Annotated in this window: 58 protein-coding genes (2 of these 58 only partly in view); 9 read left to right on the top strand and 49 right to left on the bottom strand. The window is 68.3% G+C overall.

Annotated features, from left to right (window positions below; translation table 11 throughout):
• The 4 genes from ACFWFZ_RS09195 to ACFWFZ_RS09210 all read right to left on the bottom strand — a co-directional run.
• Positions 1–431 carry the 5' portion of a hypothetical protein gene (locus ACFWFZ_RS09195; RefSeq protein ID WP_387118843.1) on the bottom strand. Its footprint begins 106 nt before the window's first position, so 431 of the gene's 537 nt are visible here — the first part of the coding sequence; its start codon is at positions 429–431; the stop codon falls past the left edge of the window.
• A gap of 156 nt (positions 432–587) precedes the next feature.
• Positions 588–770, bottom strand: coding sequence for a hypothetical protein (locus ACFWFZ_RS09200; protein WP_352146887.1), 183 nt, complete (start codon positions 768–770; stop codon positions 588–590).
• Positions 771–1,006: 236 nt separating this feature from the next.
• Complete coding sequence (locus ACFWFZ_RS09205) at positions 1,007–1,231, bottom strand: hypothetical protein (protein ID WP_387118846.1); 225 nt, start codon at positions 1,229–1,231, stop codon at positions 1,007–1,009.
• Positions 1,232–1,272: 41 nt separating this feature from the next.
• Entirely contained in the window at positions 1,273–1,647 is a 375-nt protein-coding gene (locus ACFWFZ_RS09210; protein ID WP_387118849.1) for a DUF317 domain-containing protein, read from the bottom strand.
• Between the two features lie 208 nt (positions 1,648–1,855).
• On the opposite strand from ACFWFZ_RS09210, the gene ACFWFZ_RS09215 reads away from it, so the two are divergent.
• A complete protein-coding gene (locus ACFWFZ_RS09215; RefSeq protein WP_387118852.1) occupies positions 1,856–2,032 on the top strand; it encodes a hypothetical protein in 177 nt (58 codons plus the stop codon).
• 177 nt (positions 2,033–2,209) lie between these two features.
• Here the strand turns inward: ACFWFZ_RS09215 and ACFWFZ_RS09220 are convergent, their stop codons facing one another.
• The 25 genes from ACFWFZ_RS09220 to ACFWFZ_RS09340 form a co-directional block, all read right to left on the bottom strand.
• Positions 2,210–3,085 (bottom strand): DUF317 domain-containing protein, encoded by an 876-nt coding sequence (locus tag ACFWFZ_RS09220; RefSeq protein WP_387118855.1) that lies wholly within the window; start codon positions 3,083–3,085, stop codon positions 2,210–2,212.
• Positions 3,086–3,114: 29 nt separating this feature from the next.
• Complete coding sequence (locus ACFWFZ_RS09225) at positions 3,115–3,972, bottom strand: DUF317 domain-containing protein (RefSeq protein WP_387118858.1); 858 nt, start codon at positions 3,970–3,972, stop codon at positions 3,115–3,117.
• Positions 3,973–4,013: 41 nt separating this feature from the next.
• Positions 4,014–4,487, bottom strand: coding sequence for a hypothetical protein (locus tag ACFWFZ_RS09230; protein ID WP_387118861.1), 474 nt, complete (start codon positions 4,485–4,487; stop codon positions 4,014–4,016).
• A complete protein-coding gene (locus ACFWFZ_RS09235; protein WP_387118864.1) occupies positions 4,484–5,293 on the bottom strand; it encodes a hypothetical protein in 810 nt (269 codons plus the stop codon). The genes ACFWFZ_RS09230 and ACFWFZ_RS09235 overlap by 4 nt, the downstream gene beginning before the upstream one ends.
• A 1-nt stretch (position 5,294) precedes the next feature.
• Positions 5,295–5,900, bottom strand: a complete 606-nt coding sequence (locus ACFWFZ_RS09240; RefSeq protein ID WP_387118867.1) for a DUF4913 domain-containing protein — start codon at positions 5,898–5,900, stop codon at positions 5,295–5,297.
• Between the two features lie 94 nt (positions 5,901–5,994).
• Complete coding sequence (locus tag ACFWFZ_RS09245; protein WP_387118870.1) at positions 5,995–6,885, bottom strand: DNA cytosine methyltransferase; 891 nt, start codon at positions 6,883–6,885, stop codon at positions 5,995–5,997.
• A gap of 22 nt (positions 6,886–6,907) precedes the next feature.
• Complete coding sequence (locus ACFWFZ_RS09250; RefSeq protein ID WP_387118873.1) at positions 6,908–7,198, bottom strand: DNA cytosine methyltransferase; 291 nt, start codon at positions 7,196–7,198, stop codon at positions 6,908–6,910.
• Positions 7,188–7,790, bottom strand: coding sequence for a hypothetical protein (locus ACFWFZ_RS09255; RefSeq protein ID WP_387118876.1), 603 nt, complete (start codon positions 7,788–7,790; stop codon positions 7,188–7,190). The genes ACFWFZ_RS09250 and ACFWFZ_RS09255 overlap by 11 nt, the downstream gene beginning before the upstream one ends.
• The gene (locus tag ACFWFZ_RS09260) at positions 7,787–8,965 is read right to left on the bottom strand and encodes a DnaB-like helicase N-terminal domain-containing protein (protein ID WP_387118879.1); all 1,179 of its coding nucleotides are present in this window, start codon (positions 8,963–8,965) and stop codon (positions 7,787–7,789) included. Before ACFWFZ_RS09260 ends, ACFWFZ_RS09255 begins: the two co-directional genes overlap by 4 nt.
• Entirely contained in the window at positions 8,962–9,195 is a 234-nt protein-coding gene (locus ACFWFZ_RS09265) for a hypothetical protein (protein WP_387118882.1), read from the bottom strand. Before ACFWFZ_RS09265 ends, ACFWFZ_RS09260 begins: the two co-directional genes overlap by 4 nt.
• Positions 9,196–9,294: 99 nt before the next feature.
• The gene (locus ACFWFZ_RS09270; protein ID WP_387118885.1) at positions 9,295–11,088 is read right to left on the bottom strand and encodes a type IV secretory system conjugative DNA transfer family protein; all 1,794 of its coding nucleotides are present in this window, start codon (positions 11,086–11,088) and stop codon (positions 9,295–9,297) included.
• 77 nt (positions 11,089–11,165) lie between these two features.
• Positions 11,166–11,603, bottom strand: coding sequence for a hypothetical protein (locus ACFWFZ_RS09275; RefSeq protein ID WP_387118887.1), 438 nt, complete (start codon positions 11,601–11,603; stop codon positions 11,166–11,168).
• Between the two features lie 29 nt (positions 11,604–11,632).
• A complete protein-coding gene (locus ACFWFZ_RS09280; protein ID WP_387118889.1) occupies positions 11,633–12,340 on the bottom strand; it encodes a hypothetical protein in 708 nt (235 codons plus the stop codon).
• Positions 12,341–12,356: 16 nt separating this feature from the next.
• Positions 12,357–12,854, bottom strand: a complete 498-nt coding sequence (locus tag ACFWFZ_RS09285; RefSeq protein ID WP_387118892.1) for a hypothetical protein — start codon at positions 12,852–12,854, stop codon at positions 12,357–12,359.
• Between the two features lie 34 nt (positions 12,855–12,888).
• On the bottom strand, positions 12,889–13,662 hold the full coding sequence (locus ACFWFZ_RS09290) for a hypothetical protein (protein ID WP_387118895.1): 774 nt from the start codon (positions 13,660–13,662) through the stop codon (positions 12,889–12,891).
• Between the two features lie 26 nt (positions 13,663–13,688).
• Positions 13,689–14,150: a hypothetical protein gene (locus ACFWFZ_RS09295; RefSeq protein ID WP_387118897.1), complete on the bottom strand. Its 462-nt coding sequence runs from the start codon at positions 14,148–14,150 to the stop codon at positions 13,689–13,691.
• Between the two features lie 88 nt (positions 14,151–14,238).
• Entirely contained in the window at positions 14,239–15,603 is a 1,365-nt protein-coding gene (locus ACFWFZ_RS09300) for a hypothetical protein (RefSeq protein ID WP_387118900.1), read from the bottom strand.
• Complete coding sequence (locus ACFWFZ_RS09305; protein WP_387118902.1) at positions 15,596–15,787, bottom strand: hypothetical protein; 192 nt, start codon at positions 15,785–15,787, stop codon at positions 15,596–15,598. The genes ACFWFZ_RS09300 and ACFWFZ_RS09305 overlap by 8 nt, the downstream gene beginning before the upstream one ends.
• A gap of 103 nt (positions 15,788–15,890) precedes the next feature.
• Positions 15,891–17,396: an ATP-binding protein gene (locus ACFWFZ_RS09310; RefSeq protein ID WP_387118905.1), complete on the bottom strand. Its 1,506-nt coding sequence runs from the start codon at positions 17,394–17,396 to the stop codon at positions 15,891–15,893.
• Between the two features lie 19 nt (positions 17,397–17,415).
• Positions 17,416–17,871, bottom strand: a complete 456-nt coding sequence (locus ACFWFZ_RS09315) for a DUF6238 family protein (RefSeq protein WP_236241498.1) — start codon at positions 17,869–17,871, stop codon at positions 17,416–17,418.
• Between the two features lie 43 nt (positions 17,872–17,914).
• Positions 17,915–19,384 carry an SCO6880 family protein gene (locus ACFWFZ_RS09320; RefSeq protein ID WP_387118908.1) on the bottom strand — a complete coding sequence of 490 codons (1,470 nt, stop codon included), beginning with the start codon at positions 19,382–19,384 and terminating at the stop codon, positions 17,915–17,917.
• An 89-nt stretch (positions 19,385–19,473) separates the two neighbouring features.
• A complete protein-coding gene (locus ACFWFZ_RS09325; protein ID WP_387118911.1) occupies positions 19,474–20,844 on the bottom strand; it encodes an ATP-binding protein in 1,371 nt (456 codons plus the stop codon).
• Between the two features lie 31 nt (positions 20,845–20,875).
• Complete coding sequence (locus tag ACFWFZ_RS09330; protein ID WP_387118914.1) at positions 20,876–21,562, bottom strand: hypothetical protein; 687 nt, start codon at positions 21,560–21,562, stop codon at positions 20,876–20,878.
• Complete coding sequence (locus ACFWFZ_RS09335; protein WP_039649441.1) at positions 21,562–21,870, bottom strand: DUF6112 family protein; 309 nt, start codon at positions 21,868–21,870, stop codon at positions 21,562–21,564. The genes ACFWFZ_RS09330 and ACFWFZ_RS09335 overlap by 1 nt, the downstream gene beginning before the upstream one ends.
• Positions 21,871–21,942: 72 nt before the next feature.
• On the bottom strand, positions 21,943–23,070 hold the full coding sequence (locus ACFWFZ_RS09340; RefSeq protein ID WP_387118917.1) for a C40 family peptidase: 1,128 nt from the start codon (positions 23,068–23,070) through the stop codon (positions 21,943–21,945).
• A gap of 637 nt (positions 23,071–23,707) precedes the next feature.
• Between ACFWFZ_RS09340 and ACFWFZ_RS09345 the strand changes: the two genes are divergently transcribed.
• A complete protein-coding gene (locus ACFWFZ_RS09345) occupies positions 23,708–24,457 on the top strand; it encodes a DNA-methyltransferase (protein ID WP_387118920.1) in 750 nt (249 codons plus the stop codon).
• 95 nt (positions 24,458–24,552) lie between these two features.
• Here the strand turns inward: ACFWFZ_RS09345 and ACFWFZ_RS09350 are convergent, their stop codons facing one another.
• The 8 genes from ACFWFZ_RS09350 to dndB form a co-directional block, all read right to left on the bottom strand.
• Positions 24,553–25,401 carry a DUF5655 domain-containing protein gene (locus tag ACFWFZ_RS09350; RefSeq protein ID WP_387118923.1) on the bottom strand — a complete coding sequence of 283 codons (849 nt, stop codon included), beginning with the start codon at positions 25,399–25,401 and terminating at the stop codon, positions 24,553–24,555.
• Between the two features lie 272 nt (positions 25,402–25,673).
• Entirely contained in the window at positions 25,674–27,845 is a 2,172-nt protein-coding gene (locus tag ACFWFZ_RS09355) for a hypothetical protein (protein ID WP_387118926.1), read from the bottom strand.
• Positions 27,846–28,050: 205 nt separating this feature from the next.
• Positions 28,051–29,790 (bottom strand): ATP-binding protein, encoded by a 1,740-nt coding sequence (locus ACFWFZ_RS09360; RefSeq protein ID WP_387118929.1) that lies wholly within the window; start codon positions 29,788–29,790, stop codon positions 28,051–28,053.
• A gap of 400 nt (positions 29,791–30,190) precedes the next feature.
• A complete protein-coding gene (locus tag ACFWFZ_RS09365) occupies positions 30,191–30,661 on the bottom strand; it encodes a hypothetical protein (protein ID WP_387118931.1) in 471 nt (156 codons plus the stop codon).
• Positions 30,662–30,958: 297 nt separating this feature from the next.
• Positions 30,959–31,336, bottom strand: a complete 378-nt coding sequence (gene dndE / locus ACFWFZ_RS09370) for a DNA sulfur modification protein DndE (protein ID WP_098897876.1) — start codon at positions 31,334–31,336, stop codon at positions 30,959–30,961.
• Positions 31,326–33,317, bottom strand: a complete 1,992-nt coding sequence (gene dndD, locus ACFWFZ_RS09375) for a DNA sulfur modification protein DndD (protein ID WP_387118934.1) — start codon at positions 33,315–33,317, stop codon at positions 31,326–31,328. The genes dndE and dndD overlap by 11 nt, the downstream gene beginning before the upstream one ends.
• Positions 33,304–34,800 (bottom strand): DNA phosphorothioation system sulfurtransferase DndC, encoded by a 1,497-nt coding sequence (dndC, locus tag ACFWFZ_RS09380; protein ID WP_387118937.1) that lies wholly within the window; start codon positions 34,798–34,800, stop codon positions 33,304–33,306. Before dndC ends, dndD begins: the two co-directional genes overlap by 14 nt.
• The gene (gene dndB / locus ACFWFZ_RS09385; RefSeq protein ID WP_387118940.1) at positions 34,797–35,927 is read right to left on the bottom strand and encodes a DNA sulfur modification protein DndB; all 1,131 of its coding nucleotides are present in this window, start codon (positions 35,925–35,927) and stop codon (positions 34,797–34,799) included. The genes dndC and dndB overlap by 4 nt, the downstream gene beginning before the upstream one ends.
• A 77-nt stretch (positions 35,928–36,004) precedes the next feature.
• On the opposite strand from dndB, the gene dndA reads away from it, so the two are divergent.
• Positions 36,005–37,147, top strand: a complete 1,143-nt coding sequence (gene dndA, locus ACFWFZ_RS09390; protein WP_387118943.1) for a cysteine desulfurase DndA — start codon at positions 36,005–36,007, stop codon at positions 37,145–37,147.
• A 4-nt stretch (positions 37,148–37,151) separates the two neighbouring features.
• Here dndA and ACFWFZ_RS09395 read toward each other — a convergent pair whose 3' ends face one another.
• From ACFWFZ_RS09395 to ACFWFZ_RS09405, 3 genes are all read right to left on the bottom strand, one after another.
• Positions 37,152–38,591, bottom strand: a complete 1,440-nt coding sequence (locus ACFWFZ_RS09395; RefSeq protein ID WP_387118946.1) for a DNA phosphorothioation-associated putative methyltransferase — start codon at positions 38,589–38,591, stop codon at positions 37,152–37,154.
• A gap of 1,215 nt (positions 38,592–39,806) precedes the next feature.
• On the bottom strand, positions 39,807–41,417 hold the full coding sequence (locus ACFWFZ_RS09400; protein WP_387118948.1) for a tyrosine-type recombinase/integrase: 1,611 nt from the start codon (positions 41,415–41,417) through the stop codon (positions 39,807–39,809).
• A complete protein-coding gene (locus tag ACFWFZ_RS09405) occupies positions 41,414–42,085 on the bottom strand; it encodes a helix-turn-helix domain-containing protein (RefSeq protein ID WP_387118951.1) in 672 nt (223 codons plus the stop codon). The genes ACFWFZ_RS09400 and ACFWFZ_RS09405 overlap by 4 nt, the downstream gene beginning before the upstream one ends.
• Before the next feature lie 94 nt (positions 42,086–42,179).
• Here ACFWFZ_RS09405 and ACFWFZ_RS09410 point away from each other — a divergent pair, with 94 nt between their 5' ends.
• From ACFWFZ_RS09410 to ACFWFZ_RS09430, 5 genes are all read left to right on the top strand, one after another.
• On the top strand, positions 42,180–42,410 hold the full coding sequence (locus ACFWFZ_RS09410) for a hypothetical protein (protein ID WP_371588033.1): 231 nt from the start codon (positions 42,180–42,182) through the stop codon (positions 42,408–42,410).
• A 230-nt stretch (positions 42,411–42,640) separates the two neighbouring features.
• A complete protein-coding gene (locus ACFWFZ_RS09415; protein WP_387118955.1) occupies positions 42,641–43,927 on the top strand; it encodes a DUF3631 domain-containing protein in 1,287 nt (428 codons plus the stop codon).
• Between the two features lie 337 nt (positions 43,928–44,264).
• The gene (locus tag ACFWFZ_RS09420) at positions 44,265–45,146 is read left to right on the top strand and encodes a DUF2637 domain-containing protein (protein ID WP_387119227.1); all 882 of its coding nucleotides are present in this window, start codon (positions 44,265–44,267) and stop codon (positions 45,144–45,146) included.
• A gap of 473 nt (positions 45,147–45,619) precedes the next feature.
• On the top strand, positions 45,620–46,180 hold the full coding sequence (locus tag ACFWFZ_RS09425) for a MobC family plasmid mobilization relaxosome protein (RefSeq protein ID WP_387118959.1): 561 nt from the start codon (positions 45,620–45,622) through the stop codon (positions 46,178–46,180).
• Positions 46,177–47,892, top strand: coding sequence for a relaxase/mobilization nuclease domain-containing protein (locus tag ACFWFZ_RS09430; protein ID WP_387118962.1), 1,716 nt, complete (start codon positions 46,177–46,179; stop codon positions 47,890–47,892). Before ACFWFZ_RS09425 ends, ACFWFZ_RS09430 begins: the two co-directional genes overlap by 4 nt.
• A gap of 65 nt (positions 47,893–47,957) precedes the next feature.
• On the opposite strand, the gene ACFWFZ_RS09435 is transcribed toward ACFWFZ_RS09430, so the two are convergent.
• Positions 47,958–48,470 carry a hypothetical protein gene (locus ACFWFZ_RS09435; protein ID WP_387118965.1) on the bottom strand — a complete coding sequence of 171 codons (513 nt, stop codon included), beginning with the start codon at positions 48,468–48,470 and terminating at the stop codon, positions 47,958–47,960.
• A gap of 209 nt (positions 48,471–48,679) precedes the next feature.
• On the opposite strand from ACFWFZ_RS09435, the gene ACFWFZ_RS09440 reads away from it, so the two are divergent.
• Positions 48,680–49,537, top strand: coding sequence for a hypothetical protein (locus tag ACFWFZ_RS09440; protein WP_387118968.1), 858 nt, complete (start codon positions 48,680–48,682; stop codon positions 49,535–49,537).
• Here ACFWFZ_RS09440 and ACFWFZ_RS09445 read toward each other — a convergent pair.
• The 8 genes from ACFWFZ_RS09445 to ACFWFZ_RS09480 form a co-directional block, all read right to left on the bottom strand.
• Positions 49,525–50,385 carry an aldo/keto reductase gene (locus tag ACFWFZ_RS09445; protein ID WP_387118971.1) on the bottom strand — a complete coding sequence of 287 codons (861 nt, stop codon included), beginning with the start codon at positions 50,383–50,385 and terminating at the stop codon, positions 49,525–49,527. The two genes, ACFWFZ_RS09440 and ACFWFZ_RS09445, sit on opposite strands and share 13 nt — an antisense overlap.
• Positions 50,319–51,530 carry a JmjC domain-containing protein gene (locus ACFWFZ_RS09450; protein ID WP_387118974.1) on the bottom strand — a complete coding sequence of 404 codons (1,212 nt, stop codon included), beginning with the start codon at positions 51,528–51,530 and terminating at the stop codon, positions 50,319–50,321. The genes ACFWFZ_RS09445 and ACFWFZ_RS09450 overlap by 67 nt, the downstream gene beginning before the upstream one ends.
• A gap of 87 nt (positions 51,531–51,617) precedes the next feature.
• Positions 51,618–51,779 carry a hypothetical protein gene (locus ACFWFZ_RS09455; RefSeq protein WP_376117963.1) on the bottom strand — a complete coding sequence of 54 codons (162 nt, stop codon included), beginning with the start codon at positions 51,777–51,779 and terminating at the stop codon, positions 51,618–51,620.
• Between the two features lie 121 nt (positions 51,780–51,900).
• Complete coding sequence (locus ACFWFZ_RS09460) at positions 51,901–52,254, bottom strand: hypothetical protein (protein WP_387118978.1); 354 nt, start codon at positions 52,252–52,254, stop codon at positions 51,901–51,903.
• Between the two features lie 35 nt (positions 52,255–52,289).
• On the bottom strand, positions 52,290–52,877 hold the full coding sequence (locus ACFWFZ_RS09465) for a class IV adenylate cyclase (protein ID WP_387118981.1): 588 nt from the start codon (positions 52,875–52,877) through the stop codon (positions 52,290–52,292).
• Positions 52,877–53,548: a class I SAM-dependent methyltransferase gene (locus ACFWFZ_RS09470; RefSeq protein WP_387118984.1), complete on the bottom strand. Its 672-nt coding sequence runs from the start codon at positions 53,546–53,548 to the stop codon at positions 52,877–52,879. The genes ACFWFZ_RS09465 and ACFWFZ_RS09470 overlap by 1 nt, the downstream gene beginning before the upstream one ends.
• The gene (locus ACFWFZ_RS09475; RefSeq protein WP_387118987.1) at positions 53,466–54,107 is read right to left on the bottom strand and encodes a hypothetical protein; all 642 of its coding nucleotides are present in this window, start codon (positions 54,105–54,107) and stop codon (positions 53,466–53,468) included. Before ACFWFZ_RS09475 ends, ACFWFZ_RS09470 begins: the two co-directional genes overlap by 83 nt.
• On the bottom strand, positions 54,100–54,877 hold the 3' portion of the coding sequence (locus ACFWFZ_RS09480; RefSeq protein WP_387118990.1) for a radical SAM protein. 125 nt of this gene lie beyond the right edge of the window; only the last 778 of its 903 coding nucleotides appear in the window; the start codon falls outside the window, past its right edge; the stop codon is at positions 54,100–54,102. Before ACFWFZ_RS09480 ends, ACFWFZ_RS09475 begins: the two co-directional genes overlap by 8 nt.

Genomic DNA, 54,877 nt, shown 5'->3' on the forward strand with positions numbered 1-54,877 from the left:
GTCTCGACGGCGCCGAACGGTCCGTCCGCATTCACCGTTGCCCTGTAGACCAGCGGCAGCGGAGGATCCGCAGCGAAGTACTTGTGACCGAGGTCCATGTTGTAGATGATCTTGCGCCCCGGAGGCATTGAGGGGATCGTCCGACCGACCACGCGCCGCAAAATTTCCTCTCGCTCTGAGTCAAGAGTGCTGCGGAGCGGTGGCTCGATTTGCAACCTGACATTTCTCGCAACAGTTGGGCCGAGGTTCTCGACAGAGAGGCACAGCATCTGGGACTCCGGGGCACGAGGACTGATGTCAACGATGACGTACGGCTCAAGCTGCTCCCGACGTACGCGACGCGAAAGGCTGAGCTGCTTGTAGCCAACTACTGTCGTGACGATGCTGACGAGCAACGCCGCACTAGCAAACGCCAAAGAGAGACGGTCCATGGGTACTCAGTACCAGATCACGGCTTCGGTGTGGTCGCGTGACGCTCGGGTTGCGACGTCCGGTCAGCTCAGTGGTGGCCCTCAAACCATGACCCGAACGCGCCGAGGGGGCTGCCCAATGGGCAGCCCCCTCGGCGTTCGAGGCGCGTGTTGGCGTCAGACGTCAGCAAGGTGGTTGGCGACGTGCAGCGCGTCGATGGCCACGGACAGCGCGGCGTGCAGACCGATGGTCTCCAGCAGCGTGGGATAGACGACCGGGGTCCAGTCTCCGTGGAGGTTCGGCCAGGTGGCGAGGGTGACGTCCGCCGAGGCCAGGCCGAGGTGGGCGGTGACGTTCATCCCGCCTGAAGGGGCGGATTCCCAGAGCAGCAGAACGGAGCCCGGACGAAGAGGAACGCGGTCTTGCGCGGACACCCAGGTCGTGGGAATCGGCTCTGTGGCGCAGCGGGGCACGGAGCGGACGAGAGCACCACGTACGCCTGGAGGCATAGGGCGTTGGGCGACATCGCCAAGGGACAGCGGCGGGCGCGGAGGCTCCTTCCTGCCCGTCGCGAACTGCGAGCGTGAACGGCGGTTCACACGTCGGTCCAGTCGAGTTGAGCGCGGACCTCAGGTGGCAGCACGCCCTCTTGGCCGTTCTCGGCAAGGTAGACAGCACCGTCGGGGCCGCTGATCTCGATGACGCGACCGATGCGGTGGGCCTGGGGCCAGTCTGGGTTGACGGCGAGGTACGCGGGGAGATCTGGGTCGACTGCCTGGAGCTGGTGGATCAGTTGGCGAACGGTGATCTCGCGAGGCAAGAGAGACTCCATGGTTGGTGAAGCGGGGCGGTCGGCGTAGGTCAGACGCAGGCGCAGCAGCGGCTGGGGAAGGCGATGAGTGCCGCGAGGAATCCGGCCACGGCCTGGGCCGGGACACTCGACCCGAAGGTCTGGCTCCATGCCACCCGGCCGTCGGCTCCTTTGACCTGGATGTGCCACAGCTCGCCGCGCGCGGCCTCCTCGGTCTCGGGAAGGAACCCGACGTACACACGCTGGTCGGGGCTGGAGCAGTGGACGTTGGCGGAGAGGTCGGGGATGACGTCCCACCCCTGGCCTTTGAGGAGGTCGATGACTGGGCCCGCACAGTGACAGTCGAGCAGCCACTCGCGGTCGCCGAGTGCCGAGTGACGAGGTGCGGCGGGGACATGGGACGGGGCGGTGACAGAAGGCGTCACGAGTAACAAACCCTTCGTTGACCTGCGGTTTTTCGAAGCGGTCGTACGTTGACATGGTCCAGGAGCAGGTCTCCAGTCCTTCCCGGGGATGGGAGTCTGCCGTGGGCGAACTGGCTGCGGCGGCGCCCGCAGGTGATCACTCGGGGGAATGGATCGGTCGCCCCGGGAGCTGTTTCCGGGGCGACCGATGGAAGGCGGGCAGAGCGGCGTGCTGAATCAGGAGATGGGTACGTACGACGAGACCGTGGACGACGCGGTAGCAGCGTCCGTGGGCCGATCCCGCATGGCGGACGGCAGACGGATCAACCTGACCGTCGAGGCGCTGGCGGAGGCGGTCGGCGCTGGCGGGGGCGACATCACCTGGGGCGTCGTGGGGCCGACGTGAGCTAACGGCGGCTCGTGAAGCTGCCGGGCTGGTGGTGCAGGGAGCTGCCGCCCGGCCGTCTCCGGCACCCGTAGGGACGCCCACGACCGCTGCGGTTGAGCGGTCGCGAGCGGTCTCCACTCGCGTCGTGGCCGACGGTGCCAGTGAGCGGGAGAGGCCGTCGGCGCGGGCTGGCGTTTACGAGCGCCCCGCCGCGGCCCGCCGTTGGTGGGCGGGGCGGGCCGGCGGGACGGCACTGAGGGTGCCCGTGGTTGCGGATGCCGCCGGTGTGCGGCGGACGAGGTGACCTCCGTGAGAGCGGGCGCGTGCGGCTGTGGCACGCCTGACGTCCAGCGGAGTTGGCACCGGGGGCAGCACGGGGCGTGTCCGAGCGGCGCTGCGGTTGCGCTGCGGGATTTCGACCTCGTAGCGAAGCACAGGGCTGGGGTCGGCCAGGCGGGCGGTGGTCGCCGCGATCAGATCAACGGGGACGGCAGAGGTGAACGTGGCGTACCAACGTGAGCTGTACCCGTCCTGGCCGCCCCAGAGCAGCCAGCGGTCCTGGTCGCCACGGAGTTCGGCGTGTCGATCCAGGATCCCGCCCCTGTAGGTGAGGCCGGCGAGTCCGTCGGGCGCGGTGAAGAGGGTGGTGAGCCGCCAGCTCCCTCGCTTCCAGCCAGCGCCTTCCAGGGGCCGAAAGCCTTCCTCGGCCGGGCGACGAGGGCCGGTCAAGACGGTGTCCGGATCCTCGGCGTAGCTGGTGGCGACGGCGGAGGTGAAGGCGGTCACCAACTCAGTCGGCGTGTTGGAGTCGAAGGTAGCCAGCCAGTCGGGCGGCCCGAACGGGTCGTGGTGGGCTGCGACCTTCCACAAGGTGTTGTCCGGGCCCTCGGGCAGGAAACCGAGCCGGACATGCTGATCAGGGGAGGAGACGTAGACGTTAGCCAGCTCGTCGGTCTGCAGCGTGAAACCGTGGTCGAGGAGTGGTTGCATCGCCGGGTCGCCGATGGTGGTGGAGCCGGCGAGGTACAGAGGGGTCACGTAGACGTCGCCATCGAGCGTGCGTGCGGGCATGCGGGATCTCCGGGTATGGGCTGCGGCCGTCAGCGCTGACGGCGGGAACGACCGTGGGTGGCGAGTGGTGCCGACGGGATTGCGGCCTCTGCCCCGGGTGCGGCCGCATGGGCGGCGTACGGCCGGCGGGCCAGGGCCGCCTGGGCCCGAGGGCGAGCTGTCGGCTTGGCGAGGCGTACGTGCACCAGGTCGCGGTGGCGTTCGGGGACCTCGTCGGCGAAACGCGGCACGGCGTCGGGGCTGGTGAGAGCTGCGGCGGCAGCGGTACGCAGGTGCTGCGGGGTGCTGCCGCTGAAGAAGGCCCTCCAGCTCGGCGCGTGGACGGGGTCGATTCCGCCGGACAGGCGCCACATGGACTTCTCCGGCGTCAGCAGCTCGGTGTACTCGTCGAGCCACCCGCTGCGCGTGCGCATGGCCGTGCGGTTGTCCGGCGAGACGATCCAGTACGGCCGACTTCCGTGCATCGGCTCCCAGTCGCTGCGAAGCAGTACATCCTCGGGGCCGAGGCCGGTGTGGTGCCTGCCGCCGCCGAGGTAGTCCCGGAAGTGGTTGGGCAGGCTGTGGACGAGCGTCTCGGTGAAGGCGGCGGCGATCTCGTGGGGCGTGTTGCGGTCGAAGGTGGTGATCCAGTCCGGAACGCCGAGCGGGTCCTCGGCGTAGGTGATCGTCCATCCGCCGTAGTGGCTCTCCACGGGGTTGGCGATACGGACTCGCTGGCACGGGCTGGCGTAGTACGCGTCCGTGCCGAAGGCGACGGTCTTCGTCCACCCGGCGGCGTTGTCGAGGATGCTGAAGACGGCCTCCCTCGTTCCGGGGCCCGCGAGGTGGACTGGCGCGACGAGAACCTCGGTATTCGGGGCGAGATCGCCGAGGTCGAGTGGTGGCATGGGGAAGTGCCTCCGGGCTGTGTCGGATGAGGAGCTGGGAGTCATGGCCGACGGCGCGCTCGCGGCGGAGCAGTGGAGGCGGCGGGGGTCGGCGAACCGGCGTGTTCCGGAGCTGCGCTCCCACGCGGGGACCGGGACCGTGCCGCCTGGGCACGGCGGCCGTGAAGCGGCGCTGTCCCGGCGGATGCCTCGCGTTCGCGGTCCAGTCGGTGAGCCGCGGTGCGGTACGCGGCCTGGTCCTGGCGCTCGCCGACGGCCAGGAGGTAGATCTCCCGGCGGTGCTGCGAGGACGCCGGCGCGTCGCGGTACTGGATGACCATGCGCCAGCGGGTCTCCGGATCGACGTAGATCTTGTGACAGCCCGCGAGCTCGCGGGTCAGCGCTGCGCCACGTTCGTTCCCGTGGACCAGGTGCTGCAGCTCCAGCAGGGCCAGGTCGCGGATTCGATCCGGGACCGCGCGCAGGTCGGCCAGGGCCTCGGGGTGGGCCGCGAAGGCGTACCGCGCCCGGCTCACCGCGCACCCCGGCCGGAGCGCGGTACGGAAAGAAGCGCCGGTCGTGGAGCCGTGACAGGCGCCGGGGGGACCGCGAGGCCGGCGGTTCCGGCGAGCGGCGAGCGGGTGCGGGCGGCCAGGGCCCTGTGGTCGCTCTCCGGGGCCGGGGCCGGGGCCATCGGGAGGGGAGCGTCGCGGTCCATGGCCCAGGTGTCCGCTGCCTCCACGCTGGTGAAGGCGCCTTCGCGCACCGTGTAGGAGCGGAAGTCCTTGGCCGTCTCCTCGAGGAAGAGGCGGTAGGGGGCGTGCGCGGAGGCCGGGTGGCTGTCGTGGACGAGAGTGCGCACCTCGGTGCCGAAGTCGAAGGAGCCCGGGTTGTCGGTGTGGTGGTCGATCACCTCGTACCGGCCGCCGGGGTTGCTCCGGAGTAGGTCCTCCAGCCGCGAGGTGAGCGCGTCGGCCGGGCGTGGCCCATGGTTGCTGGTCGGCACGGCGGCCTCCGGCGGACAGCCCCGGCGGGTGAGCCAGTTCTGCGCGAGCGGCACGACGGGAACACGCTCGTAGTCGAAGGCGAACGTTCGCTGCTCGACGTCACGGGTGAGGTGGAGCGCGACGTACTCCGCCGTGCCGGGCACGTCCCAGATGGCCGCCCGGTCGTAGAACAGCAGGTAGCTGTCGCGTCCGTCGGCGCTGTGGTGCTCGGCGAGGGGGACGAACATGTCGTCCGAGAGCGTGACCGAGAAGAAGTCCTCTTCGATTCGCTCGGTGGCTGCTTCGAAGCCTTCGATCCGGTAGTCCGGCGCCTGGGTTTCGTATGTGTCGGTCACGTCAGGCTCCCGCAGGCTCGGGCGAGGCCAGGAGCCGGTGGTTGGGGCGGGTCGGGCTGGTGGTGCACGCGCCGAACGGGCCGTCGGGCGTGCGGAGTTGGAGCAGAGTCGGGTCGAGGTGGTCGCGGTGCCACGTCGAGGGGCCGGTGAGGCCGGCCTCGACGTCGGTGAGCTGCTGCCAGGCGAGCCACAGGGCGTGCAGGCGGGCGACGGCCTCGGGATGCTCCTGCCACTGCTGGCACCACGGGCGGCCGGTGGTGATCTCCCGCCCATAGACCGGCAGCAGCAGGTCGTGCACCCAGCTCGTCAGCGCCGCGAGCTCCTCGACGTACGCCTTGCCATCGAGCGCCAGGATGAAGATGGACGCCGGGCCCTCCTGCGAGCCGCCCGGCTCGGCCGCCGCCGACGCGGCGACCGAGCCCTCTCCGCCACCGTGCTCGGCTCCGCCGCCCTCGTCGTCCGAAGGCGGGACGTCGTCGGTGAGGCGTGCGAGCGTCTCGCCCTGTTTGCGGCTCTCCGCGACCAGCCTGGCGACCGTGGAGACCAGGTCGTCCAGGTCGTTGTCCGGCACGCGTATCGGCTCGCTCTCCTGAGCGGGTTCAGCCATCGCTACCCCTCCGCAAGATCGGGTGGTTGGGGTGGCGAGGATCCGGAGAAATCCGGGTTTGGCCCGGCCGGAAATCCGGTGTAGAAGCCGCCCTTCACCGCGAGCCGTGACGGCCACAGAGCGGGACCGGCGGAGCGAGGATCTCCAGCGCGCGAGATGCCTGTTGCGGCACGACTCCGTTGCCCAGAGCGGCCAGTTGGGCGGGGCGTCCCAGTCCCGGAGTGGCCGTCACCCAGCCTGGTTCAAGCCCTTGCATCCACTCCACGAACAGTGGGCTGAGGCGTCCCGCCTCGTCGGTGGGCCGGGGTGCCGGGCGCGTTGCCCTCTCCCATCGGGCGATGGCGGCGGCGTATGGTCCCCACGCCCCTCGTCCGTCGGTGTCGGAGGGGTGAACAAGGGGAGTACCACTGCCGAGAGCGGGGGCCGGAAGCCCGCGCCCGGTCGGCGTCCGGGAGTGCCGGTGTCGCTTGCCCGTGGGGTCGGCAGCAGTCGGGCTGCCGCCGAGGGGAGTGTCAGGTCCCCGTTCCCGTGACGCTGGTTCGGTGATCCTTTTGTGCCGTCCGACGCCTTCGGCGTCGGCAGCAGCCACTCGACCTCGTCCGCAAGATTCGGACCGTGCCCGCCCCGCTTCCTCTTCGTCGGGTGCTGGCTCCCTCCGTTCGTGGTCAGGTTGCTCGTTGGTGTCTTGAGCAGAGCTGAGCCGCCGGGACTGCCAGGCGGTGAGGAAGATCCGCTCGCGACGGTGCGGAGCTCCGACATCAGAGGCGCGAAGCACGCGCCAGCGCGCATCGAACCCGAGGTCGGCCAAGGAGCCGAGTACGGCACCGAGTGCGCGCACAGCAGGCTGGCCTGCGGTGTCTTCCAGACACCACGGGCAGGGTTCCACGTCGCCAGGGGAACCGGCGGGGGAGGTGAGGAGTCCTCGGACATTCTCGATGACCACCAGGCACGGGTTGAGGGCTTCGATGGCACGGACGATGTGCAACCACAGACCGGACCGGGTGCCGTCAGCCAGTCCGGCGCGACGGCCGGCGACCGAGACGTCTTTGACAGGGGAACCCGGCCGTCAGGACGCACACCTCCGGGACATTGGCCCAGTTCACGGCCGTGATGTCGCCGAGATTGGGCACGTCCGGCCAGTGCCGGGACAGGATCCGGGCCGGGCCCGGATCGACCTCGGCATGCCAGGCGACCGTGCCGCCGAGGACGGCCTGCACGCCGAGATCCAGCCCGCCGTACCCGGAGCACAGACTCCCGATCCACGGCTGGTGCGGCGCCACCGGAAAGTCAGCGCACACGGCGGGACACCGGCATGTAGGCGAGACGGATCGGCTCGGTTGCGGGGAGCTTGGTCGGTAGGCGGTAGATCGAGTTCTCTGGGCGTGCCGAGCGGCTCAGCGCGGCGAGGATACGAGGCGGTGTGCCATCGATCCGGTCGGCAGCGTGCCGCAGAGTGACGAAGGCTTCTTGCAGCGAGTCCACGGTGAGGTCCAGCCGGTCCTGCGCGACGTTGAAAGCGGACTGGCGGGCGTCATGAAGGTCCGCCGTCGCTGGGGCCTCCGCGTACCTACGTAGGAATCCGAGCTGCTCGAAGGCTTCCGTGTAGTTGGTCACGGCGCGTCCCACAGGGGCGGACGCGCTGGTGTACGCGGCGATGACCGGGCCGAAGTCGAGTCCCGGGTCGTTGTCGGTGATGCGGAAGAGGACCTCGTCGGACAGGTCCTTCACCAGTCCCGTCAGCGCGGCGAGGTGGTGGGACGCGGTGACGAGGTCAGGCAGGGAGTTCGTTGTGTACGACCCGACAATCTCGTGGCGGGCCTCCTCGAAATCGCTGGCTGCTGCGTACAGTTCGTCCTTCTCCAGGCCGGCGCGGCCGGTGTGGTCGGTCATGACGGACTCCGAAGGTTGTGGCGGGAGGGAAGCGCGGCGCAGGAGGCCGCGACCGGCGCCCCGTGGGCCGCCGCATCCGCGAGGCGGCTGCGAGCACGGGCGGCGTCGATACGGGCGGCAGGAGGCGGCGCACCGGGACGGCTTGCCGGCCGCCGCTGCTCGGGTTCGGCTTCGCTCGCGAGGCGCAGTCGGCGGCGCACGTCGTCCAGCGGGCCGAGCGCGTGCAGGGCGTAGCCGATGAGCTGCCCAGGCGCGAGCGCGTCGCGGTTGGCCAGGGCCCCGACCTGCCGGGCCGCGAGGGCGGCCGTGCGGACGAGGGAGGCGTGGACGACCTGCTCGCCGAAGTGCTCGGCGGCCCCACCCACGAGCGGATCGCAGATCCGCATCACACGCTCGGTGTCGAGCGTCCCGTCTGCGAGGGTGCCGCGACGCTGGGTCTCCCACAGCACGGTCAGCTGGTCGATGGGTTCGCCGCGATGGTGCAGGGCCCCCAGCGCGCGGTAGAGCTGCTGATGGCCCGGGTCGGCGAAGTCGCCGGGGCGGAGCCACCGCACCAGGCCGAGCAGCTGCTCGGGGCGGGCGGCGAGGCAGCCGAGGAGGAACTCCTCGTCGGCGAGAACCTGCTCGCCCACCGGCTGCGGGCGCTCGGCCTGGGGTGCGTACGGGGCGGGCGGCTGCACGGGACGTGCCTCGGTGCCCCAGCCGTGCGCCAGGTCGGCGAGTACGTCGGTCAGGACCTGGGCGTGGTGCAGCGTCTCCTCCACCGTGCCGCCCCGGCCGTCGGCGAGCGCGGCCTGGTGGAGGCGGGCGGCGTGCTGGGCCACGCTGCGATGGATGGCCCCCTCCAGGACCATCCGCCCGTACACCGGGGCGTGGTCGGGGCGCGGGCAGGCCGACGCGAGGGAGTGCAGGTACGAGGCGGTGAGCCCGCGGGTCCGCGTGCTGGCCTCCCGTAGCGTGTCTGTCACCCAGGCCAGCGGGACGGGGAAGCCGGCCGTTGTGGCTGCCGCCGGGTGACCATCGGTCTTGAGCTGGAGCATCGCGGCGTAGATCGCCGTGTGCGCGGGGCGGGAGAAGTGTTCCGGGCGCAGCCAGGGCGAGAGCCTGTCGAGGTGGCCGGGCTCCAGGAAGATCGCGCCCAGCACGGCCTGCTCGGCGTGGACGAGCGGGGTCACGGCCGTGCCTTGCGCGGGGGCTTGCCCTGGGCTCGGATCTCGGCGACTGCACGGTCGGCCGCGGCCAGGTCGGCGGCGAAGCGGTTCAGTTCACCGGTGAACGCGGGGTCCGAGGCGAGCAGGGAGCCGGACGGGGACACAAGCCACCAGTCGGCGCCGCGCCGTACGACGGGTGTGCCGGCGAGGCGCTCGGACCGGCGGATCGAAGCCCAGGACGGGGCGTGGGACATGGGAGTACCTCAAGGAGATGGGGGCGAAGGCCCAGGGACGCGACGATTGGGGGCGTGCACCGTTGCGTCTCGCCAGCCGGGCACCTGGCAGCACCGGGGTCATGCGGCCGGACCGAAGTCGTCTCGGCGCAGGTTCTTGGCCAGCGCGCGCTCGGTGATCGCCGCGGTCGCCGTGGCGGACGCGGCGCCGAGCCGGTCGGCGTCCGGCTCCCGGTACCAGGGCTTGAGGTCGAGGAGCGCGGGGCGGATGCCGGTGGCCAGCAGCAGCGCGGACCCCTTGGGCAGCGCGCGGATCGCGTCAGTCGGGAGCACGCGCTCCTGGCGCATGGAGACCGAGGTGGACTTGCCCGACTCGCTGGTGGAGACCGAGACCGTACGGACGTCGTGGTCGCCCACCAGGCGGCTGAGTTTGTCCGCGAAGTCGGCGTCGTCGATACCTGATCCGACGAGTTTGATCGTCGCGGCGGACCACAGGGCGTCCATCCCGGCCTCGCCCCAGACCCGGACGCCCTGGCGGTAGGACTGCAGGATCGTGATCGGGATGACGCCGCGGGAGCCGAGGTGCGAGTACAGGTCCGGCAGGTCGGCGATCTTGCACACGTTGGCGGCCTCGTCGAGGATCGCGAGCAGCGGGGCGTCGAGCCGCCCGCCGTCGCGCTCGGCCTGGATGACGGCCGCGCGCATCACCGCGTCGGCAGCGGCGGCGATGATCGCCGAGGCGGAGCCACCGCCGTCCTTCGACAGCAGGAAGAGGGTGTCCTTGCTGGTGGCGAACGCCTCCGGCTTGAACTCGCAGATCTTGCCGAGGCCGCTGGGCGGCGTGACCCAGGCGGCGATGGCCGGGTCGAGCAGGCAGCTCGCGTACTGCCGCGCTGTCTCGAAGATGCCGTCGCGGGTCTCGACGGCGCCGGCCACGGTGCCCTGGAGCTGGGCGGCGACCGCGTCGAGTCCGGCGTCCTGGAGCAGGTCGATGGGGGAGCGGTCGGCCGGCGAGGCGAGCCAGGCCAGGACGTCGGTGATCGGCCGCCGGTCGCGTGCGGCGGCGAGGAACAGCGCGGTGAGCGTGTTCGCGGCGGCCGTGGACCAGAAGTCGCCCGCGTTCGACTCGTCCACGGACGCGGTCACGAAGTGCCCGGCCAGACGGCGGGCTCCGGCGAGATCGCGGGCGTCGGCGAGGATGTCCCACCACATCGTCCGGGGCGCGTGGGCGATCTGCTGCGGATCGAGCGTCCACACCGTGCCGGCTTCGGCGCGGGCCGCGAGCGTGGCGGTGTAGGCGTCGCGGGCCGCCTTGTTGGAGGTCAGCAGCACTGGTCCGGGAGCGCGCAGGATCGCCGGGATCGCCAGGCCGGAGGTCTTTCCGGACCGGGGTGCCATGATCGCCAGGATCACGTCCTCCCACGAGGAGCGGACCTCGCGCGCGCCGGGCGCGAGCGTGCCGAGCAGAACGCCGCGGTCGTCGGGTAGGACGTCCTTGGGCTTGGTGCCCTTGAGGCTCGGACGAAGGTCGATCGCCTTGGCCGCGATCTTCTTGGGCATCAGGTCGGCCAGGTCACGCTGGTCGGCCAGCCCCTTGGGGTTGCCGCGCAGCCGCAGCCATACCTTCGCGCCGAGCAGCGCGGCGGCCAAGAGTACGAGTGTGGGCAGGACGTAGCAGGTGCCGACGAGGACCGGCTGCGGAAGGTGCGGCCAGACCTCGTGGGGGTGGAGCAGCGCGGCGGTGGGTTCGTACGGGGTCCAGGGGCCGGACCTGGTGAGGGTGTTGGCGCTGTTGCCGAACAACCAGGCCAGCGTCCCGGCCCCCATCCCGAGGACGGCGACGGACAGCATCAGGTACAGCAGGAAGTCGGTGCCGGTGGTGGTCGAGGGTGTGCTGGTGCGTGCAGGAGACAAAGCGCGGTCCCGTTACGTGGTGCGAGAGGGGCGATGGGCTGGGGCCGGCGGCTTCTTCTGGTGATCACGAGGGGCTCCTAACGGCTGCGGTGGGCGGAGGTGGAGGGAGCCGCAGGCGCGGCCGGGGCCGTGGTGTCCGGGGGTGCCGGTGGTGCGACCGGGCCGGCGGTCGGCGAGGACGACGAGGCCGCGCCGCTGATCCTGTGCCGCAGGATCTCGTCGCGTACGGCGGCAACGGCTTCCTCGGAGACCAGGTCCTCGGCGACGTTCGCGTCGAAGCCCTGGGACCGGAGCAGACACGCGGCGCGCGTGGCGCGCCGCATTTGTTCCTCCTCGGGCAGTCCCTCGGGCAGCTGGTGCCAGACGTAGTGCGGCGGGACGGTCGTCTTCACGAAGCCGCACGCGGCAAGCACCTCGTGGGCGCGCGGGTCACCGCAGTCGGCGATCACCTCGGTGCTGAACGGCTTGCGGTAGACCTCGGCATCGGTTCCGTACTCTTCGTGTAGGAAGGACACGCAACGGCCTTTCTGATGAGTGGGATTGGTCAGCGCGTTCGGTTCGGCCTGGCCGCGAGCGGTGGAGCGGCAGCGGACGCCTCGGGTGTGACGGCGGGTGTTCCGGTGCGCTGGGTGGCCGGGGCAATGGCGTAGTAGTTGGCGACCCGTTCCTGCCAGCTCGGCTTCGCCGGCCGATTGAGTGCCCGCAGCTGGTCGGCGGCGTCGTGCAGGTCTTCGCCGAGGGCGGTGAGCGTTGCTGCGGCTTCCGCGAAGTCGTACGACAGATCCCAACCGGCATCGGTCTCGGATGCCTTGGCCTGCTCGGCTGCGGCCTCGAAGAACTCACTGAGGCGGACGAGCACACCATCGTGGGGGTCCAAGACGTGCTCCGCGAGATCAGCGGCAATCTCATACGCCTCGGCGCCGTTGAGTTCGTCGGTCAGCCGCAGGACCTGGTGGCCGTGGACGTGTTTGCCCCGGGGGTCGGAGGGCGTCGTGAGGGGGCCCACGTGCAGATCGGGACCGAGGTCGACGCGGTAGCCGACGGCGGTGAGCATGCGGGCTGCGTGGCTGGCCATCTGGTTCTCGCGGGCTTCGCCCATGTCCCAGGGCAGGCGGTACCAGAAGGACCGGGGCGTCGTCTCGATGATGAAGCCCGCGCGCTTGAGGAGTGTGGTGGCGAGTTCGTCTCCGCCCTCGGCGGTGACGTTGCCGGTCGGGTGGCGTGTGATGACGACGTCGGGCGGGGTGGGCATCGTGGGGGTGGTCCGTTCAGAAGTGGGGGTTCTCGGTCGGCCGGTCGCTCGTGGAGGCGGCCTCCAGCAGCTCGGGCAGGTCCGCGGGGTCGGCATCGCGCTGATCGAGCCACCAGCCGGCGCGGGTCAGCGGCCGTACGGCGTTCTCGATGGCCTCCCACTCCGCTTCGCTCGTGGTTCCTTCGACGACGAGTGCGGTGTACGCGGAGGAGACGAGCTGGTGGCGACAGCGGGTGGCCCAGGCGACCGCGCGGTCGGTGCCGTCCAGCGGGGGCATGCGGTACTGCGCGGACCACGCCTCGGCCTCGGCCTGCTCGGTCACCCTCTGCTTCGCGAGCCACTCGGCCGTGGCCGCGGGGTCTTCCGGGCGAGAGGCCCGCCAGCAATCGGCGCAGTCCCGGCCGGCGAGCCAGCGGGCGTATCCGGCACGGCGGTCGGCCGGACGGTCGGACAGATCGGCCTCGGCGGTGTGGCCGCAGGCGTGGTCGACGGTCCAGAACTTCTTCACGGCCATGAGCCGGACTCCTTGAGCGTCGGGAAAGGGCGGATCAGCGCGTACGGCTCGGGGCGGTCGGCGTGGCCTGGAGGCGCGGCGCCGGCTCGTCCTGCGGCTTCGGTGCGTTGCCCGGGCGGTTGGGGGACGACGCCATGGCGGCGCGCGCTCGCGCGGTGTGCGTGACCCGGAGCCACTCCTGCCGCTCGGGCAGCGGCACCTCGGCCAGGGGCGGGGCGTTCTCGGGGGTCACGTCGGGCATGACGGCCAGTTCGAGCTGGGCGCCGACGAGCTGGTCGCCGAGGAAGGCGACGTGATGGGCGATGTTGCGCAGATGAAGTCCCAGCTCGTGACCATTCGGAGTGTCGAGCCGCTCACACCAGGCGGCGGCCGTGTCGATGAACTCCTCCAGGTCGAGCACGACGCCGTGGTGTTCGTCGAGGATCTCGCCCAGGACCTCGGAGACGTCCGCCGCGCGACGCAGCTCGTGCAGCTCGCCGGTCAACGCGGTCAGGGACTGGCCGGGCCGTGTCGCCCGCGCCGCGACTCCGTCCGGAGTCGGGACCGGTGGCGGGATCATGATCCTCGGATCGGCTGCGACGGACAGACCAGCGTCCTGGAATTCGCGGGCCGCCCTGGCCACGGTCCGTACCGCCGTGTTGTGGGGAGTGTTGTCCGCCAGCAGGTAGACGTCGAGGTACTCGCTGTAGCGGAAGTGGTGCTTGCGCAGGACCTCGTCGAGGAACGGTCGGGCGTCCGCGACGGCGGCGGCCACCCCGTAGTCGGGGTGCATACCGAACGCGACGTCCGGTTCGAGTTGCAGAGTCATCGCGCGGGCTCCTTGGTGGGGGCGGTCTAACGGGTGCGGACCGGCTGCGGGGCGGAGGGGGCGGGGCGGTACTCGACGGCGACGCCGGGCTGCCGCGCCGGCGTTGCGGTCGCGCGGGCCGGAGAGATGGCGGTGGCGGCCTCGGACCTGAGCTGCTGGGCCGAGGGCGTCACCGTTGTGACGGAAGGTTTCTCCAGCCGCTCCAGGAGGCCCTGGCCCGTGCCGAGCCGGGTATAGGGCTGGAGGTCGTACGCGACATCGGCTTTGACGCTGTACTGCGCGGCCCGCAGGGACTGGACCGCCTGCGCCCCGCGCCGTACTGGGTCACGGTGCGGATCGGTCAGCCCATACAGAGTGCTGCCGCGCAGCCGCTCGAATCCGACGAGCCGCAGGATGTGCTCGGCGACGTGGTTGTCGTGCGACGTCGCCGCCACGACGCCGTACTGGTCGTGATGGCCGACAGTGATGTGCGGACGTGTTTCCGCCACGAAGATGCACCTCGCAGAGGTCGGGGCCGTGCGGAGGACGAGGATGCGGCCGAAAGGCGGATTTGGTGTGGCCGTGGATTCGCGCTAGTCAGCGTGAGCGCGGCGGCCTGCTGGAGTTGAAGAAGCGGATAGCTGGCGGACCGGCGTTCTTCTCGATCGCCGCAGTGATCTGGCGAGCGGCGTGTGGTGACCAGGAACGGGCAGCCTCGGCGCGTGTCGACCGGACCTGCTGCGCACGGAGCGATCGGGTCGGTGGCGCGGGCGGCGCCTTGTCGGCGCGCGCGATGTCGACGAGGACGCCGGCGTTGTCCATCCAGGTCAGGGAGTAGTGCCAGCCCTCGGCGTTGCGCATGGCCACGGCGTCCGCGAACATCGCCTTCGAGCGAGGATGGTCGGGCAGGAGCGCCTCGGCGACCACCTGGAACTCGGCCTGCACCCGGGCGCCGCCGTCCAGTGCCTCGCGCAAGGCACTGAGCCGGTACGCCCAGCGCCCGGCCACACGCTCTGCGGGGTCAAGGAGAGGAAGCGTTTCCTCGGCGTACGCGACCAGCGCCTGACCGTGCTCGAGGAATGGCGCGAACTGCGCCCACATCTCCGCGTCCCGCACCTGCTGGCGCAGACCGTACCGCTCGTCGAGCGGCCAGTGATCGGCGTCGCACAGGCTGTCCGAGACCGCGTCCCATTCGGCCAGAACGCGCTGGCAGGCAGCCACCGACTTGGTGACTCGGCTGAGCTGGGTCTCGCGGACGGCCTCCTGGTACCGGGGCAGCAGGCGGGTTGTCACTCGGGAGGCCGCTCGCACCGGGTCGTTGCTCACGACGATGCCGTTGGGTGTCCTGGTGGTCGTGTCGAACCCGCTGCCTCGTGGCTCGAACACGGCGATGAGGAATTCGTGCTTGCGCAGGGGGCGGTCGGTGACCAGGATCTCGATCCCTGAGTCACTGGTGAGCACGGCGCTTCGATGCGGGGTGAATTCCGAGAGGGCCCAGCTCACGTGGCCGTAATCCCAGACTCGTTCGCTGAGCGGGAGCTGGCCTTCCTCCCCCGCGTGCTCGTGGACGGCGGCAGTCCAGGATCCGGGGAGCCGGCCCGACAGTTCCTCGGCGAACTCCGCGAGATCGGCCCGCAAGTCCGGCCGGCGCGGTGACAGGGTCGGCGGGTGCGCGGGCTCTGAACCACGGGGCGGCGCCAGGCTGATGGGCATGGAGCCGTGGAGCGAGGCGTCGTCGATGGCGACGTAGTGGCTGGCCACAGCGCTGTAGAGCTGCTGAAGCGTCGCCCGGACCTCGTCCGGACGGCTGGCGCCGAGGACATAGGCGAAGTCGGGATGCCCGGTGGAGAATCCGGCATCGAGCAGCAGCCGGTTCGCGGAGCCGAAGTCGTCGTGGAGGGTGGCGGCGGTGAGGCCGAGCTGCGGGTGCTTGCCCAGCGTTATCCATGCCAGCTCAGCCATGGCGGGTCTCGCCCTCGTCGTGCGCGTCAGGGCGCCGGTCGGCCCCTCGCCGCGTCGCGTCCACGGGGTCGCACGGGCCGGGGGGTACGGAGGCATGGCCGTGTGCGGTGTGGGCGCGGGCGGCGTCGGCGTAGAGCTGGACGAGGCGGCGCAGGCCGCGACGGATCGTGCGCTTCAGGTGCATGGCGGGGCGACTTCCTGTACGGAGGGCGTGATGTGACGACGGGCGAGGGGGAGCCGGGGCGGCGCGGGCCGGCTCCCCCAGGGCGTGAACGGGAGCGGACGGCTCAGGTATGCATCCGGGCGTCCGTGTCGAACAGCTCGCGTTCGTGCGGGTGGAGCAGATGTTGAGTGATGAACGACCGGCCCGCGACCTTCCACAGGCCGCGCCCCTTGGTGAGGGCGGAGACGGCCTGGGTCTCCACGCCGGTGAGTCCCAGCAGGGCTGCGGCGGAGCCGAGTTGGTCGGCTTCCTGGCGGTAGATGATCCGGGTGGAGCAGTCGGTGAGCAGCCCCTCGGCGAGGGCACGCCCCCGGGAGCCGGCGTCGCCCGCGGTGAGCAGATCGCTGAGGCGGTGGATGACCATCATGTTGGCGATGCCGAGGCCCCGGCTGAGCTTCCACTGGCTCTGCATGCGTTCCAGCAGGGCGACGTGCCGCATCACGCGCCATGCCTCGTCGTAGATCACCCAGCGCCGTCCACCGGTGGGGTCGGCGAGCGCGGACTCCATCCACGCGGAGGCACAGGTCATCGCGAGGACGAGTGCGGTGTCGTCGCCGGTGCCTCCGAGGCGGGACAGGTCGATGGAGAGCATCGGCGCGGCCGGGTCGAAGGCCACGGTGCTCGGCGCGTCGAACATGCCGGCCAGGTCGCCATGGACGAGGCGCCGCAGTGCGTGGGCCAGGTCCTCGGCGGCCCGTCCCAGGCGCCCGGAGAGGTCTCCCAGTGCGGCGTCGAGCCGCTCGGGTGAGCCGAGCACGTACGCGACGTCGCCGAGCAGCGGGGTGGTGCCGGCGGCTTCGGCGTGCGTGACGGCCTGGTCGAGTGCCACGTCCAGGGCGGTGTGCTCCATCGGGTGCAGGTCGCGCCGCAGGACCGTCTTCGCGAGCGAGCCGAGGAGAAGCAGGCGCCGCTTGCGGACCTCGCCCGCCCAGTCGTCCTCGCTGACGCCGTACGGCCTGGCAGGGGCGTCCAGCGGATTCAGCCGGCCGGGAAGGCCGGGACCCAGGGCGATGGTCTGCCCGCCCAGCGCCTGGGCGACAACGGTCCACTCGCCCTTGGGGTCGCACGGCACGTAGATGCGGTAGCCGAAGGCGACGGCGCGTACGGCGAGGGACTTGGCCAGGGCGGACTTGCCCATGCCGATGATCCCGGCAAGCAGGATGTTCGGGTTCGTGAATCCGTCGAGCCGCCCGTACAGCGCGAACGGGTCGTAGGTGAAGGCGGCCTCCGCGTGCACGTCGCGGCCCACGTAGATGCCCTGGGCGCCCAGGCCGCCCTCGGCGAGGAAGGGGTAGGCGCCAGACGCGGTGGCGGTGGTCATCCGGTGGGCGGGGAGCTTGAGCCGGCCGCCGCGGGCGGAGGCGGGCCCGGGGCGGCCGGAGGCCGGGTAGGTGGCACGCAGCTCGGGATCGATGCCGGTCGTGGTGCGGCGGGTTTCGGGCCGGGCGGCGTGGCGGGCCTTGTCGCGGGCGGCGGCGAACTGGTCGCGTGCGGCGCGGGCCGTGCGGCGGTCGGTCTTGCGGGGGACGAACAGCGGACTGGCGCTTGCGCGGGTGGTTCGGTTGGGCATGGCGGTGGTGCTCCGGTGGTCAGTGGCGGATCAAACCGGTGAACGGGTCGCGCAGGTCGGCCGGGGTGTGGTCACGGCGGACGCGGGCGGCGGTGGCCAGGTGACGCTGGCACACGGTGAGGTCGGGTGCGCCCTCGGGAAGCCGGGCCCGGCACGCCTCCCGCGTGGGGAGGCGGCCGGTGACTCGCTGCGGGGCCGCGTGATAGGCGGCGTGGAGGTGCTCGGCTGCCTGCCACAGCCGGACACGGCAGGCCCTCAGGTGATCGCCCTCGACGCCGGCCACCGGGGCGGTCCGCGCGGTGTGCGCATCCAGCAGCCCGTACAGGGCGACCAGGTGGGCGTGCAGGGAGTCCAGTTCGGTGCGGCTGGCGGCGACCGGGGCGACGGGCATGTTGATGGCCCGGTGGAAGTCGAGCGCGGCGGTGGCGAACGGGACGAAGTCCGAAGCCAGTTCGGGCAGGGGCTCGGTCGGCATGGGGTGCCCTTCGGTAGAGCGCGGTCGGTGGTGCTGGGCCGCGCTACGGGCGAGCGAGCGGCAGAGCGGCGTTGGTGAAGGCTTCGGCCTGCTGCCAGGTCAGCAGGCGCAGGTCGACGAGGGCGGCGACGGCCGCGGTCTCGACGGCGGCACAGGCGGCGTTGAGCTCCTCGCGGGTGTCCGCGCTCACGGTGAGCAGGCCGGTGAGGGCGACGTCGGCGTGTCCGGCGATGAGCTGGCGCTCGCGCTGCTTGATGTCGGCGTACTCGACCGAGTCCTCCTCGGAGTCGACCTGGCCCTTGCGGGCCCGCTCGGCGGCGTCTGCGATCACGGTGGCCTTCTTACGCTGTACGTCCTTCAGGGCGGCGTCCAGCCCCTTGGGCTCGTAGGTCAGCGAGAGGGTGCGGCGCACGCCGGTGGTGAACAGGAGCTGGTGGAGGAACCCGGGGCTGGTCTCGATGCGCGGCCAGTTCTCGATCCAGAACGTGGCGTGGTGGGCCGAGTCGGTCTGGATACGGTCGGCCTTCTCGACCAGGACGACCGGCCCGGCGGCAGCGGGGTCGGCCTGCGGACGGCCCGAGTCGGACCACCGGTCGAGGCCAGCCGACGCCTTGGGGTCGTACGCCGTACGGATCACGGCGGCGATCTCGCGCGCGGGCAGCCAGCCATTCGGTGTGAGCCCGGAGGTACGGGCGGACTGGTCGAAGGTGGAGGCGAGCTGGGCCAGTACGGCGAAGGCTCCGGTGAGTCCGCCGCCGGCCTGGTTGATCAGGCGGCGGGCGGCCTTGAGGTCGAGGGCGAGGGCGACGTACGCCTCGTGCGGGGCGGCGGCGGGGCCTGCGGCGGCCAGCAGGTCGCCGTAGATCGGACCGGCGAGCGGGGTCTGGACGTTGCCGTGCTCCTGCCAGTAGCGGTTGAGCGCGTCGCCGGAGTCGGGGACCGTGCGCTCCAGCACCTGGACGCGGGCGATGTGCCCGCTGCGCGAGAGCGCGGCCAGCGTGCGGCCCCAGCCGGAGACGTTGCCCGCCTGCGCGGCCGGGTCGAGCAGGGCGAAGGCTCGGGAGGAGACCTTCACCACGGCCGTGAGGGTGCCGTGGTGCGGATCGTGCACCGCGCCGAGGCAGCCGTCCGGCGAGGACACCACCCGCAGGGACGCGGCCGTGCCGGGCAGGTGGAGCAGACCCTCTCGACGTGGCCGGGTGGACGGCCGGGCGAGCCAGACCAGCTGCCCCCGGAAGCGGCGCAGCGCGTATCGGATCGCGATCGGCGCCCAGTCGGCGAGCGCCCGTCCGCGGTGGCGGATGAAGACCGCCGCGAGGACGACGGCCCACAGCGGTACGAGCTTGAGCGCCCCGGTCACACCGGAGGTGAGCAGCACCCCGAGCAGGAGCAGACCGCAGACCGCGACGACGATCAGCTGAGGGGCCGACAGGCCGAGCAGCACGCCCCGCCGCGAGCGGTGAGGGAACTTGACGGTAGCCGGACCGTCAGGGTGAGAAGCATCAGAGAGCATGGCGAAGCCGTCCTTGGAACATGAGGAGAAAGAAGAAGAGGAAGACGGGGCGGGCCGGGCGGGCCTCGGCCCACCCCGTCAGCTCCGGGCTACGAGCCCGAGCGGTCCGCTGGCCCGGGATAGATCCACCGCTGCGGGGTGGCGCCTCCCTGCGGAGGAGGATCGCTGCGCCGCGGTGCCGGCGGGTCCAGGTGCGTGACCTGCGGCGCTGCGACCGAGGCGCCCTGTGGCGTAGGTCCGGAGACCGCTGGCGCCGAGTCAGCTGCCTGGCCCCCACCGGGGCGCTGGATGAGCGGGACTCCGCGGTCGCCGTCCGTGGGAGGACGGCGGATCAGCGCACGACCCTTGTCGCCGGTCGCACTCGGATCCTCACCGAAGCGGAAGTGGGTCTGCTTCGGCTTGGCCTCACCACCGGATCCGCCCGTCGGGTCGATCCCAGAGGCGACGCCACCGGAGCCCTGGCCCGGCACCTTCGCCGGCCCCTGCGGAGCCCGCATCCCCGTGCCGGCCTGCACAGCGAGCTGCCCCGCGGTCTTCGCCGCACCCGCCGCGACCGCCATACCCGCGACACCGGTGCGGTGCAGATCGTCGTGGCCGCCGCCGTCGGCCGCCCAGTGCACGAACTTATACGTGGCGTAGGGGCAGAGCAGCACCAGGACCATCACGACGATGCCCGCGATCGCGTCCGACAGGGCGCTCAGACCGTCGCTCGCGTCGGTCTTGCCCATGGCGGAGACACCCAGCAGGAACACGATCGTCATCAGGAGCTTGGAGACGATCAGGGTGCTGGTCGCCTCGATCCAGCCGCGCCGCCAGCGCCGCGCGACCTCCCAGCCGCCGCCGGCCCCGGCGAACACGGCGAGGGTGACCAGGACGAGGATGCCGACCTTGCGGGCGACCATCACCGCCCAGTAGAGGAAGGCTCCTACCGCGCAGCCGAGTGCGACGATGGCGGGGACACCCCAGCCCAGGCCGTACATCGCCCCCAACTCGTTGACCTTGATGATGCGGCGCACCGCGTCGTCCACGGAGCTGTTGGCCGCCTTGAACAGGCCGGCGCTGAGCGCGTCGACCACGGTGATCGCGACGGTGGTGCAGGCGATCGCGGCGAACGCGAACAGGACGCCGGCCACCGTTCCGTACACCGCCTGCGCGAGGGCGCGTTCGTCCCGGCGCCAGGCGGCGCGGGTGAGCTGGAGGCAGAACGTGCCGACGGTGAGGATGAGGCCGATGGGCAGGATCAGCTCGTAGTTGCTCCTGAACCACTCGGCGTTGAGATCGATGGCGGTGGTCTTGTCGACGGCCTTCGAGGCCAGGTCAGCTGCGGCCTGGGCCATCTCGCCCATCGACTTGGCGATCCAGGCACCGATGCCGTCCGTGACGGCTTCGCCGGTCGCGCCGACGACACCGCCTACGGTGTCGCAGACCGTACTCATCAGAGGAAGGTCGCAAGCCCCCATGAGGGCACCTCCTTACACAGGTTGAGGGCGATCACGGCGCGACGTTCGGCAGGACGCCGACGAGGGCGCAGTCGCGGTCCGGTCGGCACTGGACGGCGAGGGTCGTCGAGCGGGACTCGGCTCCGGCACCGGAGCCCTTCCAGGCGATGGATTGCTTGCCGGTGACCGTGACGGCGTAGACGTACGCCTCGGTGATCGCGCCGGGGTCCTGGGCCAGGGCGGTCTTGAATGCCTGCGGGAAGTGGCCCTCGCCGACCGTGGCACCGGCGTGCTGCCCGTTGTCGTGCATCCGCGACCACAACACCGGGCTGGGCACCTGGTCCGAGACCGACTTCCAGTCCGCGTACTTCTTCTCGCTGGTCATCCACTGCTTGAGACCGGCCAGGTGCTCGGTCTGCGAGAACGACCGGGTGTCGTACGTCCACAGGACTTTGGTGGCGGCCTTGGCGAACTCGATCGGATCCGTCGTCCTGGGTGGCGCGGCCACCGCCACCCCGGCGTGCGTGGTGGTGGCAGGGTAGGGCGACGTCGAAGAGGACGCCGGCGCGGGGGTGGCCTTCGGCGCGGCCGGGCTCTCCGCACGGGTGACGTACGCGACCAGACCGGCGACGGCCAGCAGGACAGCGAGGACGATGCCGCCGATCGAGGCGCGGCGCAGAACCGAGGACTGGGCTCCGTGCCTCTGCCCCCTGGCGGAAGGGAAACGATTCTTCGGCATTAGTGAACCTGCGTCCCCATCGCCGAGAAGAACGCGACGACGCCGTTGGCCGCGCCGAGCAGGAGGGCGCAGCCGGCGGCGACGACCGTGCCCTTCTTGCCATTGGCCTCGGCCTGGTGGCCTCCGCTGTGGTGGCCCCAGGCCCAGACGATGGCGGAGATGGCGAGGGCGCCGACCGTGGCGATGATGCCGAAGAGGTTGATGCTGCCCATGACCTTCTTGAGGACGTCGAGGCCGGGCAGGCCGCCCTCGCTCGGTGTGACGCCAGGGTTGTACGCCAGCATCTGGGCGTGCTGAATGAGCTTCATTGGAACTCCAGTACGAATATGGGCGCGCGAAGGCCCGGAAGGGGAGGAGTGAGAGGGGGAGAGGGGGACCGGTCAGACGATCCGGCGGGCGGCGAGCACGTCCGGCCGCCAGTCGGCGAGGGTCGAGATCTTGACCACGTCACCGGTACGCGGAGCATGCAGAATCAGGCCGTCACCAATGAACATCCCTACGTGTTCCGGGACTTGGGCCGTGCCGCGAGTGAAGAGGAGATCGCCCGGCTTGAGGGCATCGACGCTGACCGCCTTGCCCTCCTTGACCTGCGTGTACGTGGTCCGGGAGATCGAGACGCCCCCGGCCTTGTACGACATCTGCATCAGGGACGAGCAGTCGCAGCGGCCCATCGGGTCCTGGCCACGCGGATCGGTACACGCGCCACCCCACTGATACGGAGTGCCGAGCTGACCGAGACCCCAGCGGATGGCGGTGCGGACCGCCTTGGGTGCATCAGCCGGGATCTTGTAGTCCTTGGGGACGGAGCCTGCGGGGATCGGACCGAATTTGGCCCCGTCCTCACCGGTGCCACACCCGCCGGGAGCCGCATCCGTCTGCTCGCCCTTGTCGCCTCCGTCGGAACTCGACTCCTCCGAGAGCGACGTGGCGATGGCCTTCTGTAGAGCCGTGCCCAGCGGCTCCCACTTGGCGTAGGCGTCAGGAAAGCCGCTCTTCTGGACCGCCTGTGCCGCCTGCGTGACGGTCATGGACTGCCAGCCTGGGACCTTGAGTAGAGCCTCGTAGAACCTCGTCGAGGCGTGCACCGGATCGCGGACCTGCTGGGCCGTTCCCCAGCCCTGGCTTGGGCGCTGCTGGAACAGGCCGAGTGAATCCCGGTCGCCGTAGTCCAGATTCCGCAGCCCCGACTCCTGCAGGGCCGTGGCCAGAGCCACGACCTGCCCCCGGGCCGGTACCTTCATGGCGACGCCCGTGGCCTGGATCGTCTTGGCGTTCGGGATCTGCTCCGCGGGATCGTCCAACCCGGGGACCGACACTGTGGCCTTCCCGCCGCCCTTGAGGATCGACTCCACCTGCTTGGCGACCGCCGCGGTATCCACAGCCTGTGCATCGCCGCTCGCACAGGCGGCCTGGGCGCTGCTCGCGCCGGCCAGAGCCATCGCGAGCGGGGCGATCAGCAGTAGTGGGCCAAGAGCCACAGACCCGACTATTGCCGCGCCCGCCTTCACGGCCGCAGGCCGTCCGCCGAGCGGAGGTCGCAGGAGTCGGACGTCGGGGAAGGGCGTGCCTGGGCATGCTGCATCAGCAGCTCCTTACTCGTAGGCAGCGCGGCACCAGCGTTCTCGTCGAAAAGGCCACCGGCACCGCGCCGGTCGGGAATTCACAACACCTGAGATCAGGGAATAGAGATTCCATGGGTCGGGAGCGGCTAACTCCCGACCCCTGGGAACCCCGTTACTGGAGAGCGGCAGCCAGCCGCGCTCTTAATCTCACACGCCACACGGAGAATCCCCTCGCCGAAATATCAGGTCGTTTCGTGAGTGCTGCCGTGCCGCCACCTGGACGAGGTAACACGCATCAGCACAGCTCAACAGGGCGGGAGCTGAGCCCCGTCCGTCGAACACGGCGAGACTGTAGAGACGAATTGCGGCCGCACCAAACGATGTCTCGTCTGGCAGTTGGGGCCCGTGATGTGGCGGCAGAGCGTCATTAGGCGCGGCCGGGAATGGTGGCTACTCTCCAGCCCATCGCTCTCCGCAGGCGGCTGCTTCTGTGGCTTCCGGGAGCGAATCAAGCCGACGTGCGCGGTATTCCGGGAACGCGGAATCCCGCACGACCGTCCCCGCGGAAAGAGAGAACCGCACAATGTCGTACACCCTGCACCGAGGCGACGCGCTGACCGCCCTCGCCGGCATCCCCGACAACAGCGTCGACGCCGTGATCACCGACCCGCCCTACAACAGCGGCGGCCGAACCAGCGGCGAACGAACCGGTCGCAGTGCCCGCGCGAAGTACACCTCGGGCGACGCCGAACACGACCTTGCCAACTTCCCTGGCGAGAACCGCGACCAGCGCTCGTACGACTTCTGGCTCACCCTCCTGCTCACCGAGTCCTACCGGGCCACCGCCGAGTCCGGCGCCGCGCTCGTCTTCACCGACTGGAGGCAACTGCCCACCACCACCGACGCGCTCCAGGCCGCCGGCTGGACCTGGCGCGGGATCGCCTCGTGGCACAAGCCGGTCTCCCGACCGCAGAAGGGCCGGCTCAAGCAGTCCTGCGAGTACATCGTCTGGGGCACCAAGGGCCCGGTCGACCCCGACCGGAACCCCGTGTACCTGCCCGGCCTCTACACCGCGAGCCAGCCCCGGAAGGACCGCGTGCACATCACGCAGAAGCCCGTGGAGGTGATGCAGGAGCTGGTGAGGATCTGCCCGCCGGGCGGAACGGTCCTCGACCCCTTCACCGGCTCCGGAACGACCGGTGTCGCCGCACTGCGCGAGGGCCGCAAGTTCATCGGCGTCGAGCTCTCCGAGCACTACGCGGACATCGCCGAGCAGCGGCTGCGAGGCGCGCTGACCCAGGACGACTTCGAACTCGCCGGGCCCGAGGAGTGAGAGTGAGAAGCCGAGACAGCGGGCGCAGAACGCACAGAAGGGCGGTTGTTCCACCACTCAGATGGAACAACCGCCCTTCCCATGTGCTGGAGGAGTCACCCAGCGTCGATGCTCCGCTGGATGAGATCGCTGGCTCGCGCGAGGTCCTCGCGCGAGCCAATCCGGACCTCGACGCCGCCGCGGATTCCAAGGACTCCTACGCCGCGCATGTCCCGGGAGAATCCGTCGCACAGCTCCACCGTGTCCGGGTCGAGCTTCAGGTTGACGACGAGGAGCCGCTTGCGCGGCTGCAGGCGCACCGTGGCGACGTTGTTGATCCGCCGGTAGGCGATGTAGTGGAGCTGGGGCTCCTTTAGTACGTCCCGGTGTGCCAGCAGCAGCTCGTCGAGGTCCGCGTACAGCTCCTTCAGCTCCTCGGGCGCCTCGTCCAGGTACTGCTGGACCGACTTCGGCGCCGCCGACGCGACGCGGACCGATCCCGACGTTCCACCCCGCGGAGAGGTGCGCGTTCCGCCGGCCGACGCGATGAGCTGCAGCGTGAGCACGTCCTCGAAGACCCGGTACGTCACCAGGTCGATCCGGTGGCCGATCATCTCCACCGCTACCGTGTCATGGCGCGTGAAGGCCCCGGCGACGCAGACGATCCGAGGAGCGCTCCAGTCGATCTCGCCGGCCTGGTCTCCGAGCTTCTCTCGGACCAGGCTCTCGAACTCGTGATGGTGGTCGTGGAGCCACCACAAGTACGAGAGCCCCTGGTTGATGACGTTCTGGTCCCGGTTGCGCTTGTACTCGACGATGACCGGCGTGTCGTTCTCGTCCAGTCCGAGGGAGTCGATCCGGCCTCCGTGACGGCCGGTGCGGTACTCGGTAGCCAGGAACCGAATACCGAGCATCGCCTCCATGTTCGCCTCGATCAACCGCTGCAGCTCAACCTCCACCCCCACGGCAGTCCCCGTCACCTCCGTCGCCTGCCCGCCTCTCACCCTGAAGACCTTCAGGTTGCCCACATGCCCCCCACGTCTCAGATTTCTGAACGTGCAATCGAGTTCAGGAGGCGTTTATTCCGGGTAGCGACTGACGCCAACGTGTTCGTAGGGCCCCGCGTGAGCGGAACTTGCTTCGCAGAGGCGTGAGTACCTACGGCCGAGGATCTGCCCCTATGAGGGAGGCATAGGCGAGCGACTCATTGCGCTCGCCTGTACTCCTCCCGGCTCGGCTACTCCGCCTCCGCCACGACATCATCCAGGTCGAGCTCACCTTGCTTGCTGCGGCGGACTGGCTTGCTCAACCAGGCGTCGAAGTCGTCGTCGGACACAGCGAACCATTCCTTGAGGGCCTTCTTGAGGGCCGTGTTCGCTTGCGTTTCGGCGGTGGGTCGGAGATCGCTCTCCTGAGCAGTCGGCTGGCTCGTCTTGAGTGCCTTTAGCTGCTGCTTGATGCACAGGTCCAAGTACATGCGTCGGGCTTCGCCGAGCTTGATATCGAACTCTTCGCGGTCCGGCAACCATTCGGACACGTGATTCCACGCGGCGGGGACCGCGAGCGCCTGCAACCAGAAGTACCGGAAGTAGACGGCTTGGGCCGACTCCATGTTCCCGATCTGGTTGATCGGGTTTGAGATGCCGGCCTTGTTGAACGCGACCTTCCGGTCGCGGGCGCGGCTGTGCTCGATCTGAAAGAAGGCATTCCAGGCTTCGACGAGGGCCTCCGCGAAGGCCGGGAGGTCCTTGAGCTCGACACCGCCAGGCTGAGTCTTCCGAACTTCCCACAGTGAGCCCATCGTCATGACGAGTCCGAGCTGACAGGCGTGGGTGTTGAGCACGGTGTAGGCGTCCTTGCAACGCTTCACGCGCTCGGGACGAATCGACCCAAGGTACTCCTGCGCTCGGTACTGGTCGAAATCCTCTTCCTTACCCTTGAGCGCCTCCCAAGCTCGGATGACATCCGACTTGGGCAGTCGGCGGTCCGCGCTGTCCCTGTGCTCCGTGTAGTGGTCGTAGCTGTCACGCAGGGTCCAGAAGACGCCCACGCCACCGAAGAGGGCGTCGTGAGCCAGAGCGGCGAAGGTATCCGCTACGTGCCAGTCGTCCCTGAGCTTCGTCAGCGCTCTGGCGTGTGCTGCGTACGGCGCGGTCCTCGAGAGCAACGTAAGGATGGCCCTGCCCCACGTCTCCTTGAACCTGGCGCTGATCGCCTCCATCTGGCCGAGGGGGAACTGCTTGTCACCGAGTGAGTCACGGTCGAAGGTGATGCCCCCGTCCTCGAAGTACCTCTCCAGGAGACTGGATACGTCGAGCTGACTGCGCATGAAGTCGTCGCGCTGTTGCTCACTCTCCTTGCCGGAGATTCCCTGTGCGACGTTGGTGAGGTATTTCGATGGTCCGAAGATGCAGCGGTTCACGGCCATCTTGAGGAGGTTGATGTTCGTGAGTACCGACCACCGCGCCGGCCGGTGGCTGTTCACCTCAGGGTTGTCGTACTCCACGGTGTAGAGGGGCAGGTAGGAGTCGTCGTTGCGGCTCCGCAGCTCACTGAGCATGCTTCGCGTGAGCACATTGGAGAGTTCGGCATCCGAGAGCAGGATGATGCGGGACTCGCTCGGGGGGCGTGCCTCCTTGTTGACGTCGACGAATAGCTTCCGCGCCGCCTCGTGGGGGCGGGAGCCATCTCCGGTCTGCTCCGGGAACCAGCACACCGTGACGGGCACCTCCACCTTCGACAGGTCGGGTTCGCCGGCACCGTGCTGTTCGAGTACACGCCGCACCTGGTGCTCATAGAAGGAGCGGTACTTGACCGCCGAGGTATCTCCCCATGAGTTGGTAAGGGTGCGCTCAATCGCAAGGAGGGCCATGGCTCGGTGCTGGCCGTCGAGAACCACCAGGCTGGACTCGCTGCGATTCCACCAGAACTTGCCCACATTTGCCCCGTGTGGCTGCCCATCAGCGCCGAGGAGGCGGTGGACCTGGAACGCATTACCAGCACGCTGCTCCTGCCAGTGTGCTTCGTCGGCGCTGATCGATGTCACGTCCCCCAGCACCGGAAAGGACGTCGGACGCTTGTTCTGGAAGGGCAGCAGGACAGCGACGATCGGCGGGAAGAAGGCGGGCCCCGTGGTCTGGGGTTTGAGCAGGTAGGGGATCAGGTTGACAGCTACTCGGTGATCGTCGAGGTCGCGTTGCAGAAGCTGGTTGAAGTCGAGGTCGCCGGCAGCCATGACCTCTCGAACCGGGGCGAGGTTCTTGGTGAGCTGCCGTTCGGGCGTGTTGGCGTCACCACCGAGTCGAGCCTTTGTCATGATGTAGTCGACCCTCCCCGCCGGAGTGTCGAAGCTGCCCCACGTTCCCTGCACGTAGTCGCGGAACGTGAGCCCACTGCCCGAGCCGAACATCCTTCACTGCCTTCCCACGCCGGCGGCCGTTGCGCCGGTTTCGATGTGTTGCCTGTTGAGTCTTCTCACGACATCCTGCTGGTCACGCCGTGAATGCGTAGCCCGATTGCAGGAAATGAAGCGCGCCTTCACACCACAGAACGCGCCAGGGCGGACGTTCCGCCGAAGCGTGCCGGACGGCGTGACGCCGCCCGGCACGTCAGAGTCACTGGTCCTTGAGCTCTTCCTTGAGCATCGCCTCGGTGAACATGCCCCAGTGAGTTCGCAGTTGGCTGTAGTCCTCTTCAGGGTTTGGGGACATGGATTCCGCACGTGCGTAGCCCATGAAGAGGAGGTCGATGGCGGCCTCGGCTCGGCGGGCGAGGTCGAGCATCTCCTCGGGGGTCATCCCATCCGTACCCTGATCAGCGAGCTTCTTGAGGGGGATGTAGACCTCCCTGAAGAAGGTGTGCCGAAGGTTGAACTTCACCAGGGCCTTGCCGTTGAGGTGCTGGACCACGATGAACTCTTTACCAGGCCAGCTGGCATCGAAGAGGGTGATGGGCTTGGTCCGGATCTGTTCGCGCAGTGCCTCGATCTTCGCTGTGTCCACCTCGAGATCGAGGCCCATGTCCTCGGCCGCGTCCAGGACGATCTGCTCCTCCTGCTCTGCAGTGACTGTCCGCCCAGCAAGCCCATGAGGAAGGCTCGGGTTGGCCCGCGCTGCGGTCGCCATGCTTGCGTCATGCGGACCGCTCTCGAGACGCTTGCGTGTGTCGACCTCGATCCAGTGCTCGTGGACCTGCTTGCGGGCTTGGCGTACCGGCCGCCTCAGCCAGTCGCGCAGCTGGTTCCGGAGCTTCGTCACCGGCTCGGCGCCGCGCTTGACGTTGCGAACCTGGAAGTACTCGTCCAGGTCGGCAGGGAACGTCACCTCGATCGCGACATACCGGATGGCCTTGTCGTTCCGCGTCGCTGCGAGGAACCGGGGGATGCTGTCGTAGAAGATCTCGCGGCCGTTGCGCACGATACTGATCTTGCCCGCATTCTCGGCGTTGATCTGGAACTCCCCGATGTCATCGCCCCGGTGGTCCACCTGACCGCCGGCCCCTGCCCAGGGACGGAACTCAACGGGGACCAAGGCGACCGTCACGTGGACCTTGTGGCCGTCGATCTCGATATCGTCTTCCTCGACGATGGTGCCGCGGGGGTCGAGCTTCTGCGACTTGTACCTGCTGATGATGCGGGGATTGTCGCGCAGGAACAGGGGGTCGTGGAGAGTAACCTGCTTGCCTTCGAGCTCGATGGTGCGCCCTGTGTCGATGTATGTGCGGTACGCACGTGCAATGAACTTGCGGAGGTCAGCGACCTTCTCCTCCAGGGACGTCCCATACGTGCCGCCGGTGGACAGTCGGTCGATCTTACTGAAGATCACAACCGTTCCGGAGGCGAGCGGGCGGCCGTCGCGCCCCACCATCTGCTTGGCGGCCTCTTCGGGCCATTCCGCGACCTCGTTGGTGGTGATGTACTGCTGCTTGCCGTCTCGGACCTCTTCAAGGTCCACGTAGCTGTGGTGGATCTGGGGGCTGTTGGCGCGCTTGCTGTAGATGTCGATACGCTCGCCGAGGCTCAGCCCGGCAAGCTTCAGGCCCATCCCGAAACGGCCGAGACCATCGCGTTCGTTGTAGCGGGCGCTGTAGCCGATGGACAGTACGTTGTGCATGATCGCCGGATCGATGCCAACACCGTTGTCGGAGATGATGAACTTCTCGATGGTCTTCTTGCGAGCGCCGTAGACAGGCAGTACACGCATCAGAGTTGCTTCCGCCTGGATGGAGTTGTCCAGGGGCTCACCGATAGCGGCCGTGAGGTCGAAGCCGGCGTCACGCATGGATTCCAGGGCACGGTCGACCTGGATGATGGTGCCGCGCTGACCATCGGGGGCCAGAAACAGGGGGGTCGTCATCGTGAGTCCTCACTTGAGCTGATAGAGGGATGAGTCTCGGAGACCTCGGTTGCGAAACGGTGCTTCCGAACTGCGCGCTGTGTGGGTCGGCAGTACACGCAGCCGGCCTTCTGGTGGGCGGGATGGTCCGGGTGTATCCGGTTGGTAATGTCCGGCGCGAGTGTGTGGAACAGAGCGCACTCGACTTCGAAGGCGTTCAAAGGGCTGTTGTGGACGTCGTACGTGAAGTACGCGCCACGCCGATTCGTGCAGTGCCGGAGGAGCCGTCGCCTGAGGTCGGTATCGCTGCGACCGATGTACCTCGGGACACCAGTCGCTGTGTAGAGCACATACGTTCCGATGTGCCGCGGGGGGATGAGCGCTCGTACGAGCCACGGGCGAAGACGGAGCAGTCTGGGGTTCATGCAGCCAGCACCGACGCCTTCCAGAGCTGTCGGGCAGCTTTCCGGGCGCGGCTGATGCGTTCTCGCACCCGGGCCACAGGCAGGCCCTGACGACGGGCGAGGCTAACGGCATCGTCACCGCGGGCGAGGGCCAGCAGCAAGGCGCGCTGCTCCTGCGAGATTCCGGTCTCGACGCGCAGCCACTCGAAGATCTCAACCAACGGGTAGTCCCGGTCACTCACGCCCTGGTCGTTGTGCTCAGCGGCGAGAGGGACGAGGGGCGTGATGGTCTTGCGGCGCTCGAGAACTTCGTAGGCGTGTCCCATGGCTGAGCGGACGCGGTACTCCGCCGGCGTGGACTCGTCGGAGGGGTTGCGGAGAAGCTCGTCGAGGGCTCGATCGATCCTGTCGAGCTGGTAGGCGTCGAAGGTGGCGAGCGCACTCCGTTGCAGCGCGACAATTGCCCCCTCGACAGGGTGGCTGATCATGATCGCTCCATGGGTTTGGTGGCGAACCCCATACGGTGGCTCGCGTCCTTGTGTTGAAGCGGTGCTCATTTAGTTGTCCTGCGAGGGTACTAGACGCCGCCGACCGGCGGAGGCGAAGTCCCCCAACCTGTAGACCGTCTGACTGTCCCTCACTTAGGTAGGTCGGGTCGCGGCACCTGTTGTTGCAGGGGTTGCTGAGAAAGTTCTGCAGAGCTTTCGGGAGGCAGTACGCCCAGGGTCAAGATGCAGAAGCCCGCCCCACCGACAGGTGGGGCGGGCTTCTGCATCCGTCCGGAGCTATCCCGTGGCGGTGGAGACAAGCTGCTCGACGGATCGAAGGTCGCTTCGACCGTGCAGGTAGCCGATGCCGCGGTGAAGATGGACCGTCAGAGTCCGGGCGACAGCCTCGTCCGAGAGCTCCTCGCCGTCCGCGAGACACCGCTGCTTCAGCAAAGCAAGATAGATGTCTCCGTACGGACTGGTGAAGGTCTTCCAGGACATCTCGACGTTGGAGTCCGTCACGACCTCCTTCACCAGCGGTGTGGACGAGTCCCTGAGCGACAGCGCAAGAGCCCACCTGCACAGCTCATTCCACTGGGTCAGCCCAGTGTTGCGCTTCAACCAGATGAGTTGATCCTTCGCCGTCTGCGAGAGGCGGACTGTCTCAAGCGACATGCGATGCTCCTGCTGTCCACCAGTACCCAGCCTCGACACTGGTGGTGAACGTTGTGTCGTCGTGAACAAGCGTGTAAGTGTGCGCCAGGGAGGGCTTCAACCGGCTGAGGAGGTTCTCGTTGATCTCCTCGTCGGTGGACAGGAGAAGCACCTGCCGGCCGGCGTTCGGGAAGTAGCGATCGACGAGGTGCTGGCGGTGTCGGCTGTCGAGCCGCCCGAGAGGTGTGTCGATCACACTGGGCAGCCGGTTACCGGCAACCTTGGCCAGACCCCAGAGCAGCGAGATCGCAAGTAGCTGCCGCTCGCCGGCGCTGAGCCGCCCAGGATCGATGGGCTCCCCATCGGAGTCCGAGAGGGTGAGGATGGCCTTGGCGGTATCAATCCTCAGGTCGTGGATGAGACCGCTCTTGCGCATCAGAGCCTTGAAGCTCTGGAGGACTGCGACCTCGAGACGGCTGATGTGGCGCCGCTTCAGTGCGTCGCCGAACTTCTCCAGCGTATTCCGTGCCTTCTCGGCGTACTCGACGACGCGATCGAGCTCTTCAACCTCGATCAGCGTTTTGACCCGCCTCTGCTGTGCTCGATCAAGGTCGGCGCCGATGCGATCGCGGCGACTCTTGGTTTCCTCCAACTGCACTTCGCCCCGCCTGAGTTCGTCCTTGGCAACGGCGAGTGCATCCATGGCCTCGTTACGCTTCTCAACAAGGTCCTTGATGAGCTTCTCGTCCGGGACCCCAGCAAGGAGGCGGTCGGCGTCGTCGAGACGGTCGGCCGTCTCTGCCGATTCCTTGAGCAGTTCACGAGCGCGGGATGCGTCTCGGGACAGAGCTTCGTCAAGGGCGGAAAGCTGCTCAAGTGCGTCAAGGGGGAGGCTGAGGCTCTGCTTGAGCTCCGCCGCAGCCTCGCGCTTCAGACGGTCTGTCGCCAGCTTCTTCTTCAAGGCCGTGCGCGCGGCGACCGTCACCGACGCCGGCAACTGCTCGAGAAGCCACGCGTCGCGCTCGTCCAGGACGCCAACGACCCGCGATGCATTGTCAGCATCCCTCTCCCGCACCGCCTGTTCACGAAGCGTGGCCAGCTGCTGCGGGAGCATGAGTAGGGGGAGGGGGCCGGCGGCCAGAGAGCGCAAGGCACTGCGCTGAGCCGCCAGATGGTCGGCGATGCCCTTCCTATTGCTCTCGAGCTCCTTCTGACGCTCGAAGAGATTCCCGCCGGCCTGCTCGAATTCCTTCTCTACTCTGTCCAGCTGCAACTGCAGCCGGTCGCACCTTGACCGCACGCCGCCCAAGGTCAGCTTGCGGTCCGCGTACTCCTGCCGTGCCGCTTCGTGTTCGGCTTCCTGGGCACGGATTTGATCGATGACAGCCTGGTCCTCGTTGGACAGCCGTTGGCGCCGTTGCAGTGCAACTAGGTCAGTACGAAGCTGTTCTACGGTGCTCAGGCCAAGCAGTGATTGGATGGCGGACTCGATGACCGCAGCGGCCCGCTCAGGGTCCGCTAGTGACTCGATCTTTTCGCCGTCGAAGAAGAAGAGCGAGGCTACTTCCAGTGGGAGGATGTCTTCGACATGGTCAGGCCAGCCGTCGCTGAGGATCCGGTCAAACTCGCCGTCCACCTCGACTACCAGGAATTCCTTAAGCTGCTTGCCGCCGATGTGCCAGCTCCGGACCACCCTGTAGTGCCGCTCCTGGCCATCCACAACAATGGAGAACTCCAGCGCGACCTTCGCGCCATCAGCCTGATTGGCCTTGCGGTTGATGCTCTCTCGCAGGTACGAGTCGTACGAGCGGTTTCCGCGACCGCTACACCGTGCCCGAGGACCGTAGAGAGCCAGCTGGATGGCGTCGAGCAGAGTCGTCTTGCCGCACCCATTGAGACCGCCGATCAGGATGATAGGTCGTCCGGGCTTAACGCTCAGGTCGAGGGACTGCTTGCCACGGTAGGCGCCAAAGTCGTGGAGTTCAATATTACGAAGGTGCATCGGTGGTCTTCTCTTCGTCCAGCGTCACGTAGGTCGGGACGGTGTCGCGGATCTCCTGCTTACGCTTCGCGAACTGAAGTGCGTCGCCTTCGTTCTCGTAGAACCCCTTCTTGATCGTCTTCTCAAGTTCCTTGAAGAGGCCGGAGCGACGCGTCATAGTCCTGTGCTGTCGCTCAACCGCGAGGAGTTCACGCGTCATCGTGAAATGGATCTCGTCGCCATCACACACTTCCTTGAGCAGATCCATTTCCTCTGCTCCAAGGACGAGCTGCTCATCAAGAGGCCGGCCTGGGAACTTCTCGTTCGTGGCCTTCTCGTAGATCCCAGGCAGTGTGTCCTCAACCTCGTGCTTGTCGAAGACCCAGATGCGGCGGATCTCATGGAGCTCCGCCTCCGAGATAAGCTCGATGCCCTGCACGCTCTCCGGCGAGGTCCGCCGTACGAGGGTCTGCGCGTCCAGTAGCTTCGTCAGCCACTTCTGACGCGCTTCCTGCGTGTACGGCCCCTGGATGACACCGTCGTGGAAGAGCTGGACGGCGCCGTTCATTCGCCGGAAGTCCCGGGTCTCCTTTTCCTTCGACACGTCATCGAGTTCATTCCGGAGCTCAAGGAGAGGCCGCATCCACTCCTTCTCCTCATCGTTGCGGATCATGGCAGTCATGGACTTGTCCTTGTCCACAAGAGTGCAAGTCCAGCAACCGAAGCGACTGTCACCGCACGAAGGCGTGGTGTCGTCCACAACCAACGGGCATTCGGAGTCCTCAGAGGCTCCCTGATACATCGTCAGGAGATCCTTGTTTCGATGGCCCCAAGCGTTGGAATACTGCATCAGGAACATCCAGACCTCGTCGGTGCCCCACGCTTCAATAGGGCTGTAGACGAGGGAGTTCGGCAGATTACCGTTCGGGGAGAGTCGATCGCGCACACGACGCTTCTCGTGCCGGGCCATAGCGCGGGCACGCGCCTGACTCTCGGCCTTGCGAATACCGAGAACGAGGATCGCCTCACCATGCCGGCGTACCACGCGTCGAATAAAGGCGTTCGACGGCTTGATCTTCAAACGCTCGGTGCACCAACGAAACTTGGGACGAGGGGCCGGGTACCCGCGACCGATGAGGTTGACCCAGAAGGTGTCTTTCACCTCGGGAATGAGTCGATGCGGCTCGATGGGCAGTCCCTGCTCCTTCGCCGCCTTTCCCATCGTGTCAAGTGACTGGGTGACCCAAGCAGCGACTACCGGGTTTTCAACCAGCGTGTCGGTGCTGATGACGTGCACGGGCTTTTTACGCTGCTCATCGGGAAGACCCTGGAGAGCCAGCCAGACAAGTTGAAGGACGGCGGTGGAGTCCTTGCCACCGCTATAGCCGATGACCCACGGCACCTCGTCAGCTGTATAGAGCTCACGGATTTCTTCCGTGAGCTCACTGACTACTTCGGCGAGGGCCCTCCCCTGGAAAGGGGCCGTCGACTTCGCGGTGCTCATGCGTCTCCTCGCAGGTATGCGTCTTCTACACGCTGCTCTTCTGGACTGAGTTCGAGCCTCATGTGATGGCGCAGGTAGTTCACAGTCAAGGCTAGGTTTTGGTGGCTCTTCGAAACGCGGCCACCGATCAGCGCGCGCCCTTCCCAATCCGGGTTGGTGCGGGACCAGTCAACCGAAGTTAGGAGCTTGAGCTTCGAATGCCACACCTGGGGCGACTCGGACTGTCGCAAGAGCGAGTTTCCGATTCGTCCGAGAGCGTGCAGGGCGATGCCATGGCTGTGGATGTAGTCCTTGCGTACCTCGGGGGCCGCGAGTTCACGCTTCCGTACCAAGCCCCACTCGGGCACCACGCGGTCGACGGCCTCCCAGTACGCCTCTGCAAGCTCCTGGGCCTTGCCCTTCTTGATCTCCAGGCCTTGCAGGAGGGACTGGGTGGCGTAGTAGACGGCACTCAGGGTGAAGAGTTTGCGTGAGCGCTGAGCAAGGGTGCTGTTCTCCATCTCGACGTGTCCCTTGAAGACGGGGGACTTCATCGCCAGGAGGCGAGCCATGATCGCCAGGTCGTCTCGGTGGTCGTAGAGCACACCGATGGAGCGTGGGGGTCGCACTGCGTGGCGGTTGAGGTCGGCGAACATCTGCTGACAGCGGGCGAGGCCGGCGTCGTGGAAGAAGACGACGGCGATCGTCTCCTCGCCGAGGTCGGGGTTCTCCTTAAGGGCCTGCTCGATGGCAGCGCGTCGATGCTGCCCGTCGTTGATCAAGAAGCGGGCGGCCATGGGGATGCGGATCTGGCCCGCACGCATGCCCATGCCGGAGTCAGCGATGCTCTCGAAGTACATGTCGCCGTCGACGGATGCGGTGAGCGCGCTGAAGACGTAGTCGTCCGGGTTGTCGACGATGTACCGAGTGAGGGCTGGAAGGCGCCCCTTGTTCAGGACGCGCTGGGCGCGAACTTCCGGGGCCAGTTCGTCCTCGTCGAAGAGGAAGATCTTCGGGATGAGGCGCAGGGGGCACATGGATACGTAGAACTCGCGCCCCGCCTGGACGCCCCGGATGGCTGGAAAAATGTAGTCGAAGCCAGCGGACGTAGCGGTGTCGGCAACCTGCGAAGATGACTGTGATCCCACTCGCGTAACGCTATCGTACGTCAGAGATAAGACGTACATGATGTGCTGGATTAACGCACAAGGGTGTGGTGGGGCTAGTGGTGACGTATCTCGATGCTGCAGCTACGACGCGTGTGGACCCGCGCGTGGCCGAAGTTGTCCTGCACTGGATGACCGAGGACTTCGGGAATGCCGGCTCCCGGACGCACGACTATGGGACCCGTGCGAAGCGCGCGGTGCAGCAGGCGCGCGACTACCTGGCAGGCACTGTCGGTGCCGAACCCGATGAGTTGATCTTCACTAGCGGGGCAACCGAGAGCAACAACATCGCACTGCTCGGCCTTGCTCCCTACGGCGAGCAGAGTGGTCGGCGTCACATCATCACCTCGGCCATCGAGCACAAAGCGGTGATCGAACCCCTGGAGCACCTGCAGTCCCGTGGCTTCGAAGTCGACTTCATCAAGCCCGGCTCGTCAGGCAGGGTCTCCGTTGAGGAAGTGATGGAGCGGCTGCGCCCGGACACGCTCCTCGTCTCGTTGATGCACGTGAACAACGAGACGGGCGTCGTCCAGCCCGTCGCCGAACTCGCCGGCCACCTCCGCGAAACCCCAACGTACCTGCATGTGGATGCTGCGCAGGGGTACGGGAAGTTGCCCGAGGATCTGACCGCTCCGATCGACATGATCAGCGTCAGCGGCCACAAGATCGGCGCTCCGAAGGGCGTCGGCATGCTGGTTACACGCCGTCGACGCTGGGACCGGCTGCCCCTGCAGCCGATCATGTTCGGTGGCGGGCAAGAGCGAAAGTTGCGACCCGGGACGCTCCCCGTGCCATTGATCATGGGAATGGCCGAGGCGGCAAAGATCTTCCAAGCGGAACACAAAGAGTGGAGCGCGAGGGCGATGGAGCTCCGCACGCGACTCTTGGGCGCGCTCGAGAAGACCCGGTTTCAGATCAACGGCGACGAGGATCACTCAGTCCCGCACATCCTCAACCTGTCCTTCGACGGTGTGGATGCCGAAGCTCTCATCGTCCGGCTGAAGCAGCATGTGGCCGTTGCTACGGGTTCCGCATGCACGAGTGCCTCGTACACCCCCAGCCATGTGCTTACGGCCATGGGACTCCCTGCGGAGGCGGCAGAGAACGGGCTCCGTTTGTCCTGGTTCCCGAGCCAAGCTGCTGACCTCGACGTTGAGGAGCTGGCAGACATGATCGCGCAGATGCAGCCCGACGCGGCCTGACAGCTCAGCCTTCGGCGCGGCGCACCAGTCGATGCCCGCGAAGGGACCGGCCGCAGCGGACGAGCTCCGACTCCCAGCCGTTCTCTGTGCCGATGAGGTGAGGGCGCTCGTACAGCCCCGCTTTCACCTCTGCCATTGTCAGCCGCTCGTACCGCTCGACATCAGGATCGTCGGGGGCGAGAAACTCGTGCTTGCGGTGAAGCAACGGTCGGTTCTCCGAGTTTGCGTACGACGTGTGGGAGGTCTCAAGGGTCCTGAGGTCTACCTGGTAGGAGGACCGGCACCGCGGGTGCGGGTCAATGTCAAAGTCCGGGTAGTCGAGCCAACTCACCGCCCGGCCCTGATGGCGTAGCTTGGCCAGCGTCCACGATTGCGGCCGGCCGGCCGCAATCGAGGCGCAGTGCTCGTAGAGGCGTAGAACTGTGGGCAAGCGGTCGACGGCACGCTGGTGTACGTACATCGCAGTCGGGGTGAGCTTCCCGACGGCGGAGGCGTGCATGGCTCCACGGATGTATGTGTCGTCACGCAGCTTGAGCAGCAGCCTGTCGGATCGCTGACATGCCTCCTTGTACGAGGTGAAGAAGGCGCGGACGTCGAGTTGGACGCTGAGCGGGAGGCTGCTGAAGGGGCCCCGACCGTTGAACAGCTCCACCGCCAAGAAGAGCAAGGTGTTGAGAGTGGTTTGCCTCCCGCCTTGCTCTACCTTGCTGACGTCGGCTGAGTCCCGCACGAGTCGACGAACCTCGTGGGCTCGCAAGTGGCCGAGTAGCTCGGCCATCGACTGAGGTGCTTCTTCCATCCGAGGCAGCCGCCCCCGCCGTTCCATGTAGTCGACGACTGCTGCGATCCCTGAGGTCGTGTCCTCGGACGTGAGCCACTCTGCGTCAGGAACGATCCGTCTGGCGAGGTAGCTGAGACGGGCTCTCTCGTCCTTGAAGGCATAGACAATTCCTGGTGCGGCGGTGACTGTTCGTACCCCCGTCACTTCCTCGACGTAGGTCCGCAGCTCGCTCGCGCCGAAGAGATGCTGGAACGTCTGCCGGCTGGTGAGCAGCCCGTCGCCGAATGCCTCGCCCCTGACCTTCGACTTCTCCCATGTCAGCCGCGCGGATGTGACGAGGACCGTGTCGGCAAGCTCCCACGCTTCCTTCAGAGTCTTGCGGCGCTCGTGTGGGTCTTCGATGACGTTGAGGACGTAGGTGAGGAGCACGACATCGGCCGGCTCCAGCTTCGTGTCGGCTTGATAGAACGGATCCCATCCAATCGCTCTGCAGTCAAGCTGTCGAAGCGCGCGTACATCGCCACCGCGCCCGCAGCCGTAGTCCAGAACCGTGCAGCCCTGGACTACCTGCTTGTCGATCATTGCTTGTCTGGCCGGCACGGAGAGGCTCGCTCGGCTGATCGCAGTCAACCTTCGGTCGCTACTCCAAGCCCGCCGCGTCATGCTCGCCCCTCCTGTGGCTGGGTAAGAGCGAGAATAGCGGCGGACAGCCCTCAGGCTGGGCGAGAGTTGCAAGTCGCAGCAGCTGAGGTCCAGCGCGGGTTGGCCTACTCCTGCGCCGCCTCCGGACTCTCGCGACGCTTCTTTCTGATCCAGTCGTGCATGGCCTCGATCAGCGCGTCGGATGGGCTGCGCCCTTCGCTCTTTGCGAGAGCCTCAAAGTCCTCGCGGAGCTGTCTCGGCGGGCGAAAGCCCATCACCCTCGTGTGCCCTGTGCGCGGCCGACCGACCATGACGCCCCTTCGGTTTCTGTTTAACAGAATCTAGCAGTCACCTGCGGATCTTGGTGGACAGGTGGCGTAATGCAGGGCATGGTTGCTGATCAGGAAGGCAGCTCGACCTGGGAGTGATGTCTCCACGCGGAGTCCACCGGGCTTCCGATAGGTGCGCTCATGCGATGAGGCGTTCGACCTTGAACCCTCCAGCGCACCCGTTGGCAAGACGTGGTGGAGGAGGCGTCCATGAGTTACCGCCCAAGGTGCGAGGGGGGCGAGTCGGCTAGCTGCCGTGCCTGGCCGATCTGGAGGGTCCGGTGGAAGGAGGACTCCCTTGATCGGAACTGGTTTCACGCGTGCGGGCGACACCTGAACCAGGTCGCCCTGACGCAGGCGTCAGACGTGGGCGTGGAGCTCGATCTTGTCCGTATTCTCGCGATCTGAATGCCTGGTCCCACCGCCGCAGTGATGCCTGGTGGGCGCGTGTGGACCGCGATGTCTGCTCTGATCTGAGAAGTGCGAACTGGCCCGGGGCGGGTGTCCGGGGTCAGTTCGGTTCTTGTCGGATGTCGACAAGAACCGCCCAGAGCCGGTCATCGGATTGCTGTTCGGGGCTGTAGCGTCACTGGAGGCGATCAGGGGAGCGCAAGGGGAGCGCGGACGCCTTTGGACGGTGCAGCATGGGACGCTAGCAGCGGGACCGCCACAGGTGCTCTGATCTGGGGAAACGGGATCTGGCACGATCGCGGGGCACAGCCCGGCATGATCCCTAGCGGGCTCGTAATGCGTAGGTCTCGGGTTCGAATCCCGAAGGCGGCTCTGTAGAAGCCCCAGGACTCACTCGCCGTGACCTGGGGCTTTTGCTATTTCCGGGGTCGGTCGGCGCGTGCATCGGTTGGGGCCCGAAACTCCGTGCGTGAGCGATGCGTGAGCGGAGGGGCCGTCAGCCCTTCTTAGCGGCCTTCTTGGCCTTGCCCTTCCTCTTCCCCTTGGCCTTCGCCTTCTCGGCTTGCCTGGCCTTCTTGGCGGCCTTGCGGGCCTGCTCTTCCTGTTCGGCCTTGCGCTGGAGGGGGACCAGCTTGGCTGTGGCCTCGGCGGCGCTCTTGCCGACGTGGGGGAGCACGCTCTGGTAGATGTCGCGCGTGATCCGGGTGTCGCTGTGCCCGAGCGTGTCCGACACGATCTTGATGTCGATGTCGGCCGCCAGCATGAGCGTGGCAGCGCCGTGGCGTAGGTCATGCAGCCGGATCGGCGGGAGTCCGGATGCAGCGACGAGCCGCTCGAAGAGATCGGTCACCTTGCCCGGGTGCAGCCAGGAGCCGTCCTCCTGCGTGAAGACGAGCCCGGTGTTCACCCAGGCCGACCCCCACTCGGCGCGGTCGGCCTCCTGCTGCTTGCGGTGCCGCTCCAGGACGCCGACGGTGTCGTCGTCGAGTGCGACGACGCGGAAGCCGCTATCCGTCTTCGGCTCGGACGCCTCGACCTCCCAGCCGTCCTGGACGAGCTGCCCTGTCACGGTGAGGGAGTGCCGGTCGAGATTGGTCTCCGACCACGGCTGTCCGCACGCCTCACCTCGCCGCAGGCCGCGGAACGCGATCAGGTGCCACATCGCGTACAGCCGGTCGTCGGCGACGAAGTCGAGGAAGGCGCCTGTCTGTTCCGGCGTCCAGACCATCACCGGGGAGGGCTTCTCGCCGGTCTGCTCCCACTTGGCGACCCGCTCGTCCGTCCACACCAGCGCCTTCGGCTTGCGCACCGGATCGATCTCGACGTGGGCCGCCGGGTTGAACGTGATGATTTGCTGCCCGATCGCGTCGTTCAGGGACGCGCGGAGCGTCGCCTTCACGTGCTGGCGCGTGGCGGGGCCGGTCACCCGACGGAAGGCTGGCATCGCGTCGAGCGCCGCCTTCAGCACCTTCCGGCGAGCACGGTTCTCGGTCCCCTTCCACGGGATCGTCGCCAACTCCTCCACGGCCGCCCGCCGCTGGGCGTTCTGCTCCAGAACCTCGGCGTTGCCGTCGGCGATGGCCGTGAACATCTCGCTCAGGTGGCTGACCCGCAGCCGGTCGAGCCGTCGGTGCCCGATGTGCGGCTTGAGGTGCACGCGGATGTCGGTCTCGTACCGGCTGATGCCCGACTTCCGGATCCGCTTGCCCGCCAGCCACCGGTCCAGCCACTCGGCGACGGTCAGGCTGCCGACGAGGTCCTGGCCGGCCTTGAGCCGCCGCCGGGTCTCCTCCACGTCGGGCAAGGGCAGCTTCTCGCCGCTGACCTCGGCCAGCATCTGGGCGAGCAGCTGGATGCCTTCGGGGTCGTCGGTTTCGGCGAGCCCGAGCAGGGCGCGCACGTGGTCGAGGTCGGCCTGTGCCGCCTTGACGTTGGCGTACCCGCCACGGGCGAACGACCGTCTGCTGCCGTCCTCGCGGGGCGGCAGCTCCTGGCGTATGGAGTACTTGCAGTGGTTCCTGCTATTGCGCTTGGGGCAGGAAGTGCCGAGTTCCTTGCCGGTCTTGGGATCGCGGCAGGAGCAGCGGCGGTAGGTGGAGCCCTTCAAATGTCGTCCTCTTCGTCGGTGTCGGGTGGGTCGATGTCGGCGAGCTCGGGCGGCAGGTAGGGAAGGAGCCCGCCGTGGCCGCTGATGTAGGAGCGGGCTTCACGGAGGGATTCCCTGGCTTGGGAGACTCGTTCGGCGAAGACCGCGTGGGCGCGTTGGGCTTCGGTGCGTCGGACCGGGTCCTTCTCGGTTTCGACTGTGTGCCTTGCGTAGCCTTCACTCGCCATGGCGCTCTCGGCCCGGGACAGAGCTGAGATGTGCTGGCGCTGCTGGTGGAGCATTTCGTGGTCGTCCAGTCCGGCGTCGTCATGGGCCGAGAACCAGAGCAGGGCCTCCCACGGCGGGATTCGCTCCTGGAGAGGCAGACGCTGTACCTCGGGGACGTACCCGACGGGGTAGATCAGGCAGATCGGGCTAGTCCAGAGGGCCTCTGCCAGCACGATGACATCAACCAGGGGGAGGTTGGTCCTCCGGCCGGACTCCATGTTCGCGATCACGTTGCGCGGGATGGGGTGGCCGATGTCTTTGCAGCGGTCGGACAACTGCTGTGCGCTCCAACCGATTTCCTTTCTCCGTCGCTTGACCTCGTTTGCCACGGTGGCCATGACGTGGTCCGCCCATTCGGGAACGTCGTCCTCGTCTCCATCATCGAATTCGCGTTGTGTCATGGAGACACATTAGCTCGGCCAGACTTGTACTCGTAGGCCTGGAGTCGGACGTGAGGACCGCGTTCGCCGACGGCTGTGACGAGAGGAGTGCTGCATGCGGGAGAACCCGACGGGAACCGGGTCGAAGGGGATGAGCCGCGAGGAAGTGCTGTCCCTGCCGGCGGCCATTGACCTGGACACCAGCAACCGTGCGCTGGGTCTCGGGCGGAGCAAGGGCTACGAGCTGGCCAAGCGGGGCGAGTACCCGTGCAAGGTCCTGCGGCTGGGCAAGGCGTACCGCGTGGTGACGGCAGACCTGGTGAACCTGCTGGGCTTGGCCGCTTGAGGGCGCGAGAAGGCAGCAGACCATTCTGCGCGGAGCTGACACAGAAACGCTGGACTGTGCCAGGGGGCGGACGTACTGTTCGTCGTCGCCCGGCTCCCCCAAGGGCTCACGGGAAACAAGTGAGCCCCCGACGCGCCAACGTCGGAGGCCCCGGCAACATCCCCACCCGCAATCACACGGTCAACCCGAGTGGCCAGCACGCACGCGGCCACACGAGAAGGAGCTGCCCCTTGGAACCTACGACATCCACGCCCCCTGCCGCACCTGCCAAGGCGACCTGGCCTGCGGTCGCGATCCCCGGCCAGCCCGGCGCTTACCTGCACGACGCGCAGGACGAGGGCCTCGACACGGCCTTCGAAGTCCCCGCTGAGGCGGACGTGCCCCCGGCCACGCCGCCGACCCCCGCATCGGAAGGGGAGGCGATCCTCGACGAGCTCCGCGCCACGATCCGCCGATATGTAGTGATGCCCAGCGAGGAGGCCCTGACCGCCGCCACGCTGTGGGCGGCGGCCACGCACCTGCAGACGGTGTGGCAGCACGCCCCACGCCTCGCGGTGGTCGGACCCGCGAAGAAGTGTGGGAAATCCCGGCTGCTGGAGGTCCTGATCGAGGCGGTGCACGATCCGCTGATCACGGTCAACGCTTCCGCTGCGGCGATCTTCCGTTCCATCGGTGACAGCAGCCCGCCCACGCTGCTGGTGGACGAGGTCGACACGATCTTCGGGTCGGCGAAGGTCGCGGAGAAGAACGAGGAGATGAGAGGCCTGCTCAACGCGGGCCACCAGCGCAACCGCCCCACCCTGCGCGTCTCGGGCCCGAACCACGAGGTGCAGAAGTTCGCGACCTTCGCCATGGCCGCGCTGGCCGGCATCGGGGACCTGCCCGACACGATCATGGACCGGTCCGTGGTCATCCGCATGCGTCGCCGCGCGGGCTCCGAGAAGGTGACCTCCTGGCGCTACGGCCGCGACGACCTGACGGTCAGGGCACTGCGGGAACGGGTCGCGGCCTGGCTCGCCAGCGTCCGCGACGAGGCCATCGCGCTGGAGCCCAAGCTCCCGGTCGACGACCGCGCCGCCGACACCTGGGAGCCGTTGATCAGCGTCGCCGACCTCGCGGGCGGACGCTGGCCGGTGATCGCCCGCACGGCGTGCAAGACCATGACGGACTACGAGTCCGGACGCGATCAGGAAGGCGGACTGAAGATCCGCATCCTGACCGACATCCGCAAAGCCTTCGCCAACGTCGGTAACCCGCCCGCCCTGCGGACGACCCACCTGCTGGACCTCCTCAACGCCGACCCAGAGGCGCCATGGTCCGAGCACAGCCCCAAGGGGCTCACCCCACGCGGACTGCAGATCCTGCTCGACGACTACGGCATCGGCTCGGGCAACCGCCGCTTCCCCGACGGCAGCCAGGCCAAGGGCTTCACCCCCGCGCAGTTCACCGACGCCTGGACCCGGTACTGCCCGCCGGAGAAGCCCGCCGCAGAGGCCCCGCCCGCCACCGGCGCCTGACCTTCCACGTCTCGTCCCACTCGTCCCCGCGCAGGTCAGCGCGGGGACGAGTGGGGGAGGCGCAACGAGTCGACTCGACATCGCCAGCCTGCTGACCTGGTGAAACCCGCCACCGACGCGTGCAACCGCCCGCAAAGCGGCTCCCAGGACGCGCGAGTCGGCACCCGTACCAACTCGTACCCCACTCGTCTCACCGACCGCCCGGCACGCGGTACCCGACAGATGCAACGAGTCGACTCGACATCAGCCGACCACCCGTACCTGCCCTGACCAGCGACAGGACGAGTGGGACGAGTCCCCACCCTCCACAGCCACCCACAGCTCGGTGGCCACACCTATGCCCTTGGAGTGCACCCGCTTGACCACATCCACCCCCTCGCTCAGAAACACCCCGACCGCCGAGCGGTACGTTCTGGCCGCTGCCGGATGCGTGATCGTCGCGCTGACCGCCGCGGCGTTCTGGCTCTCGTACGCCCACCTGGCCGAGGTCGCCGGACACCACGGCCTGGGCAACGCCCCAGAACGTCAGTGGGCCTGGCCCGCCACCTTGGACGCGTTCATCGTCTCCGGCGAGCTCCTGATGCTCCGTGCCAGCCTGCACCGCGTGACCGACTGGTGGGCGATCGCCCTGACCGCCACCGGCTCCCTCGGCTCCATCGCCCTGAATGTGGCCGGCGTTTACGGCACACGCGGCACCACCCAGGTCCCGCTCCTGGACTACGTGATCGCCGCCATCCCCCCAGCCGCCGCCCTCCTGGCCTTCGGCGCCCTGATGCGGCAGATCCACCAGCATGTCGCCGAACCCGCAACCCCACGTCCCTCGGACGACTGCCTCCACCCTGTGGTGATCGCCGCCCAGCTCCCCTACGACGATGGGCAAGCCTTTCGACGTCAGCCCACACCCGCAGGCGAGGAGCCGGAAGATTCCGGTGACAACGGCGCCGAGGCTGCCGAGGAGTTGGACCTGGATGCCGGTCCCCGCAAAGCCGACCCGCCCGCCGTCCCCTCCCGGAAGGTCGGACGACCGACAACCGGTGACATGGACGACTTCCTCGCGATCGTGGAGAAGCTGGAAGGGAAGCCGACGCTGAAGCAGATGCGAGCGGCAATCGAGGGCGAGGGCCACTCGATCAGCAACGAGCGCCTGGGGAAGGTGAAGAAGGATCTCGTGGGCCTCCGCAAGCAGCAGGCTCTCACCGGAACCGCACCCGGACACTGACCGATATTCACCGCAGGTCAACGCCGGTAAGGCCGGACGGGGACCGTGGCTGCCTGACGGCCAAGGCCCCCGGTGATCACGGCAGAACTCCGTCCCCTCACGACAGGCCCGGTCCCCAGACCGCGATCCGTACTCCACGGTCCCCGGCACCGGGGCAGCCATCCACCGTATTCAGGGGACGTCGGACTTCCGGTCATCTCGTCGCTGACCGCGCGCCGCAACTTGCTGCCATCGCCGCTGGCTCCAACCTGCCGAACTTGCCTGTCCTCGCATCGCCAGCAGCCACCCCCGCATCGGAGAACCACCCTGTGACGCTCGACCCGAACGACCCCGACTCCATGCCCTCGCCGGGCTCGGAGTCGCCTAGTCTGACCAACCGTTGGCGACGCGCATTCGGGATGGCGGCCCCTGGCGGAGCCAGTAGTACCCCGAGTCCGACTCAAGGCCGGCCTTCGGGGATCTCCGCCCCGGGGGTGGCGGAGACGGCCCAGCGCCAGGGGGCGCCGGACCGTGAGATCGGGACCGAGGGCGGCCCCGACCAGGACATGCTCCACACTGTCCAGCGCGAGATCCTCCACGCCGAACGCAGCGCCGAGCCCTCCGCCGGCGAGCCGGCGGTGAAGAGCGTCCAGCCCACGATCCGCCGCTTCACCGGCAACAAGCGCGGTCATCGCGTAGGCCCGCTGCGCTTCACCGACGACGAACGCCCCCGCCTTCAGGAGGCCGCAGCCGAGCACGGTTACAAGGGCGAATCCGGCTTCGCCGCCGACATCGTCCTCGCCTTCATCAACGGGCGGTTCACCGCCAACCTGCCCTTGTCCGAGGACCGCCGCCGCACGCACGTCTTCCGTGCCCAGGTCCTGCGCCAGTGCAACCGCATCGGCGTCAACATCAACCAGATCGCCCGCGCCCTGAACAGCGACCTCACCCCGCCAGACATACGCCAGCGCCTCGACGAACTCCACGACCTACTCACCCTGATCGCTGAGACCCTGCGCGAACCCGCCAACCCGCAGGAGGTGCGACGGCCGTGATAGCTGCCATCAAGCCCTCCGGCGCCAACACCCGCGGACTGCTCGCCTACCTCTACGGCCCCGGCCGACACGACGAGCACACCGACCCGCACATCGTGGCCGGCTTCGCCATGCTCGCCATGCCCGACCCCGGCCGCGACAAGAACGCCACCCTCACCCAGCTCGCCCGCTACCTCGACGAACCCGTAAGCCTCCGCAACAGCGAGTTCGGCAAGAAGATCACCGACCACGTCTGGCACTGCCCCGTCCGCGCAGCCCCCGAGGACCGCCACCTCTCCGACGCCGAGTGGGGCGAGATCGCCCAGCGCATCGTCGCCGCGGCCGGCATCGCCCCAGAGGGCGACGACCTGGCCTGCCGCTGGATCGCCGTACGCCACGCCGACGACCACATCCACATCCTCGCCACCACAGTCCGCGAGGACGGCCGCCGCCCCAAGTTCCACGACAGCGGCATCCGCGCCGGCGACGCATGCCGCCAGATCGAGAAGGACTACGGGCTGCGCCGCCTGAAGAAGGGCGACCGCACCGGCACCCGCGCCCCCACCCAGGCCGAGATGCACAAGGCCCAGCGCCTCGGCTGGGAACAGACAAGCCGCGAATGGCTCCAGGACCGCATCCGCGCCGCCATCCCCCACGCCCGCACGGCCGAGGAACTCCTCGCCTACCTCGAAGCCGACGGCATCGCGGTGAAGGCTCGGCGCGGCCCATCCGGAGACCTCCTCGGCTACGCCGCAGGCCGCCCCGGCGACCTCAACAAGGACGGCGAACAGATCTTCCACCCCGGCGGGAAGATCGCCCCCGACCTCACCCTCCCCAAACTCCGCGACCGCCTCGAAGCCAGCCAGCCGGAAGAACACCCCACCGCCCGCCGCAACCAGCCCACCACCCCCTGGCACCAGGCCACCGAAGCCCTCGACACCTTCCGCACCGACCTCGCCGACGACACCCACGCCCAAGCACACATCACCGCCCTCGGTGAACTCCTCGAAGCCACCGCCCAGAACGCCCCGACCCAGCTCCGCGCCGAACTCCACTCCGCATCAAAGGTGTTCGCGCGCGCCCAGCGCTCGCAGATTCGGGCGGAAGACCGCGCCGCCCACGCCATCCGGAACGCGGCCCGCGACGTCGTCCATACCGCCACCCGCCCCGACGGCAGCGCCTTCGCCGCCCTCATCGCAGCCCTCCTGTGGGCCGGGATCATCGCCGGCCGCTGGCACGAGGCCAAGGGCCACGCCCACCAGGCCGACGCCGCCCGCCAAGCCCTCCACCACCTACAGGCAGCCGCCGAGCAAGCCCTCAAACCCACGCTCGTCGTACTCGAACAGCGCCAGCCGAGGGAGGAAACCCGCCGCACCCTCGCCCACGACGTACGCGCCGCCGTCCCCGACCAGGCCGACCGGATCCTCACCGACCCCAGCTGGCCCGCCCTCGCCGCCCTCCTCGCCGACGCGGAGGCCCGAGGCCACCAACCCCACCAACTCCTCAAGGAGGCCGCAGCCCAGCGCGAACTCGGCACAGCCCGCCAACCCGCCCGCGTCCTGATCACCCGCCTCCAGCACACCAGCCGCAACCCCACCCCCAACCCCCACGCTGAAGCCGCCCGACGCCGTACTACTGCCAACGGCATGGCACTCCCTGGTCAGCAGACCCGGAACACGCCGCCAGCGGCACCCGTGCCATCTGCGAGTCAGTCCGGTCGGCCTCGTCGCTAGCAAGGGTGAAAACAAGAGAGTGGGGGGAGTGAGTTGATCTCACTCCCCCCGCTTCTCCATCCAGGTCAGCCCTGAGTGGCGCGGGCCCTCATCCAACGCTCGGCAACGGATGCGTTCATCGTGTAGAAGAACTCCGACTTGAGCCCTGGCTCGCTCGTCAGCGCCTCCACCCATGTCATCGGCCAGTTGCGGCGCTTGTAGTGCTTGCGTACGGCGCGAGTGAATGCCGAGAGGTTGCCCTGCAGGCTCTTCTTCTCCATGCCCAGGTGTTTGGCGATCGAGGTGTAGCTCACCCGTGCGTCGGGCTGCTCTGCCAGGAAGTCGAGGACGCGGACGACCGTCTGCACCGAGCCCAGCGGTTCGATGGCCAGCCTGCGGAAGTCTTCTACGGTCCACTCCACGACCGGGAGCGTGTCGCTATCCGCCGAGCTCGTTGCCGCATCAACCGACGGAACCGTGGAGACAGGTGGAGTAACGGCCGTTGCTCCGGACAGTTCCGCAAGGTAGGCGTAAACCTGCGTGACGTACTGGCTCGGCACGGGTACCGAGACGAATTGCTGCTGGGCTTCCTGCGCCATGGTTCCTCCCCGGGTCTGTCCGCCAGTCCTGTCGTCTGGGGGACAGCACTGACTGTGGCACACCAACAACCGGTACGTCTGCCGGTTAATGCCATCTACTGCCATGTAATCCAGGGTGGGGGCCGTGCTGCCGTTGCATCAGACCTATGCCTCTTGCCCTCGGTGGAGCTGACTACTTGCTAACGTCGGTCAGTCTCCAAGGAGGTCCAGTGTCGTCTTCCGCACCAGCTACCGCCGCTTTCGACTTGCGAGTTGAGCCGACTGACATCGTCCTCGACGAAGTCGAACGGATGCTTGGAACTCAGCTGGACCCAGCCACGCTGGTCCGCAAGCGCCGGTCTCTCGGCGCTAGGACGGATCGTGACACCTGGGTGCGTGTTGAGCGGCGCCGCTTCGAGAAGATCGGGAACCAGGGCTGGAACGGCACTGAGTGTGCAGCGCTGCTGGATGGCGTCGCGATGCCGCAGTGGCGGCGGGGTGCGGCGTGGCGGCAGCGGGACGAGCCGGTGATGTGGCGTGCTGACGAGACCGAGCTGTTGCCCGATGCTCCAGTGGGCAATAGCGTGCTGGTGGCCGATCCGCTCTTGCCGGAAGCGTGGTGGGAAGCGCTGAACCGCTCCCTGGATGCCCTCTCAGTACAGAGCACCAGCCGGGTGGCGACTCCTGACACGGTGACGATCACGCAGGGCGGGGTGGGGGAGGCGGTACACCGCTTCCTCCCGGATGGCGTCGACACCGAGGTACGGCAGTGGCAGCCGGCGCATGCCGATCTGAACTGGGCGAACATGACCGGGCCGGAGTTCTCCCTGTTCGACTGGGAGGACTGGGGCGTGGCCCCGCGGGGGCTGGATGCCGCGTCGTTGTGGGGCAATTCGCTTGCCGTCCCGGATCTCGCCGAGCGCGTACGCCACGAGCGGCGTCACGATCTGGAGAGCCGGGACGGCAAGCTGATGACCTTGTTCGTCTGCGCGAAGATCCTTGCCCCGGACGCACATCCCGAGGACCCGCGCCTCGAACCTGCCCGCCGGATGGCGGAGCAGGTCGCGGCGGACCTTCAGTCCGCCTGACGGCCGGCCCGCTCCCGAAGCATCTGCCGGTACGTCCGCAGCCTGTCGGAATCCGGTTCGTACCGGAGAGCGTCGATCAACTCCTGGAGATGGGTGGGGTTGTCTGTGCCGACAGCGATCCTTCCCACCTCCGGAAGCAGGAAGGCGGCTCGAAACGCAGCCTGGAGGGCAGAGGGGGCGTCGTCCGCGTCTTCGATGAAGACGCGAGGGTCCAGCCGACCCCACACGGGGTCGGCCGCGTCGCCCCCGAAGGGACTCATCCCCCAGACCTGGTCCGGCGCGAGGTCCCACTGGGCCACGAGGGCCTCGGACGCTTCGAGGACGCTGATTCCCCCTAGTAGACCCGCGCGGACCATAAGTACGGCGGGCCTGGGCAGGGTGGCGTCGGCGAGGCCTGTGAGGGGGCGGGGATCCCAGGTGGAGATGCCCCAGGCACCGCACAGGCCCTCCTCCACGGCTGTTGCCAGGGTGGCGCATGCTCGGCCGAGGGTGTCTCTTGCCTCGGCCGCGGGGGAGGGGAGGGAGCGTTCCGGGTTGTGTAGGAACACCAGGTCGGGCACTCGGCCCAGGTCCCGGTTGGTCTGTTCCATTGCCACGCGCAGACGAGCAGGGTGGAGGGAGTGCTCGGCCTGACCGGCGGCGGGGAAGAAGCCAACCTTCGTGGAGAGCGTGAAGTGAGGTAGGAGATCGCCGGCGACGTCAGCCAGTGTGGCGTGGGCGGTGAACCCTCGGTAGTTGAAGCTGGTGTCGATCGTGGTGATGCCCAGGTCCAGCGCGCTGGTCAGAGCGCGGCGTTTGTAACGAGACCGGTGTAACCCGAGGACAATTCGGGGGTCAGGCTCGCGCACAGTTCCTCCTCCACCAGGATCTTCGCCAGTGCCTCCACCTCGGCGCCCACCACGCGGGTGGCCTCGTCCAGCCGTACGGGGCGTCCGCTCAGCAGCACGCGGAGGCCGGGAAGCGCCTTGGCCGCGAAGGTGAGCTTCTTGCCCGTCGCCTCCACGGCGACCGTCTCCCCGTCCTCCGTGATCGCCGGTGGGAAGTCGGTGACGCACACCGCGGCCTCAAGAGGGCCGAAGATGTCCAGGAAGGGGACGTGGCGGCCGGGAGGGGCTTCCTGCTCGCGGCTGCGGAGGAACTCCGCTGGATCGCGGGCGTCGATGAGGCGGGAGGCCGCAGTGGCCAGCCGGCGCTGCTGGTCCTGCTGCTGGTCGGGGCTGGCCCAGCGGTTGAGGTCGTGGCGGAAGATCTCCTCCTGGCGGGACCAGTCGGCCAGCCAGGTCAGCCAGCTCACGGCGGTGCGCTTGGCGAAGCCGAAGGTCACATGGGTGCTGTGCCCGTCACCGTGGCCGACGCGGGTGGCCGCGTGCCAGTAGCCGCGCGGGATGTGCATGACGTCGCCGGCCTTCATGGTGCCGGTCCACACGATCTCCTCGCTGGGCGTGTTGTTCCGTTCAGCGTCCCGGTACATCGGCACCGGCCGTGAGGCACCGCGCACCTCCCACTGCTTCTCGCCGGCGAGCTGGACGATGACGACGTCGTGGTCGTCCCAGTGCAGGTCGAAGCCGGAGGCGTCGTTGGTGGTCAGGTAGACGTTGGCCTGGACGTGCTCGCGCGACCACCACTGCAACGCCCGGCACGCCACCTCCATGGTGGGGTCGAAGACGTTCGACTGGTCGAGGACCAGCGTCGCTCCGTCCCGCAGGTGGTTGCCGACGCGGCGCATGTCCGCCATCGGTATGGCCTGCCCGCGGGGTGTGACCTGCCGGTTCAGGTAGGCGTCGGGGTGCATCTCCTCGCCTCCCTTGAAGAACCGGAACTGCGGGTTGGACACGCTCCGGCGCATGACTATGTCGAGCAGCCGCTGCGGCGTGAGGAGCCTGGAGACGACCTCGGGGTCGCTGATGCTGCCTCGGGCGAACTCCGTACCGAGCGGGGCCGGGCCATCCCACCCCAGCGCCTCTTCGATTGCGTGAACCAGACGGTGTTCCATGAGCCGTTCCCTTTCCTTGCCTCGGATGGGACGTGAAAGGCGGAGGGGCCGCGCACCGCGGCCCCTCCGCCATGGAGCCGGCGGCGCTTACGCCGCGTGATTCAGCCCGTCACCGGTGGGCCAGGGGCCGTCGCCCGACGAGCCCTGTCCGGGATCGGAGGCGTTGCTGTCGTGCCGGTCGTGGACGCTCGCGAGGGCTTCCACGGCTACCAGGAGGCCCTCCTCGACGGAGGGCTTGGTGTCCTTCACTTGGTGCTCCTTCCTCTACCGATCTCCCGCCGGGTCCGGCGGGAAGCTTTGGTGTGCGGAGGTGCTCGGTGCTGCGAGGGGCCGCCCCCGTGGCCGTGGGGTTTCACCACGGGGGCGGGGCTCAGGGGCGGCGCAGGCGCTGTCCCGGCGCGCGGTGCCGTCCACTGCTGGGCTCGGAGGACGTCTCCATGCCGGGATGTGGACCGGGTTGCGCCGGGCGGGTCGGCTCGTCGCCGAGGAGGATCGCCTGCCAGACCCGCTCCTGTAGCTCCTGGATGCAGGGCCCACAGGCGTACATCGGGGCCTGCGCGCCAGCCACGCTGACGGGACCGATCCACAGGACGCGGGTCCACTGTTGGCCGCAGTAGAGCCAGCAGCGGCCGTCCTCCCACCGGTTGCCGTCGTCGGTGGCTGCCGGGGCGGGCAGCCCGCCGCGTGCGAAGTCGGCGATGCCGGGGATCACTCGGGGAGGCATGGCGAGTTCCAGAAGCACTGCGCGGCCTTCACGGTTCAGTCGGCCTGAATGGCCACGGGGGTGGGGTCGGCCTTCTCGGCGTCTGAGAAGAGGAGGGTGGGCTCGGCGAGGATGTCGCGGCCGGCCTCGCTCTTGTAGATCTCGTCCACGCTGCCGAACCGGGCGTCGGTGTAGTTGAGTTCGAGCAGCGCGGCGGCCTGGCGGACGGACGCCTCGTCGGGGCCCTCGATCTCGATGAAGGTGGGGAGGTCGGGCCAGGTGTCGAAGTCGAAGGCGACCTCTCCCAGGCGCCACTCCTCGCGGTAGTTCTCCTGGTACCGGACCTCGCGCAGGCCGAGCCGACGGAGGATGTCCGCCATGGCGTGCAGGTCGGCGATCTCGGTCTCGATCTCGGTGGTGCCGTCGATCGTCGTGGAGTCGGTGACCTGCTTGAGTGTGAGCGTGGAGCGGGTGCCCTCGTCCCGCAGGCGGAGCCAGGCACCGCCGTCCAGGTTGTCGTTCTCGAAGATCTTGCGGGTGAGGAGGGTCCGGGGGAACGCCTGGACGGCGCCCAGCCTGGTCAGCCTGTCCTGGAGGTCGGCGACGTCGACGGCCAGGAACTTCGCCTCGTACTCGTGCTTCATCAGTCCTTCTTCCCGTAGCGGTGCAGGGTGGGCGTACGGGCCGCCAGGAGCAGGCCCATGCGGTGGGTGTGGTCCTGGAGCTGCCCGACGTGGGCCCGCTCGGTGAACTCGGTCGTCCGCAGCGTGAGCAGGACGTCCCAGTCGCCGATGAAGTGGCGACGGAGCTTCTCGGGGGACGTGTAGTGCTCGACCAGGAAGTGGCGCTGCTCGACAGGCATCATGAACTCCGCGCCGAACAGGCCGCCGGGACGCACGAGGCGCTGCATGCGGTCGACGAACTCGGCGAGCGGGCGGTGGTGGTTGGCACTGTAGTGCCACGAGCAGCTGGTCCAGACGGCGTCGCAGGGCGAGTCCAGCGGGTCGCCGGTGAGGAAGTCCTCCTCCACCACCTGCACGCGGTCGTACAGCTCCTCCAGCTTGAGCCTGTCGATCAGCCCCAGCGCGTGGGCGTGCTCGTCACCCGGAAGGTGGACCTCGCCACCGTGCAGGGCGAGCGGGTCACGTTCTATGGCGACGACGCGGTAGCCGGCGGCGGCGAGCGGCAGGATGAACTTGCCGTCACTGGCTCCGACGACGGCGACCGTGGCGTCAGGGGCGGTGTGCTCCCTCAGCGCGGCGAGGAACTGGGGGAAGAAGGTGAGGGTGTGCTCCCACAGGCTCTGAGTCTGCACGGGCGTGCGCTCCTTGGGTGTCGGTGGCGAGGATCGCCTGGATGACCTCGTCGGGGCCGCGGCCTGTGGTGTCCACGCGGTGCATCGGGAACGGGGCGTAGGCGTCGGTGACGCGGCCCGAGGCGCTCTCGACCAGGGCGTCCCAGCGGGAGTCCGGCTTGTCCCGGCCGGTGAGCCGGGCCTGGCGCTCGTCCTCTTCGCACTCCAGGTAGTACGTGACTGGCTGCGGCAGATCGGGCGGCAGCGTGATGCCGAGGCGGGCGCCGAGCGCATGGTGGTTGGCCAGGCAGCGGGCGAAGTAGCTCTCCACAACGACCGGGGTGCCGGCGGACAGGTACCGCCGGATCTCGTCGGCCGCGGTGAACAGGGCGGAGAGGTAGAAACTCATCCGGGCCTCCACGTTCTCCCGTCTGTCCACCTCCCTCCGCAGCGGTTGGTAGAAGGCCGGCACGGTCGGGACCAGGACGGCTTCCCGGGCTGCGGCCAGCATGGGGGCGATGGTCGACTTGCCGGTGCCGCGCAGCCCTTCGATGCTCTCGAAGCGCGGGTGGTCAGACACGGGCGTACACCACGTCGGGCACCGCGAGGGTGAGCTCGTCGGTGGCGGTGGGGCGGTGGACGATGTGGTCGGCGAGCTTGTCGTACCAGAAGGCGTGGGAGTCCTTGCCGACGGCCTTGCAGGACATGGTCAGCGCGCCGCGCGGATCGGCTTCGATCCGTTCGATCTCCACCGGCCCGCCCACGGGGGCACAGATCTCGGGGGCGCCGTCTTCGGACAGGTCCTCGTCGACGATCACCTCGATGTCCAGCCGGGTCTCCTGGAGCTGCTCGCGCAGCCGGGCGTATGCGGCGGAGTCGGTGATCAGCAGTTCCGGGTGGTTGGCGGCGTGGCCGACCGGCCGTAGGCAGTGGAGCTTGAGCTGGCGCGCGCCGAGACCCTGGAGGGTGCGGGCCAGGGGCAGCACCTCGTCGATGTTGCTGGAGGTGACCGTCATGGTCGCCCCGGTGCGGACGCCGAGCTCCCGGGCGAGGTCGAGAGCGCGCAGCGCGCTCTCGTAGCTGCCGGCCTTGCGGATGTGGTCGTTGGTCGAGCCGATGCCCTCCAGCGAGATCCGCAGCAGGTCCACGTACGGGGCGATCTCGGTGAGCCGGCGCTCGATCCGGTAGCCGTTCGTGCAGATCTCGACCTGGAGGCCCAGCTCCTGCTTGGCGTGCCGGACGACGCGGGCGAGCTCCTTGTAGACGAACGGCTCGCCGCCGAGCAGGGTGACGGCCTCGGTGCCGTACTCCTCGCGCATGAGGGTGAGGAGGTTCGCGGCCTGCTCGGCG

It is taken from the genome of Streptomyces sp. NPDC060232 (assembly GCF_042726555.1).
In the GTDB taxonomy this organism is placed as follows: Bacteria; Actinomycetota; Actinomycetes; order Streptomycetales; family Streptomycetaceae; genus Streptomyces.

What these genes read in the sequence shown, in the direction of transcription:
- ACFWFZ_RS09420 (WP_387119227.1), top strand. Translation starts at nt 44,265, where the DNA reads ATGCCCTTGGAGTGCACCCGCTTGACCACATCCACCCCCTCGCTCAGA.
- ACFWFZ_RS09220 (WP_387118855.1), bottom strand. Translation starts at nt 3,085, where the DNA reads ATGCCCGCACGCACGCTCGATGGCGACGTCTACGTGACCCCTCTGTAC.
- ACFWFZ_RS09410 (WP_371588033.1), top strand. Translation starts at nt 42,180, where the DNA reads ATGCGGGAGAACCCGACGGGAACCGGGTCGAAGGGGATGAGCCGCGAG.
- ACFWFZ_RS09255 (WP_387118876.1), bottom strand. Translation starts at nt 7,790, where the DNA reads ATGACCGACCACACCGGCCGCGCCGGCCTGGAGAAGGACGAACTGTAC.
- ACFWFZ_RS09310 (WP_387118905.1), bottom strand. Translation starts at nt 17,396, where the DNA reads ATGCCCAACCGAACCACCCGCGCAAGCGCCAGTCCGCTGTTCGTCCCC.
- ACFWFZ_RS09280 (WP_387118889.1), bottom strand. Translation starts at nt 12,340, where the DNA reads ATGCCCACCCCGCCCGACGTCGTCATCACACGCCACCCGACCGGCAAC.
- ACFWFZ_RS09460 (WP_387118978.1), bottom strand. Translation starts at nt 52,254, where the DNA reads ATGCCTCCCCGAGTGATCCCCGGCATCGCCGACTTCGCACGCGGCGGG.
- dndE (WP_098897876.1), bottom strand. Translation starts at nt 31,336, where the DNA reads ATGTCGCTTGAGACAGTCCGCCTCTCGCAGACGGCGAAGGATCAACTC.
- ACFWFZ_RS09330 (WP_387118914.1), bottom strand. Translation starts at nt 21,562, where the DNA reads ATGCCGAAGAATCGTTTCCCTTCCGCCAGGGGGCAGAGGCACGGAGCC.
- ACFWFZ_RS09345 (WP_387118920.1), top strand. Translation starts at nt 23,708, where the DNA reads ATGTCGTACACCCTGCACCGAGGCGACGCGCTGACCGCCCTCGCCGGC.
- ACFWFZ_RS09395 (WP_387118946.1), bottom strand. Translation starts at nt 38,591, where the DNA reads ATGACGCGGCGGGCTTGGAGTAGCGACCGAAGGTTGACTGCGATCAGC.
- ACFWFZ_RS09335 (WP_039649441.1), bottom strand. Translation starts at nt 21,870, where the DNA reads ATGAAGCTCATTCAGCACGCCCAGATGCTGGCGTACAACCCTGGCGTC.
- ACFWFZ_RS09300 (WP_387118900.1), bottom strand. Translation starts at nt 15,603, where the DNA reads ATGGCTGAGCTGGCATGGATAACGCTGGGCAAGCACCCGCAGCTCGGC.
- ACFWFZ_RS09265 (WP_387118882.1), bottom strand. Translation starts at nt 9,195, where the DNA reads ATGTCCCACGCCCCGTCCTGGGCTTCGATCCGCCGGTCCGAGCGCCTC.
- ACFWFZ_RS09325 (WP_387118911.1), bottom strand. Translation starts at nt 20,844, where the DNA reads ATGGGGGCTTGCGACCTTCCTCTGATGAGTACGGTCTGCGACACCGTA.
- ACFWFZ_RS09405 (WP_387118951.1), bottom strand. Translation starts at nt 42,085, where the DNA reads ATGACACAACGCGAATTCGATGATGGAGACGAGGACGACGTTCCCGAA.
- ACFWFZ_RS09320 (WP_387118908.1), bottom strand. Translation starts at nt 19,384, where the DNA reads ATGCTCTCTGATGCTTCTCACCCTGACGGTCCGGCTACCGTCAAGTTC.
- ACFWFZ_RS09355 (WP_387118926.1), bottom strand. Translation starts at nt 27,845, where the DNA reads ATGTTCGGCTCGGGCAGTGGGCTCACGTTCCGCGACTACGTGCAGGGA.
- ACFWFZ_RS09290 (WP_387118895.1), bottom strand. Translation starts at nt 13,662, where the DNA reads ATGACTCTGCAACTCGAACCGGACGTCGCGTTCGGTATGCACCCCGAC.
- ACFWFZ_RS09200 (WP_352146887.1), bottom strand. Translation starts at nt 770, where the DNA reads ATGAACGTCACCGCCCACCTCGGCCTGGCCTCGGCGGACGTCACCCTC.
- dndD (WP_387118934.1), bottom strand. Translation starts at nt 33,317, where the DNA reads ATGCACCTTCGTAATATTGAACTCCACGACTTTGGCGCCTACCGTGGC.
- dndC (WP_387118937.1), bottom strand. Translation starts at nt 34,800, where the DNA reads ATGAGCACCGCGAAGTCGACGGCCCCTTTCCAGGGGAGGGCCCTCGCC.
- ACFWFZ_RS09465 (WP_387118981.1), bottom strand. Translation starts at nt 52,877, where the DNA reads ATGAAGCACGAGTACGAGGCGAAGTTCCTGGCCGTCGACGTCGCCGAC.
- ACFWFZ_RS09435 (WP_387118965.1), bottom strand. Translation starts at nt 48,470, where the DNA reads ATGGCGCAGGAAGCCCAGCAGCAATTCGTCTCGGTACCCGTGCCGAGC.
- ACFWFZ_RS09225 (WP_387118858.1), bottom strand. Translation starts at nt 3,972, where the DNA reads ATGCCACCACTCGACCTCGGCGATCTCGCCCCGAATACCGAGGTTCTC.
- ACFWFZ_RS09360 (WP_387118929.1), bottom strand. Translation starts at nt 29,790, where the DNA reads ATGACGACCCCCCTGTTTCTGGCCCCCGATGGTCAGCGCGGCACCATC.
- ACFWFZ_RS09285 (WP_387118892.1), bottom strand. Translation starts at nt 12,854, where the DNA reads ATGGCCGTGAAGAAGTTCTGGACCGTCGACCACGCCTGCGGCCACACC.
- ACFWFZ_RS09365 (WP_387118931.1), bottom strand. Translation starts at nt 30,661, where the DNA reads ATGATCAGCCACCCTGTCGAGGGGGCAATTGTCGCGCTGCAACGGAGT.
- ACFWFZ_RS09240 (WP_387118867.1), bottom strand. Translation starts at nt 5,900, where the DNA reads ATGGCTGAACCCGCTCAGGAGAGCGAGCCGATACGCGTGCCGGACAAC.
- ACFWFZ_RS09450 (WP_387118974.1), bottom strand. Translation starts at nt 51,530, where the DNA reads ATGGAACACCGTCTGGTTCACGCAATCGAAGAGGCGCTGGGGTGGGAT.
- ACFWFZ_RS09305 (WP_387118902.1), bottom strand. Translation starts at nt 15,787, where the DNA reads ATGCACCTGAAGCGCACGATCCGTCGCGGCCTGCGCCGCCTCGTCCAG.
- ACFWFZ_RS09315 (WP_236241498.1), bottom strand. Translation starts at nt 17,871, where the DNA reads ATGCCGACCGAGCCCCTGCCCGAACTGGCTTCGGACTTCGTCCCGTTC.